Annotated in this window: 56 protein-coding genes and 2 tRNA genes (1 of these 58 running past the window's edge); 3 read left to right on the top strand and 55 right to left on the bottom strand. The window is 45.2% G+C overall.

The annotated features are described in order from the left end of the window. The 18 genes from lysS to spoIIE form a co-directional block, all read right to left on the bottom strand. On the bottom strand, nucleotides 1-1,337 hold the 5' portion of the coding sequence (gene lysS / locus LCM10_RS20305) for a lysine--tRNA ligase (protein ID WP_224878371.1). It extends 151 nt beyond the left edge of the window; the window shows 1,337 of its 1,488 coding nt (coding positions 1-1,337); it begins with the start codon at nucleotides 1,335-1,337; its stop codon lies off the left edge, out of view. Between the two features lie 298 nt (nucleotides 1,338-1,635). Continuing rightward, nucleotides 1,636-1,860 (bottom strand): helix-turn-helix domain-containing protein, encoded by a 225-nt coding sequence (locus LCM10_RS20300; protein WP_224878369.1) that lies wholly within the window; start codon nucleotides 1,858-1,860, stop codon nucleotides 1,636-1,638. Beyond that, nucleotides 1,812-2,339: a 2-amino-4-hydroxy-6-hydroxymethyldihydropteridine diphosphokinase gene (folK, locus tag LCM10_RS20295; RefSeq protein ID WP_224878367.1), complete on the bottom strand. Its 528-nt coding sequence runs from the start codon at nucleotides 2,337-2,339 to the stop codon at nucleotides 1,812-1,814. Before folK ends, LCM10_RS20300 begins: the two co-directional genes overlap by 49 nt. Further along, complete coding sequence (gene folB / locus LCM10_RS20290) at nucleotides 2,332-2,700, bottom strand: dihydroneopterin aldolase (RefSeq protein WP_224878365.1); 369 nt, start codon at nucleotides 2,698-2,700, stop codon at nucleotides 2,332-2,334. Before folB ends, folK begins: the two co-directional genes overlap by 8 nt. Then, nucleotides 2,693-3,526, bottom strand: coding sequence for a dihydropteroate synthase (folP, locus tag LCM10_RS20285; RefSeq protein WP_224878363.1), 834 nt, complete (start codon nucleotides 3,524-3,526; stop codon nucleotides 2,693-2,695). The genes folB and folP overlap by 8 nt, the downstream gene beginning before the upstream one ends. Then, on the bottom strand, nucleotides 3,501-4,397 hold the full coding sequence (pabC, locus tag LCM10_RS20280) for an aminodeoxychorismate lyase (protein WP_224878361.1): 897 nt from the start codon (nucleotides 4,395-4,397) through the stop codon (nucleotides 3,501-3,503). The genes folP and pabC overlap by 26 nt, the downstream gene beginning before the upstream one ends. Further along, nucleotides 4,397-4,984, bottom strand: a complete 588-nt coding sequence (gene pabA, locus LCM10_RS20275; protein WP_224878359.1) for an aminodeoxychorismate/anthranilate synthase component II — start codon at nucleotides 4,982-4,984, stop codon at nucleotides 4,397-4,399. The genes pabC and pabA overlap by 1 nt, the downstream gene beginning before the upstream one ends. Next, complete coding sequence (gene pabB, locus LCM10_RS20270; RefSeq protein WP_263621571.1) at nucleotides 4,981-6,411, bottom strand: aminodeoxychorismate synthase, component I; 1,431 nt, start codon at nucleotides 6,409-6,411, stop codon at nucleotides 4,981-4,983. The genes pabA and pabB overlap by 4 nt, the downstream gene beginning before the upstream one ends. Nucleotides 6,412-6,646: 235 nt before the next feature. Continuing rightward, entirely contained in the window at nucleotides 6,647-7,576 is a 930-nt protein-coding gene (cysK, locus tag LCM10_RS20265; RefSeq protein WP_224878355.1) for a cysteine synthase A, read from the bottom strand. 292 nt (nucleotides 7,577-7,868) lie between these two features. Further along, nucleotides 7,869-8,777 (bottom strand): peptidyl-prolyl cis-trans isomerase, encoded by a 909-nt coding sequence (locus LCM10_RS20260; protein ID WP_224878353.1) that lies wholly within the window; start codon nucleotides 8,775-8,777, stop codon nucleotides 7,869-7,871. 86 nt (nucleotides 8,778-8,863) lie between these two features. Further along, on the bottom strand, nucleotides 8,864-9,742 hold the full coding sequence (gene hslO, locus LCM10_RS20255) for an Hsp33 family molecular chaperone HslO (protein WP_224878351.1): 879 nt from the start codon (nucleotides 9,740-9,742) through the stop codon (nucleotides 8,864-8,866). Between the two features lie 23 nt (nucleotides 9,743-9,765). Then, entirely contained in the window at nucleotides 9,766-10,533 is a 768-nt protein-coding gene (locus LCM10_RS20250) for a type III pantothenate kinase (RefSeq protein WP_224878349.1), read from the bottom strand. Between the two features lie 548 nt (nucleotides 10,534-11,081). Further along, nucleotides 11,082-13,052, bottom strand: coding sequence for an ATP-dependent zinc metalloprotease FtsH (ftsH, locus tag LCM10_RS20245; RefSeq protein ID WP_224878347.1), 1,971 nt, complete (start codon nucleotides 13,050-13,052; stop codon nucleotides 11,082-11,084). Between the two features lie 124 nt (nucleotides 13,053-13,176). Continuing rightward, nucleotides 13,177-13,725 carry a hypoxanthine phosphoribosyltransferase gene (gene hpt / locus LCM10_RS20240; protein WP_224878345.1) on the bottom strand — a complete coding sequence of 183 codons (549 nt, stop codon included), beginning with the start codon at nucleotides 13,723-13,725 and terminating at the stop codon, nucleotides 13,177-13,179. A 3-nt stretch (nucleotides 13,726-13,728) separates the two neighbouring features. Then, nucleotides 13,729-15,153, bottom strand: a complete 1,425-nt coding sequence (gene tilS, locus LCM10_RS20235; protein WP_224878343.1) for a tRNA lysidine(34) synthetase TilS — start codon at nucleotides 15,151-15,153, stop codon at nucleotides 13,729-13,731. 48 nt (nucleotides 15,154-15,201) lie between these two features. After that, nucleotides 15,202-16,203: a protein kinase domain-containing protein gene (locus LCM10_RS20230; protein ID WP_224878396.1), complete on the bottom strand. Its 1,002-nt coding sequence runs from the start codon at nucleotides 16,201-16,203 to the stop codon at nucleotides 15,202-15,204. Further along, nucleotides 16,172-16,912, bottom strand: a complete 741-nt coding sequence (locus tag LCM10_RS20225) for a VWA domain-containing protein (protein WP_224878394.1) — start codon at nucleotides 16,910-16,912, stop codon at nucleotides 16,172-16,174. The genes LCM10_RS20230 and LCM10_RS20225 overlap by 32 nt, the downstream gene beginning before the upstream one ends. Nucleotides 16,913-17,009: 97 nt before the next feature. Continuing rightward, the gene (gene spoIIE, locus LCM10_RS20220) at nucleotides 17,010-19,502 is read right to left on the bottom strand and encodes a stage II sporulation protein E (RefSeq protein ID WP_224878341.1); all 2,493 of its coding nucleotides are present in this window, start codon (nucleotides 19,500-19,502) and stop codon (nucleotides 17,010-17,012) included. A gap of 282 nt (nucleotides 19,503-19,784) precedes the next feature. Here spoIIE and LCM10_RS20215 point away from each other — a divergent pair. Continuing rightward, nucleotides 19,785-19,861, top strand: a tRNA-Met gene (locus tag LCM10_RS20215). 9 nt (nucleotides 19,862-19,870) lie between these two features. Beyond that, nucleotides 19,871-19,942: transfer RNA gene (locus tag LCM10_RS20210), tRNA-Glu, on the top strand. A 38-nt stretch (nucleotides 19,943-19,980) separates the two neighbouring features. Here the strand turns inward: LCM10_RS20210 and LCM10_RS20205 are convergent. The 27 genes from LCM10_RS20205 to metG all read right to left on the bottom strand — a co-directional run bounded on the left by LCM10_RS20205 (nucleotide 19,981) and on the right by metG (nucleotide 48,018). Beyond that, complete coding sequence (locus LCM10_RS20205; RefSeq protein WP_224878339.1) at nucleotides 19,981-20,454, bottom strand: DinB family protein; 474 nt, start codon at nucleotides 20,452-20,454, stop codon at nucleotides 19,981-19,983. A gap of 503 nt (nucleotides 20,455-20,957) precedes the next feature. Next, nucleotides 20,958-21,380 (bottom strand): S1 domain-containing RNA-binding protein, encoded by a 423-nt coding sequence (locus LCM10_RS20200; RefSeq protein WP_224878337.1) that lies wholly within the window; start codon nucleotides 21,378-21,380, stop codon nucleotides 20,958-20,960. Nucleotides 21,381-21,454: 74 nt separating this feature from the next. After that, entirely contained in the window at nucleotides 21,455-21,847 is a 393-nt protein-coding gene (locus tag LCM10_RS20195; protein ID WP_224878335.1) for an FtsB family cell division protein, read from the bottom strand. Nucleotides 21,848-21,894: 47 nt separating this feature from the next. After that, nucleotides 21,895-22,542 (bottom strand): spore cortex biosynthesis protein YabQ, encoded by a 648-nt coding sequence (gene yabQ, locus LCM10_RS20190; RefSeq protein WP_224878333.1) that lies wholly within the window; start codon nucleotides 22,540-22,542, stop codon nucleotides 21,895-21,897. Continuing rightward, nucleotides 22,539-22,841: a sporulation protein YabP gene (gene yabP / locus LCM10_RS20185; RefSeq protein WP_224878331.1), complete on the bottom strand. Its 303-nt coding sequence runs from the start codon at nucleotides 22,839-22,841 to the stop codon at nucleotides 22,539-22,541. Before yabP ends, yabQ begins: the two co-directional genes overlap by 4 nt. Nucleotides 22,842-22,926: 85 nt before the next feature. After that, on the bottom strand, nucleotides 22,927-23,196 hold the full coding sequence (locus LCM10_RS20180) for an RNA-binding S4 domain-containing protein (protein ID WP_224878386.1): 270 nt from the start codon (nucleotides 23,194-23,196) through the stop codon (nucleotides 22,927-22,929). Nucleotides 23,197-23,222: 26 nt separating this feature from the next. Continuing rightward, on the bottom strand, nucleotides 23,223-24,686 hold the full coding sequence (gene mazG, locus LCM10_RS20175) for a nucleoside triphosphate pyrophosphohydrolase (RefSeq protein WP_224878329.1): 1,464 nt from the start codon (nucleotides 24,684-24,686) through the stop codon (nucleotides 23,223-23,225). 20 nt (nucleotides 24,687-24,706) lie between these two features. Beyond that, entirely contained in the window at nucleotides 24,707-26,314 is a 1,608-nt protein-coding gene (locus tag LCM10_RS20805) for an oligosaccharide flippase family protein (protein ID WP_224878327.1), read from the bottom strand. A gap of 347 nt (nucleotides 26,315-26,661) precedes the next feature. Next, a complete protein-coding gene (gene spoVT, locus LCM10_RS20165; protein WP_224878325.1) occupies nucleotides 26,662-27,198 on the bottom strand; it encodes a stage V sporulation protein T in 537 nt (178 codons plus the stop codon). A gap of 562 nt (nucleotides 27,199-27,760) precedes the next feature. Next, entirely contained in the window at nucleotides 27,761-31,294 is a 3,534-nt protein-coding gene (mfd, locus tag LCM10_RS20160; protein ID WP_224878323.1) for a transcription-repair coupling factor, read from the bottom strand. Nucleotides 31,295-31,451: 157 nt separating this feature from the next. After that, nucleotides 31,452-31,682 (bottom strand): anti-sigma-F factor Fin family protein, encoded by a 231-nt coding sequence (locus LCM10_RS20155; protein ID WP_224878321.1) that lies wholly within the window; start codon nucleotides 31,680-31,682, stop codon nucleotides 31,452-31,454. Between the two features lie 162 nt (nucleotides 31,683-31,844). Continuing rightward, entirely contained in the window at nucleotides 31,845-32,402 is a 558-nt protein-coding gene (pth, locus tag LCM10_RS20150) for an aminoacyl-tRNA hydrolase (protein WP_224878319.1), read from the bottom strand. An 83-nt stretch (nucleotides 32,403-32,485) separates the two neighbouring features. Then, entirely contained in the window at nucleotides 32,486-33,139 is a 654-nt protein-coding gene (locus tag LCM10_RS20145) for a 50S ribosomal protein L25/general stress protein Ctc (protein ID WP_224878317.1), read from the bottom strand. 566 nt (nucleotides 33,140-33,705) lie between these two features. Next, complete coding sequence (locus tag LCM10_RS20140; RefSeq protein WP_224878315.1) at nucleotides 33,706-34,665, bottom strand: ribose-phosphate diphosphokinase; 960 nt, start codon at nucleotides 34,663-34,665, stop codon at nucleotides 33,706-33,708. Nucleotides 34,666-34,679: 14 nt separating this feature from the next. Beyond that, nucleotides 34,680-36,053 carry a bifunctional UDP-N-acetylglucosamine diphosphorylase/glucosamine-1-phosphate N-acetyltransferase GlmU gene (glmU, locus tag LCM10_RS20135; protein ID WP_224878313.1) on the bottom strand — a complete coding sequence of 458 codons (1,374 nt, stop codon included), beginning with the start codon at nucleotides 36,051-36,053 and terminating at the stop codon, nucleotides 34,680-34,682. Between the two features lie 434 nt (nucleotides 36,054-36,487). Then, entirely contained in the window at nucleotides 36,488-36,781 is a 294-nt protein-coding gene (spoVG, locus tag LCM10_RS20130) for a septation regulator SpoVG (protein ID WP_172255667.1), read from the bottom strand. Between the two features lie 197 nt (nucleotides 36,782-36,978). Beyond that, a complete protein-coding gene (locus LCM10_RS20125) occupies nucleotides 36,979-37,353 on the bottom strand; it encodes a RidA family protein (RefSeq protein WP_224878311.1) in 375 nt (124 codons plus the stop codon). Between the two features lie 14 nt (nucleotides 37,354-37,367). Next, the gene (gene purR, locus LCM10_RS20120; RefSeq protein WP_224878309.1) at nucleotides 37,368-38,204 is read right to left on the bottom strand and encodes a pur operon repressor; all 837 of its coding nucleotides are present in this window, start codon (nucleotides 38,202-38,204) and stop codon (nucleotides 37,368-37,370) included. Between the two features lie 69 nt (nucleotides 38,205-38,273). Continuing rightward, nucleotides 38,274-39,128 (bottom strand): 4-(cytidine 5'-diphospho)-2-C-methyl-D-erythritol kinase, encoded by an 855-nt coding sequence (ispE, locus tag LCM10_RS20115; protein WP_224878307.1) that lies wholly within the window; start codon nucleotides 39,126-39,128, stop codon nucleotides 38,274-38,276. Nucleotides 39,129-39,347: 219 nt separating this feature from the next. Further along, nucleotides 39,348-39,530 carry a small, acid-soluble spore protein, alpha/beta type gene (locus tag LCM10_RS20110; RefSeq protein ID WP_224878305.1) on the bottom strand — a complete coding sequence of 61 codons (183 nt, stop codon included), beginning with the start codon at nucleotides 39,528-39,530 and terminating at the stop codon, nucleotides 39,348-39,350. 155 nt (nucleotides 39,531-39,685) lie between these two features. Further along, nucleotides 39,686-39,955, bottom strand: coding sequence for a biofilm formation stimulator Veg (gene veg / locus LCM10_RS20105; RefSeq protein WP_032085220.1), 270 nt, complete (start codon nucleotides 39,953-39,955; stop codon nucleotides 39,686-39,688). Between the two features lie 328 nt (nucleotides 39,956-40,283). Beyond that, nucleotides 40,284-41,162 carry a sporulation peptidase YabG gene (yabG, locus tag LCM10_RS20100; RefSeq protein ID WP_224878303.1) on the bottom strand — a complete coding sequence of 293 codons (879 nt, stop codon included), beginning with the start codon at nucleotides 41,160-41,162 and terminating at the stop codon, nucleotides 40,284-40,286. A gap of 567 nt (nucleotides 41,163-41,729) precedes the next feature. Next, on the bottom strand, nucleotides 41,730-42,614 hold the full coding sequence (gene rsmA / locus LCM10_RS20095; protein WP_224878301.1) for a 16S rRNA (adenine(1518)-N(6)/adenine(1519)-N(6))-dimethyltransferase RsmA: 885 nt from the start codon (nucleotides 42,612-42,614) through the stop codon (nucleotides 41,730-41,732). Then, nucleotides 42,607-43,167: a ribonuclease M5 gene (gene rnmV / locus LCM10_RS20090; RefSeq protein WP_224878292.1), complete on the bottom strand. Its 561-nt coding sequence runs from the start codon at nucleotides 43,165-43,167 to the stop codon at nucleotides 42,607-42,609. Before rnmV ends, rsmA begins: the two co-directional genes overlap by 8 nt. A 151-nt stretch (nucleotides 43,168-43,318) precedes the next feature. After that, nucleotides 43,319-44,539, bottom strand: a complete 1,221-nt coding sequence (locus LCM10_RS20085; RefSeq protein ID WP_224878290.1) for a G5 and 3D domain-containing protein — start codon at nucleotides 44,537-44,539, stop codon at nucleotides 43,319-43,321. Between the two features lie 249 nt (nucleotides 44,540-44,788). Continuing rightward, nucleotides 44,789-45,556, bottom strand: a complete 768-nt coding sequence (locus tag LCM10_RS20080) for a TatD family hydrolase (RefSeq protein WP_224878288.1) — start codon at nucleotides 45,554-45,556, stop codon at nucleotides 44,789-44,791. A gap of 500 nt (nucleotides 45,557-46,056) precedes the next feature. Continuing rightward, nucleotides 46,057-48,018, bottom strand: a complete 1,962-nt coding sequence (metG, locus tag LCM10_RS20075; RefSeq protein WP_224878286.1) for a methionine--tRNA ligase — start codon at nucleotides 48,016-48,018, stop codon at nucleotides 46,057-46,059. Between the two features lie 473 nt (nucleotides 48,019-48,491). Here metG and LCM10_RS20070 point away from each other — a divergent pair, with 473 nt between their 5' ends. Further along, nucleotides 48,492-48,773, top strand: a complete 282-nt coding sequence (locus LCM10_RS20070) for an AbrB/MazE/SpoVT family DNA-binding domain-containing protein (RefSeq protein WP_224878283.1) — start codon at nucleotides 48,492-48,494, stop codon at nucleotides 48,771-48,773. 56 nt (nucleotides 48,774-48,829) lie between these two features. Here LCM10_RS20070 and rsmI read toward each other — a convergent pair whose 3' ends face one another. The 10 genes from rsmI to LCM10_RS20020 form a co-directional block, all read right to left on the bottom strand. After that, nucleotides 48,830-49,708 (bottom strand): 16S rRNA (cytidine(1402)-2'-O)-methyltransferase, encoded by an 879-nt coding sequence (gene rsmI / locus LCM10_RS20065; RefSeq protein WP_224878281.1) that lies wholly within the window; start codon nucleotides 49,706-49,708, stop codon nucleotides 48,830-48,832. Then, nucleotides 49,677-50,468, bottom strand: a complete 792-nt coding sequence (locus LCM10_RS20060) for a tRNA1(Val) (adenine(37)-N6)-methyltransferase (RefSeq protein WP_224878279.1) — start codon at nucleotides 50,466-50,468, stop codon at nucleotides 49,677-49,679. Before LCM10_RS20060 ends, rsmI begins: the two co-directional genes overlap by 32 nt. Nucleotides 50,469-50,576: 108 nt before the next feature. After that, nucleotides 50,577-50,951: a DNA replication initiation control protein YabA gene (yabA, locus tag LCM10_RS20055; protein WP_224878277.1), complete on the bottom strand. Its 375-nt coding sequence runs from the start codon at nucleotides 50,949-50,951 to the stop codon at nucleotides 50,577-50,579. 14 nt (nucleotides 50,952-50,965) lie between these two features. After that, complete coding sequence (locus LCM10_RS20050; protein WP_224878275.1) at nucleotides 50,966-51,793, bottom strand: stage 0 sporulation family protein; 828 nt, start codon at nucleotides 51,791-51,793, stop codon at nucleotides 50,966-50,968. Nucleotides 51,794-51,800: 7 nt separating this feature from the next. Continuing rightward, nucleotides 51,801-52,784: a DNA polymerase III subunit delta' gene (gene holB, locus LCM10_RS20045; RefSeq protein ID WP_263621569.1), complete on the bottom strand. Its 984-nt coding sequence runs from the start codon at nucleotides 52,782-52,784 to the stop codon at nucleotides 51,801-51,803. A 13-nt stretch (nucleotides 52,785-52,797) separates the two neighbouring features. Next, entirely contained in the window at nucleotides 52,798-53,238 is a 441-nt protein-coding gene (locus LCM10_RS20040; RefSeq protein WP_224878273.1) for a YaaR family protein, read from the bottom strand. 23 nt (nucleotides 53,239-53,261) lie between these two features. Beyond that, on the bottom strand, nucleotides 53,262-53,591 hold the full coding sequence (locus LCM10_RS20035; RefSeq protein ID WP_224878271.1) for a cyclic-di-AMP receptor: 330 nt from the start codon (nucleotides 53,589-53,591) through the stop codon (nucleotides 53,262-53,264). Between the two features lie 334 nt (nucleotides 53,592-53,925). Next, a complete protein-coding gene (gene tmk / locus LCM10_RS20030; protein WP_224878382.1) occupies nucleotides 53,926-54,558 on the bottom strand; it encodes a dTMP kinase in 633 nt (210 codons plus the stop codon). A 17-nt stretch (nucleotides 54,559-54,575) separates the two neighbouring features. Beyond that, on the bottom strand, nucleotides 54,576-56,003 hold the full coding sequence (locus tag LCM10_RS20025) for an aminotransferase class I/II-fold pyridoxal phosphate-dependent enzyme (RefSeq protein ID WP_224878269.1): 1,428 nt from the start codon (nucleotides 56,001-56,003) through the stop codon (nucleotides 54,576-54,578). A 107-nt stretch (nucleotides 56,004-56,110) separates the two neighbouring features. Continuing rightward, the gene (locus LCM10_RS20020) at nucleotides 56,111-56,311 is read right to left on the bottom strand and encodes a sigma factor G inhibitor Gin (RefSeq protein WP_318247517.1); all 201 of its coding nucleotides are present in this window, start codon (nucleotides 56,309-56,311) and stop codon (nucleotides 56,111-56,113) included. Nucleotides 56,312-57,671 lie beyond the last annotated feature (1,360 nt).

The following is a 57,671-nucleotide window of genomic DNA, read 5'->3' as shown; positions in this document are numbered from 1 at the left end:
ATGTGCGCTTCATCGTTTCCTTCTTCTCTTTCTTTTAATTGTGCTTCAAATCGTTCTCTTTGATCGATCGGATCGTTTAGCTCCGTAAACGCGTTTGCGTGCTCACGGCCCACAATGAACAACTCGAAACGATCAGTAAAACGAGGATCTTCATCATTTTTCTTCGCAAGTGGGGAAATCTCCACCGGATGACCATAAATGAATGTAGGCTGGATAAGCTTGTCCTCTACTACTTGCTCGAAGAATTCATTTACTACATGTCCATATTGCATGTTGTCCTTGATTTCGATGCCGTGCTCCTTGGCAAGTGCACGCGCTTCTTCATCGGACATTTCCTTCCAGAAGTCCACTCCTGTATGCTCCTTGACAGCATCCACCATATGGAGGCGAGTCCACTCAGGTTCGAGGTTCACTTCGTAATCCCCGTATTGAACCGTTGTAGAACCGAGCACCTCTTTTGCGATATGGGCAACGAGGTTTTCCGTTAAAGCCATGATGTCGCGGTAATCAGCATATGCTTCATACAGCTCGATCATCGTGAATTCAGGATTGTGTCGCGTTGATACCCCTTCATTACGGAATACGCGGCCGATTTCGTATACTTTTTCAAGACCGCCCACAATCAGGCGCTTCAGATGAAGCTCGATTGCGATACGCATGTAAAGTGGCATATCAAGGGCGTTATGATGAGTCGTGAACGGACGTGCAGAAGCCCCACCGGCGATGGAATGCATCATTGGTGTTTCCACTTCAAGGTATCCGTTGTTATCCAGGTATCTTCTCATCTCGCGGATGATGCGGCTGCGGGCGATGAACGTCTCCTTGCTTTCCTGGCTTGTGATCAGGTCAAGGTAGCGCTGACGATAACGTTGCTCTACGTCTTTCAAGCCGTGGAACTTTTCAGGAAGAGGACGCAATGCCTTTGTCAGCAATGTGAATTCTTTTGCTTTGACTGAAAGCTCCCCTACCTTCGTTTTGAATACCGTTCCCGTGATCCCTACGATATCGCCAAGATCTGCCGTGTTAAAGTATTCATAAGCTTCTTCCCCGACAGCATCTTTACGCACATAGATTTGGACTTGTCCTTCTAAATCTTGAAGGTGGGCAAATCCGGCTTTCCCTTTTCCGCGTTTGGTCATGATACGACCTGCAATTGTAACAGAGATCTCTTTTTCTTCGAGCTCCTCTTTCGAAAACTCATCATATTGTGCTTTGATTTCCGATGAGCTGTGTGTACGGTCGAAACGTTTACCGAACGGATCCAACCCTTTTTCACGGATGGACTCCATCTTTTCGCGCCTTACGCGAAACTGGTCATTTATTTCTTCGTGACTCATTTATTTTCACTCCTATTCTATCTGCTTTCCTGCTTTACTAGACTAATACGAATATATACCATACTATTTTACACAATATCCGGGTTTGTAACACCCCTAAAGTTTCAGTTCTTTAAGAAAACCGTCCCTCGTGTGCCATTGAAGGCTTATGGATATGGTTATAGAAATCATCTAAAAAAGGCCGCTCCGTCCATGATGGATATCACGAATGGAATCAAGCCTTTTTTAGAATAACATATTATGAGAGAAAACACACAGGGGCACCCGCTGTCCTTCTCGATCCGCTTCTTTCATCGGACTATTGCCTATTCTCCAATTCCCCTTTAGGATCAAGATCATCGAGGGATATCTGGAGCACTTCCGCCACCTTAACCAGGAAGTCCTCCTTCGGGACCCGGCTCCCTCTTTCCACTTCCCCAAGGACGGAGACAGAGATGCCAAGTTCCTTGGCCAGCCCTTCCTGGGTAAGGCCTTTTAATTTTCTGAATGCACGAACACGTCTTCCCCATATATCTGTTTCCATAACCGAACTCCTTCTTTGTCAGGTATTTCGTCCAGGAAGCGACTGAATGGAGTGCCTAGAACTGGATGACCGATTGACGGTTCTAGTTCCAAGAGAGGTATCAGGACAAAGGCTCTCTTCTCCATCCTTGGATGTGGAATGAGCAGATTTTCTGTTTCAACTTTCTCATTATTGTAGAGTAAGACATCCAGGTCTATGATTCTCGGTCCCCACTTGAACTCCCTTATCCTCCCGAGGTCGCATTCCACCTGCAGGCATTGCTGCAGCAGAGTTTCCGGACGTAAAGCCGTACGCACTTCAATGACCATATTCAGAAATTTACCTTGTTCAGTGAATCCTACTGGATCCGTTTCATACATGGACGATTTTCTTAGTACCTCTATCTTACCATGACTATGGAGGATATTTATGGCTTTTTCCAGATAAACCTCCCTTTCCCCCATATTTGATCCGAGGGAGATGTATGCGATGTTATTCATGTGATCGACTCCTCGTGATTTCCACCGCTACCGAACGATAATGGCCCGGAATCGGAGGATCAGGCTTAATGAGAGTAATTTTGCACGCTTGGACGATGTCGAAGGACTCGAGAATCTTAGAGGAGATCCTTTCAGCCACCGCTTCCACCAGATTAAGAGGTTCACCTTCTACTACAGACTTTGTCAGGGTATACACGTCAGCATAGTTGACGGAGTCTTCAAGGGCATCGCTCTTTCCAGACTTGCTCAAATCAAGATGAAGCTCCGCGCTGACACGGAATCGCTGCCCCAGTCTGTTTTCCTCCGGGAATACGCCGTGATATCCGTAAAACTCCATTTCATTCACTAAGATTTTATCCATGGTACTGCCCCTTTCCCATTAATGCATCCATCATTTTCGCCATCCGCGCCATTTCTTTGACATCGTGTACACGTACAATCTGGCACCCCTTCTGGATCCCCCAACACACTGTCGCGCCGGTCCCTTCCATCCGCTCGTCGACCGGAAGATCAAGTACGTGACCGATCACCCTCTTACGGGACGTGGCATAAAGGACCGGATAACCAAGGGATACAAGGACATCTACATGCCTCATCATTTCAAGATTCTGTTCGAACGTTTTAGCAAAGCCGATCCCAGGGTCAAGGATGATTTGCTCATCCTTCACTCCCGCTTCCTTCACGATCTTGATGCTCTCCTGCAAGTCTTGAACGGCGTCTTTCATGAATTCCTTATACTCAGGTTCAACGCGGTTGTGCATCAGGATGATCGGAGCCCCCGTCTCGGCGGCCACTCCCGCCATGTGGGGATCTTTCTTCGCACCCCAAACATCATTGATGATATGGGCGCCGGCTTCGAGTGCCGCCTTGGCCGTTTCAGCCTTATACGTGTCAATCGAAATCGGGACATCCACTTCTTCCACAAGTGCCTTTATGATCGGGATGACCCTTTTGATTTCTTCCTCTGCCGTAACAGGCGTGTGACCTGGACGGGTCGATTCTCCGCCTACGTCAATCAGGTCCGCACCTTGCCGAACCATTTCCTTTGCGCGCTCCACAGCCTTTTGTACAGAATCATACGATCCCCCGTCCGAGAATGAATCCGGGGTGACATTCAGGATCCCCATGATCAGGGTCTTTCTTGAATAATCCAATTCATGGTTACCGCATATAATCGTCTCCTGCATGTTGATTCCCTCCTTCCATTTCTTCAATGAAGTCCAAATGAGTGACATATCGCTGGTAGTGCTCATGCAGTTGTCTTGTATACGTTCCTGACTTTCCCGGGAAACAACGGTCCCCCACCCGATTGACAGGGATGATTTCCTGTACGGAATTCGTGAAGAACAGCTCGTCTGACGAATTCAGGTCACTAACCTTGAACAAGCCTTCATGAACAGGTATATTCAACCGCTGTGCCGAAGCGAGAATGAACCGTCGTGTAATCCCGTCCAACAACCCGGTCTCGACGGAAGGGGTGTAAAGCTCTCCACCCTTGACCCAGAAGATGTTCGAGGTGATCCCTTCGCATACATAACCATCTGCGGTCAGAAAGATCCCTTCTTGATCCGCCGACGGTCCGATCTCCCTTTTGGCGGCAAGATTGTTGAGGTAATGATGAGATTTCAAGCGCACATCGATTTCAGGGGTGCTTCGCCTCAGCCTGAGGACGACACCTTCTTTTTCACGAAGCGGGGAAGGTGCCGGCAACGCTTTTTGAAAAAGGATGATCGTCCCTTGTTCATAAGGAGTCGTTCTCAACCCGATCTCACCTGGTCCCCCCGACACATTCAATCGGCAGTACGCATCTTCCAAGCCGTTCTTTTTCAATAATGTACGAACGATTTCTGTGACTTCATCGAGATGGATATCCATTTCAATGGCAAGTGCTCCAAGCCCCTGTTTCAATCTGGATACGTGATCCCCCAATAGAAAGGGGTGTCCGTCATAGGTGCGGAATGTTTCAAAGACACCCAATCCGTACAAGTAGCCGTGATCAAACGGTGAAATCGATGCTTGTGACTGATGGACGATGTTCCCGTTCATATAGATATACATTATACCGGTATCTCGACTTTCTTATAAGCTTCAAGAAAGTTCTTCAACAGTTTCTTCCCTTCTTGCGTCATGATGGACTCCGGATGGAACTGTACACCTTCAATGGCAAGCTCTTTATGACGGATGGCCATGATCTCACCCTTTGACGTTTCTGCGGTAATATCGAAGCACTCGGGAAGGGTTTCCCGTTTAACGATGAGAGAATGATATCTTGTCGCTTCGAAAGGATTCGGCATGTCCTCGAATATCGATTTTCCGTCATGATACATGAGGGATACCTTCCCGTGCATGAGACGTTCGGCACGGATGACATCACCACCGAATACCTGGGCAATGGATTGGTGACCGAGACATACGCCGAAGATCGGTATCTTCCCAGCAAAATGGGTGATTGCCTCCAGACTGACTCCAGCTTCATCCGGGCTGCACGGCCCTGGGGAGATCATCAGGTAGTCCGGTGCCATCTCTTCAATTTCTCGTATGGTAATCTCATCATTTCTACGGACCACAAGCTCTTCTCCTAGTTCCCCTAAAAATTGAACCAGATTGTATGTGAATGAATCATAATTATCGATCATCAGGATCATTGATGATCCCCCTTTCCTTCCGCCATGGCTTTTGCCACCCAAAGGGCCCTGGCTTTCTTCAGTGACTCTTTATATTCATGCTTCGGATTCGAATCGATGACGACGCCTGCACCCGCCTGGATATAGGCTTCGCCCTCTTTTACAAGCATCGTCCGGATGACGATATTCAATTCCATATCCCCATTCACCCCGATCCAGCCGATCGAGCCTGTATAGATGCCCCTTCTCACCGGTTCAAGTTCTTCGATGATCTCCATCGTCCTCACCTTTGGCGCACCGGTGATCGTACCTCCCGGAAAGACGGCACGGATGACATCCGATTTTGATTTATGCTGATCGAGCACCCCTTTTACATTGGACACGATATGCATGACATGTGAATACTTCTCAATGACCATGAATTCATCGACCTCAACGGACCCATATCGGCAGACCCTGCCCAGATCGTTACGTTCAAGGTCCACAAGCATGACATGCTCTGCACGCTCCTTCTCGTTATCAATGAGCTCGTTCGCCAGCGCTTCATCCTCGGCTGCGTCTTTTCCACGAGAGCGTGTACCGGCAATCGGCCTTGTACTCAGTTCCTCCCCATTTTTCTTCACCAGCAGTTCAGGGGATCCGGACACAATCTGGAAGTCCGGCGTATGGATATAGCTCATGTACGGAGATGGGTTCAGTTCACGCAATTTTTTGTATACCGCAAACGGCTCGACTTTCAGTTCCTGGGATTGCCGCACAGACAGATTCACTTGGAACACATCCCCTTGCGAAATGTAATCCTGGATTCTCTCTACTGCCTCCGCGAACTGTGTTTCATCCATGGATACGTTGATCTCGGAGCGTTCATTGTCCGTTTTCACCATATCTTCCTGCTTCTGCTCCCTTAGGTTGTCCTGCCACAATGAAGTCCACGCCTCTAACCGGTTTTTCGCTTCCCCTATCCCTTCCTCGGACAGGATCATCGTCCATAGCGTGTCCTCCTTATGATCGAAGACCACCCACTGATCGAGGTACAAGAAATACACTTCAGGGATTTCGAGGTCATCATCACTCAAGGTTGGCAGCTTCTCGATTCTCCTCGCGTAGTCATAGCTCAGGAAACCGATGACACCTCCTTGAAAGTCAGGAAGGTCAGGCTGTTTCTCCGTTTCCAGTGGCTGTAGCCATTTCTCCAGTTCGATGAGGGGGTCTCCCGGCATGAAGCCGGAGCCTGTCTGATCATGGATCTTGAGTCCACCATCCGCACTTTCCAATACCGTTTTAGGTTGAAGTCCGGCAACACTATATCGTCCACCCCGACCGCTTTCCAGCAAGACATGGTGAGATTGGTCCTGACTCAGTTGTTCGTATGCTGAAAAGAATTGTTCTTTTGTTGTAAGGTTCTTCTGAAAATATAGGTGTTGCACTTCCTTCACACTCCTACTCATTATCTTCTTTCATGATACATGATGTGAAGGAAGGTTTCACTGTTGAAAGTTTGGAAACGGGGGTTTTATCCTAGTATATCTTCAAAGAGCACAAACACCGATGCCCGACCCCATGAAAGACCTCACTTTCACTCAAACCACTAGCCGGGTCCGGTTAAACAGAACAATACCCTTTAACAGGGTTCATAACAAAAAAATCCCGAAGCGAGTGCCGCTTCAGGATCCTGTCATGATGTTACTCATTATCAAATTGATAAAGCGGGGTGCTCAAATAGCGTTCCCCGTTACTCGGGATGACGGCGAGCACTTTCTTCCCTTTACCGAGTTCTTTCGCCACCTTAAGGGCTGCACAGATGGCCGCCCCTGAGGAAATCCCCCCGAGGATGCCTTCTTCCTTCGCCGCCCTGCGCGCAAAATCAAACGCTTCTTCATTCCTCACTTTGATCACTTCATCATACACAGATGTATTCAGGATGTCGGGAACGAAGCCCGCTCCGATGCCTTGGATTTTATGAGGCCCTGGTTTTCCGCCGGACAGGATCGGCGAGTCGGTCGGTTCGACCGCGTATAACTTAATGGATGGATAATGTTCCTTCAGTACTTCACCGGCTCCGGTGATGGTTCCACCCGTTCCGATCCCAGCCACGAAGCCATCGAGCTGCCCGCCCATTTGCTCAACGATTTCTTTGCCTGTCGTTTCCCTATGCACTTTTGGGTTTGCCTGATTCTTGAATTGCTGCGGCATGAAGTAGCCCTTCTCGGCCGCAAGCTCTTCCGCCTTGCGGATCGCACCGCCCATCCCTTCGGATCCCGGTGTCAAAACAAGTTCGGCACCGTAGGCCTTTAAAAGATTGCGCCTTTCCATACTCATCGTATCAGGCATCACCAAGACCGCTTTGAACCCTTTCGCAGCCGCGACCATCGCGAGACCTATCCCCGTATTGCCGCTCGTCGGCTCCACGATGCTATCTCCCGGTTTGATCTTCCCGGTGTTTTCAGCGTCCTCAATCATCGCAAGTGCAATCCGATCCTTTACACTGCTACCAGGATTCATATACTCCAGCTTCAAGTAAACATCCGCACTATTTTCATCTACCAGGCGGTTAAGCTTCACAATGGGTGTTTGACCGATCAATTCCGAAATTGAATTCGCAACTCTCACCATTCACTCTTCACTCCTAATCCCAAGTAATTTCGTTGGATTTCTTTTCTAAAATGTAACAATATTCAATATATTTGTCAATCAAAACGCTCGTTGTCTACCGGCGACTTCACCAGTGAAGACCGCTCCCGGCCGGAATCACTGTATCCCCATTCTACTCTATTCAATAGATATCCCTTCTATGTTTCGTAAAACCCATCGCCATTATGTATTAGTGGATGACAAACCCAAGCCAAGCTTGGATGGACCACTCATGTTTAATGAAAAAAGACCGGCTGGCGGGCCGGTCTTCTCCTTACTGTTCAACACCATAAAACCATTCAACACCCGCTTCATCCCAGAAGGACTCTGGAATAAGAGGTGTTTCCACCTGTTCAATGGCAAGCTGGCGGCGAATTTGGGATTTTACATCTTCATAGCTGAAATGCTTCTCATCTATGCTGCCTTCCAGAAGATAAACTGTATAGCCCGAACCGGATTTCACCGGTCGGCTCCATTCGCCTTTACTCAAACTTCCAAGTTCACTCACGGCATCACCGGTCAATAGTTCACTTTCTTCCGGGATATAGCCGATATCGCCTCCAAGATGAGCACTTTGAGCGTCGATCGATCGCTCCATGGCAAGAACGTCAAAGCTTGAACCGCCTTCTAGCTCTTTGATGACCTGATCGGCCTCAGACCGGTCGCTGACAACGATTTGCTTTAAACCGAACATTTTAGGAATCTGATACATTTCTTCATTTTGCTCATAGAATTTCTTCATATCCGCTTCCGGTACTTCTACATCTTTTGTCAAAAGTTCTTCCAGTAATAAGTCTGTCCTGATTTGGGCTTTGACGGTCTCTTCATCTTCGGTGTATTCTTCATCAAAAGTGTGATAAGCAGAACGGATTAATTCATATTCTTTATTCACTTCTTTTTCAGATACAGTGATGTTGTACTTCTTTGCGATTTTTTCAATCACCTTATGGTTGACCATCTGTTTCAGCTCTTGCTCCCCGTATTTTTGCTCAAGGGAATAAAGCCATTCCTCACGGGAAATCGAATCGTCCCCAACGGTGGCAACGACTTCGCTCCCGGCTTTCATTCCACCCATGCTCGGGGAGGCCTCCGGCTTCAACCATAGGACCAGGGTGACGATATTGGTCACAAGTAACAAGGCTATTGCAATCAGTAAAGGGGTTGGTTTGAGTTTCAATTTCATGAACGGTCGATCTCCCTGATTGATTTGTTTATCGTTCGGCTTCGCTTACGCACTGCTGAGAATGTTTCTTTCGCATTAGGCACTGATTATTTTGCTTCTTCTTTCAGCTCTTTCAATTCATCCTCGGAAAATACGTATGTTTCATTGCAGAAGTGGCACTTCGCTTCAGCTTGGCGGTCCTCATCAATCATATCCTGGATCTCCGTTTCACCAAGGCTGATGATGGCATTTGCAAATCGTTCTTTCGAACACTGACATGTAAAGGAGATCGGCATCGTTTCCAATACCTTCACTTCACCTTCTCCAAGGACCTGTTCAAGGATTTCTTCAGGTGTGAGTCCTTTTTCGATCAATTTAGAGATTGGCGGGATTTTTGATAATCTCTCTTCAATCTTTGTGATCGTCTCATCATCCGTACCCGGCATCAACTGAAGGATGAATCCTCCTGCAGCAAGGATTGTATTATCCGGGTTCACAAGGACACCTACTCCGACGGAAGAAGGGACTTGCTCTGATGTCACGAAGTAATATGTGAAATCTTCACCGAGTTCGCCTGATACAATCGGCACCTGACCGGAGAAGTGATCTCTCATACCGATATCTTTTACGACGGAAAGCGTTCCTGATGTTCCGACTGCCCGGCGGACATCTAGCTTCCCTTGTTCATTCAAATCGAAATGGACATGAGGGTTGGATACATATCCCCGTACATTCCCCTTGGCGTTGCTGTCCACGATGATCGCTCCGATCGGACCTCCGCCTTCGACTTTAATGGTTAACTTGTTCTCCCCTTTAAGCATGGCACCCATCATCACTCCCGCACTGATGGATCGACCAAGGGCTGCCGATGCAGTCGGCCATGTATCATGTCTTCTTTGGGCTTCACCGACGGTTTCGGTGCTTTTCACCGCATACGCACGCACTTGTCCATCGTAAGCCAATGCTTTAACTAAATAATCGCTCATTTTCTTTCTCCTTTCTTTCTCTCTTAGTTCTTATTCCGTTTGTATATCAATTTCAATCCTTTAAGGGTCAGATATGGATCCACCACATCAATCGAATTCGATTCTTTCGAGATCAAAGTGGCAAGACCACCGGTAGCAATGACGGTTGGTTCTTCTTTACTTTGCGCTTTCATTCTTTGTACGATTCCCTCAACTTGTCCGACATATCCATATAGGATGCCTGCTTGCATCGCCGTTACGGTATTCTTCCCGATGATGTCGTCAGGTCGGGCAATTTCAATCCTTGGAAGCTTGGCTGCCTTTGAATAAAGAGCCTCTGTGGAGATTCCGATTCCAGGTGCAATGGCCCCGCCCATATACTGCCGATCTTCATTAATATAGCAGTACGTTGTAGCAGTACCAAAATCAACGATGATAAGGGGACCTCCGTATTCATGAATGCCTGCCACCGCGTTGACAATACGGTCCGCACCCACTTCACGAGGATTTTCATATTTAATATTCAATCCTGTCTTGATGCCAGGCCCGACTACGAGCGGGGTGATGTGGAAGTATTTTTCGCACATGCGCTCGAGGCTGAACATGATGGGTGGTACTACAGAGGAAATGATGATTCCGTCTATGTCTTCAAATTTCAAGTCGACGTGCTGAAACAGGTTTTTCACCAGCATGCCGAATTCATCTTCGGTCTTATGTCGATTGGTTTCCGATCTCCAATGATATTTTAAATGGTCGCCTTCATATACGCCATATACGATATTTGTATTACCTACATCCATTACAAAGATCATTTTTTCACCTACTAAGCCAATTGTTTTCACACACTGCAAACATCATACCATATCTGATAAATAATAGGTAAGTACAAAAGCTGGGGCTTGATATTAATGGATTTAAAACTTTGGTCGGGACCTAGTTTCTCCTTTGTAGGCCGCTGTTGATTTCCGTGGAAGACTTCGCTTTCCGCGGGCGGTTGGTGAGCCTCCTCGGCAAGGTAATTGCTGTCTAGCTTCAGGGCTTAGAGGCACATGTCATAAGCCAAACCGACCAAGAAGGCAAAGAACGCCTTCGTGGCCAATTCGTCTTATGCCACACGCCTCTCTTCAAAGCCCTTCCGCTTTTCGATTAGGAGTCTTCGTCTTCCACTCCAATCACCAGCTGGATCCGTTAAAAATTAACTTGTTTGTTCTATAAAACAAATGCGCCGTTAAATATTTTAGATCCCTCGACTAATGTACTCATAAAAACCCTCTATAGAAATCTTTGTACGTTTACGGTTAGGTTACATCTACATAAACCAAAAAAGACTGCACCCATTTAAAGGTGCAGTCTTTCTGTATTAGACGCGATCGTTTTTGTCGGATTCGTCTTCTTTGGTAGAAGGCGTTTCTGCTTCGATCACATTTTGTTCGTTTTTCTTTTGGATGTTTACTTTGACGTCGCTGTTGCCAGCTTTGTCGGATTCGTAAACGCGTTCAGGCAGCGTTCCGTGATCGACTAGATGCTTGATTTGTGCCGCATCCAGTGTTTCGACGTCAAGCAGCGTTTTGGCAATCAGTTCAAGCTTATCGCGATTCTCTGTAAGAATCTTTTTCGCACGTGCATAGCTTTCCTTGATCAGGCGCTGCATTTCCATGTCGATTTCATGGGCGATGGCATCTGAATAGTTTTGTTCACTATTGATGTCACGTCCAAGGAACACTTGACCTCCTTGTTGCTGACCGAATTGAAGCGGTCCGAGCTTGTCACTCATCCCGTATTCAGTCACCATCTTGCGCGCAATGCCTGTTGCACGCTGGAAGTCATTGTGGGCACCCGTAGAAACTTCACCGAAGATGATTTCTTCGGCAACGCGACCGCCGAGTAATCCCGTGATCTTATCAAGAAGCTCCGGCTTTGTCATGAAGTAACGGTCTTCTTTAGGAAGCATGACGGCATATCCGCCTGCCTGCCCTCGAGGAACGATGGTTACTTTGTGGACCATATCGGCTTCATCCAATACGACACCGATGACGGTATGACCGGCTTCGTGGAAGGCAACGATTTTGCGTTCCTTCTCGGATATGACACGGCTCTTCTTCGCTGGTCCCGCGATGACGCGGTCCGTCGCTTCGTCGATATCGCGCATATCGATTTTCTTCTTGTCTTCACGAGCTGCCACAAGGGCTGCCTCGTTCAGTAGGTTTTCAAGGTCAGCACCTGAGAAACCTGGTGTCCTCATCGCGATCGCCTTCAAGTCGACTGTATCATCGAGAGGCTTGTTGCGTGCATGTACTTTGAGTACGGCTTCACGACCATTGACATCCGGACGGTCAACCGTGATTTGACGGTCAAAACGACCTGGACGCAGTAACGCAGGGTCAAGGATGTCTGGTCTGTTGGTAGCGGCAACGATGATGATTCCTTCGTTGGCCCCGAAACCATCCATTTCGACAAGCAATTGGTTAAGCGTCTGTTCACGTTCGTCGTGACCTCCGCCAAGACCTGCTCCACGCTGGCGACCCACTGCATCGATCTCATCGATGAAGATGATACAAGGTGCGTTTTTCTTAGCATTTTCAAACAAGTCACGTACACGTGATGCACCGACCCCGACGAACATTTCGACGAAGTCCGAACCACTGATGGAGAAGAACGGTACTCCCGCTTCCCCTGCAACGGCTCTCGCAAGCAACGTTTTACCTGTTCCTGGAGGTCCCACCAAGAGAACCCCTTTCGGAATGCGTGCACCTATTTCAGAGAATTTACGTGGATCTTTAAGGAATTCCACGACCTCTACTAATTCCTGTTTCTCTTCATCCGCTCCGGCTACATCTTTGAAACGGACTTTCTTCTTCTCTTCGCTATATAACTTCGCCTTACTTTTACCGAAGTTCATGACGCGGCTTCCCCCACCTTGGGCCTGGTTCAGCAAGAAGAAGAAGAGGATGAAAATGATGACAAATGGAATGATCGTTGTGAAGAACGATACCCATCCACTTGTTTCTTTAGCTTGTAAGACTTTCACATCAACATCTTGCTTGGAAGCGGCGGCGTTGATTTGATCCATCAACTTGCCATCGGTAGTCAGGACATACGTTAAAAAGGATTCTCCTTCTTCAGCTCCCTTTAACTCTCCTTTTACCTCATATACACCTCTGCCTGGCTGAATGGAGAATGATTGGACATCCCCTTTTTCCAGCTGGTTGATGAAAGTGCTGTATTCAATATTTTTGGTTGGTTCGTTGTTGTTACTGAAATAACTCACCACACCTATAATGACTAAAAAGACCAGTAAATAGAATATGGTGTTTCGAAAGATCCGGTTCATCCCTTACCTCCTCCCACGGGTAAACAAACTAAGTAAAATAGTATCATAGTAAATCATGGCAGTACAACAAATTGCACTTGATGTTTACCAATAAAACGATTAGAATACCTTCTTTAGATTACGCTTATTCACCTGTTGTATACACTTCAGGTTTCAACACGCCGATATATGGCAGGTTGCGGTATCTTTCCGCATAATCAAGGCCGTATCCGACAACGAATTCATCTGGGACGATGAACCCAACGTAATCAGCAGTGATATCCGCTTTACGTCCGGATGGTTTATCAAGAAGGGTGACGATGCTGATGGATTTTGCTTTACGGTAACGGAACAATTCCACCAGGTAGCTCAGTGTCAATCCGCTATCGATGATATCCTCGATGATCAGGATGTCGCGGCCTTCCACCTTTGTATCCAAGTCCTTCACAATCTTCACTTCACCGGAAGAAACAGTGGAATTCCCATAGCTTGATACATCCATGAAATCCATTTCCATGTGCGTATCCATCCGTTTGCAAAGGTCAGCCATAAAAGGCATGGCGCCTTTCAATACACCGATCGCCAAAGGGAACTTATCTTGATATTCCTCTGTAAGCTGAGCCCCTAAGTCTTTAATCTTTGCCTGAAGTTCTTCCTCTGAAATCAATACTTTTTCAATATCCTGATTTAACAATGTTCAACTGCCTCCTAGAAGATGATTGCTTTTAAATTGTACTACTAAACCATTTACCCCTGCTTCACCTAAATCATAAATTGACTTCTTGATCCCAGGCACCCAGAGGATTTCATCCTTTGAGTCCGTGACAATCGGCCACTCTTCACGCAAATGGCGCGGGATCTTCTCGTCAATGAAAAGGGATTTGAGTTTCTTCGTTCCTTGTAAACCCTTGATCTTCAATCGATCTCCTGCCTTCCTTGTCCGGATGTACAGGGGAAGCGCAATGTCTTCGCGATTTAAATACACACAGTCACTGCTGCTACCATCTATATCCTTTAAAGAATCATGGAGAACGAATTGAGAACCGCTTGGAAGGGTGAGAGGTTGGTCATCCTTTAATTGATAACAATACGGGGCTTGACCAGTCGCTAATTCCCCAAAGTGAAAATAACAGGTATCATACGCCCTTGTTACGCGGAGACCTCCAGGTAAATCCAAGCTGGCATTAGGTGATTTTCCTCTTAATATACCCAATACATCGTAAATATGTATAGTTGCTAAAGAAGATGGTCTAAGTTTGTAAAGATAGTTTAATATTAGATTAATCCCTCTTCTTTGTAAAGGCTCAGCCATTGCCAGGAAGCCCTTAATATCCAATGCAGAGAAAACCTCTGTATTATTCCATACTGTATTCAATTTCTGTCGCGTTAATTCCTCTAAATACTGTTCATCTTCTGAGATTTCTTCACTAAATTGTTGGAATTGAAGATGGGCAAGCGGATTTTCCCGTTTCAAAAAAGGAATGACGACTCTTCGGAATCGATTCCTCGTATAATCATCCTTATCATTGCTCGGATCCCTCCGGGGAGAAAGCCCATGCTCCTCGCAATATTCCTCGATCTCCTTCTTCGTAATCGGAAGAAATGGGCGAATGATCTCACCCGGCGGAAAATCACGTGTATATGGAATTCCTGCCCTGCCCATGCCAGCAGACCCCCGTGTGAGCTTCATCAAGATCGTTTCCATCTGATCATCGCCATGATGACCAAGCGCCAGCTTATCGGCGGATACTTCCTTCATGATCCCTCTTAAGTAATCATAACGGACTTTTCTTGCAATCTCTTGAAGACTGCCGCTTTCGGCTTCCATGATACGGGGCACATCGATTCTCTCCCCATGGAATCCAATGCTCTGTTCCTCACAAAACTGCTTAACAAAAAGGAGCTCACGATAAGACTCCTCTCCCCGAAACATATGATCGAGATGAGCAGCCATCACTTCCGCTCCCCATTCTTTTCTATTCACATGAAGAAAATGAAGCAGCGCCAAAGAGTCAGGTCCGCCTGAAACAGCCACCACGATCCGGTCCCCTGTTTCAATCAGCCCGTGACGCCCGATGAAATCCTTAATCACCTTTTCAATCATGTCCACTTCCTCTACCACGTCTTGTTTTCCTTATTGTATCAGTTTCCTATTCGTGGTTCTAATCATCTACAGGAGTTCACCGTAGATATATAAGATATAAAGCAGCGATACAATCATGACGACAAGTACGGTTTCAAGGAAATGACTGCTTTTCTTACGTTTTTGATTCTGCACCCTGCTCCGCTGCGCCTTCGGTTTTGAAGAAGGGATTGCCGGCCCCGTCCCAGTTTGCTGACGCGCTTGAGGCTTGACGGTCCCACCACCTTGTGAAAGGCTGTTCAGAAGATGATTCCTCATCTCCCCCGCAGAACGGAAGGTTCCTTGCAGCGCTTTTTCGATGGTCGATTGGAACTTACTCAATTGACTTTTTGCCCCGATCGCCTTCCTTAATTGTTGCATATTCCCGGTCTCGGTCTTATTGAAACGCTGCGGATATGCCAGATTGATAAAAATCATGCCGACGGAGAATAGGTCATAGGATGGCTCTGCTCTTCTAGAAGCCCCGAGCCAGTAACCCCGGTCAAAGAACTCTGTGAATTCCTTGATCGCCCTTCCCTGGATCGTCGTCCCCCCGACATCGATACAGCGTATGCGGTAAGGCGGCCCCGTAACAATCAAATTTTCTGGTTTAAGATCACCGAATACCCAGCCTTCACCGTGGATCCGTTCCAAATCGGAAAGGAGCTGCGCAATCAGTACGCCTGTCCAGGCAAAGCCTTTCGACTGCACGAAATCGAGCAGGTTCACTCCCTGGATATATTCCATTGCATAAAAGTGGATCCGCTGGCCCCTCGTTTCCCAATCATCCACCTGATGAAGTTTAGGTCCAAGGGGTGTTCCCTGGACCTTTGAAAACGATTTTAACACATTGACCTCAGAGGTGATTGACACATTGCTCTCACTCATCTTCAGTGCAAGGTAACCGGAGGATCCCTGTACCAGGTATACCATTCCGTTGGCACCATAACCGAGCTCTTTCACAATCGTGTAGATCGACTTATACCATTTTCCCCTGATGACGGTGCCTGCCGGAAAGTTAAATGGTTTCTTCGAAGTATTGTTCATCATCGCCACGAGAGAGCAAACCCCTTAGTGAACGTTTTTTCTTGAAATACGTCAATGCTTCTGAAATTGCAGGGCCTGTCGGTGTGATACCGCCAGGAGACAGCTTCGAAAAAATGCTCGTAAGGGTTTCGAGCTTCGGTGTCCAATCCAGCAATTTTTCGACATCTTGTCGTTTCCCGGGAAATACGAACACCGAGAATTTATTATCTCCCATTCTAGCATTCAAGCTTAAAGACAGATCCAGCAAGGCTTCCTTTACGGTCGGAAGCTTATGTTTCATACTTGCGGATGTGTCGACAAGAATCAACACTTCCATGTCGACCGATTCTCCCAGCTCATCGACTACTTCCATTACTTCCCCGCGCTGTTCGGGAGGCAGTTCTTCCATTGATGCCGATTTACCGAGGATTTGCTTCAGTTCATTATTCACTACCCCCTGAAGGGTTTGGGTCATTGCTTTTCTCGTCACCATCTGGACGGTTTGCGAAAGCTGCTGGGCATAAACGATCTGACTTACCCCGCCGCCCGATAGAGCGATCCCTTCGATCTCCTGCATGCCATTATCATCGATCACATCATTGTCCATGACCCCGATGACATTTACTGAGATCCCCTGCTCCTTGGCGAGTGCCGCCATGGCAATCGGGTCTTCCCCTTGATTTGAGCAACCATCCGTTATCAATAGAATTTGACGAAGTGTACCTGTCTTCATCATACTCCCCTCCTAATTCAAAAGATGGTATCATCTTCGCCGAATCGAGGGGGATTTATACGTCATTTCAATATTTTTATAGAGGGATTCCCGCTTCTTACGAGATTCTCTTTTTATCTTTCTCTTGTGATTTCTGTACAGGGATCGATGACCATTTCGGTATATTATGCTTGATTTTTGACACAAGGATCGTCATGTCATCATCAATCAGCCCAGAGCTTGTTCGGATCACTTCTTCCATCAGGATGTCCGCGACTTCCTGCGGATCATCGGTTTCAAGGTCCTTCACCTTACGTTTCATCCAAAGGTCGTAATTCTCTACATGCTTCGGCCCTTCAAAGGCCCCGTCACTCATCATGATCAGGAGATCCCCGGCCTTCAACTGCTCGGATACGACATCCACATCAAAATCTTGTTGCAGCATGCCCATCGGCAGGTTGCTGGCTTCGATCTTCATCACTTTATCCCCCCGCTTGATGAAGCTTGGGGTCGATCCGATCTTCAAAAATTTGGAGGATGCGTTCTGCAGGTCGATCATGGCTAAATCAAGTGTCGAGAAGATTTCATCATTCGTCCTCAGTGACAGGATCGAATTGACGGATTTGATGGCGACTTCCTCTTCGATCCCCGATTCGAGGATCTTTTTCAACAACCTGAGTGTTTCATTGCTTTCATAATGTGCCCGCTCACCGTTCCCCATGCCATCACTGATCGCCACTGCGAATTTCCCGGCACCAAGCTCGATCATCGAGAAACTGTCACCGGATACCAAGCCGCCGCCCTTGGCTGCATGGGAAACCCCAGTGTCCACGACAAATTTCTTCGCAGATTTGAACGTCAGCTGACAATGACCATTCGGGAACTGTGCACAGTCCTCTTTATACACCACAATGTTTTCACCTAGGATATCCGATAGCATCGGTGCAATCAGTTTTTCCCCTTGTCCATGACCGCCGCAGTATGGGATGGTCATATCGATGTCCACATGTCCCTGTTCCAGGTTGTAGATCTCGATGTTTTCAATTTCAATTCCGAACTCATTGATACTGGCATGGATTTGCTCTTCCTGGATGTAATGGTTCTCCCGTTCTCTTTGTATCTCCTTTGCAAAATTACTCATCACCTCTGATACACCGAGCAGTTGATCCGCTACAAGCTTCCTGCTCTCTTTTACCTGCTTTTTCAATTTAAGATTCGCCTGATAAAAGGTGAGCTCCTGGTAAATCGTGTCCTGCAGCTTCTTTTCTTTCGTACAATGCTTATCAAGCTCCCTGTGAAGACGCGGGTTGAGTGGGATCTTTCCTTGATCGAACTCATTCATCACGTCCTTCATCAAATTGTACGTTTTATCAAAATTCCTCGACCAGCACTGATCCTTCTTAAAGCAGGTTTGACATGTCTTCTCCGTCACATTGCTAAGGAAGTAATCGAATTCCTTGTCTTCTTCCTCGACCATTTGCTCTTCGATTTGCTGAAAGCTGTTGGATAGCGCCTGAAACACAGACGAAAACTGCGTGACGCGGCTTGCGGTCACATCCCTCACCCTTCTCATATATCCCTGCTGTTCCTGTTGATACTCAGGCGTACCAGGGATATGCTTGGCGATCTGCAGCGCGAGGCTCTGAGGTGTCAGGAATAATAGGAGAATGGCAACCCCGGATTCATATAAAGTCTGTGTCAACACCGTATCATTATCCCCGTACATGCCCATGAGGAGAGTGGCGATCAAGAGACCGATCGCCGCCCCGAACTTTTTCCCTTCCTTCATCAATCCGCCCAAAAGACCTGAAAAAGCAAGCAAGCTCATTTGAAAGAAGCTTGCTACACTGGCCAAGCTGAAAATAAGTCCGGTCACGACCCCCACGGTCGAACCGATGGTCGCACCCGCAACGAACGAAAATAATAAAACCAAGTATCGAGATAAAATATGCTCGATTGATAGCCCATAAACCGCCCAGCCGATCGTCCCTGTCATGATCGAAGCGAGCAGGATGATCACACTGACGACTTCTTCCGTTTTCAGTGACTTTCTTCTGCGTTGCACCGTCACAAGGGGGACACTTTGAATAAAAATATAGGTTAATAGAAAGGCAAGGCTTGCTTCAATCATCGCCATCACACCGTTGTAAATGGTCAGGATCTGATCCTGCTGGATGTAATTGAAGGTAAGCTTGACGCCCAGTACAGTGAACAGCACATAGAACGCCACATATTTCAGTTCGTTTTTATGGTATTTCTGTGTCATCCGGAAAACTAATAGGAATATTATCGTACTCGCAAACGTATAACTGATACTGTAGAACGATAATGTGACTGCCCCTGCGAGCAGCCCAAGCAATGCGATCGGAGACTTTTCCCTTCTGACAAGATACACCGATGCAAAGAAAGGAAGGGCGAATGGAGTCAAGTGGGACAGGATGAGTGCCCTGCCAAGCAAGAATCCGATGATAAATAGCGCGACCCCTTTTTGTACAAAAAGCCATTCCAATTTGGAATAGACCGACTTGATCCCTTTGGACAATTCCATTCTGGTGTGTTCAATGTCTACATTCTGGACAGGTTCTATGATTGTCTGATTGACTTTACCCATGTAACAAACACTCCCCGTTTACTTTTTTGTTAAGTATAAAGGGGACAAGCTTAAAAGTTTGTCAAAATGAGGGAATGCCGTCTAAGAATGTTTCGACGGCATTCCCTTCATTCCGTTATAATATTCTGAATATTTTATTTTATGAACCGTTTTATTTTTCCAATTTCCACCTTTAACTGAGTCACAGACTGGCTTAAAGGAATTTTGACAAATTCTTTTATAATACCTGTTGACAAGTTTTTTGTTTGTATGTATTATAGATTTTGTGCTTAAAACACATATGGCGGTGTAGCTCAGCTGGCTAGAGCGTACGGTTCATACCCGTGAGGTCGGGGGTTCGATCCCCTCCGCCGCTACCATATTGTTTTGGCCCGTTGGTCAAGCGGTTAAGACACCGCCCTTTCACGGCGGTAACACGGGTTCGAATCCCGTACGGGTCATATTTAAAAAGACTATCCATCACTGGATAGTCTTTTTTTTACGCATTTTCCTTATGGAGGGCCTCTTCAATCTGATTCTGATGATGTTTGTCGTGTCCCATGAAGTCCTCAAAGAATTCCCTTAATGTATAAAGGTGATCACCTACTTCGAATGACAGATCGAGCCTTTCCTCCGTCAAGGCTTCAATGTAAGCCCGGATCGATTTCCTCGCCTCTATGCCTTCCGCCAATAGTTGTTCCTGAGTCACTGCACTAAGGGCATAGGCCGCCGCTTTACGATTAAATTCCTCAAACTCCGGAAATGGAGGCAGAACCGCTCCGTCCTGGAGGTCCGTCAGCAAGATGTGTTCCACGGAATACTGATCCCATTTGGTGATATGCGACACATTGGCACCAATCGACCATTTCCCTTCCTCCATCGGTGAATACCATTTATCTTCCTCTAAATCCCTTAATTCGTTCAGCCAGGATATAAAATAATCGTGATGATCGATCAGCTCTTCTTTTCTCATGATATGTCCCCCACCTTATGATTTAGTATCAGTATTCGATGGAGAAAAACAAAAATCCTTTTTTATGCCGAAAAATAGAGTGGAGCTCGGAGTGTGACACCTTGCCGTCGTCTATTCCAAGAAAAACCGCAGGCACATGCCGTCATTTCACGCAGTAAATTTAAGAATGGTGAACATTTACCGGATTTACGGCTATGTAGTGGCGTTTTTCAACGTTCATATTCATTGAAAAACTCGAGCTGCTTGATTTATTATCAAAAAACGACGTTTTATTATTGGATTTTCAAGGGTTATTATCGAAAATGGAAGACTTATGATCGAAATTAAGCTTGTTCAAATTTATTTTATCGAAGCATCCGACTTACTATCGGAAAGACTTATTTATTATCGAATCCCTCTCTTTATTATCATTCACAATGGTTGCCCCGAACCCAAAAAAACAGGCACACTGAGTGTGCCTGTTCCTGTCGTATAACCTGCTATATTAGTTAATAGACAGCAAGTTAGCCTCGTTTCGCTCCTCTTCCGCCACGTCGCGATTCCGTGTTCTTCTTTAAAGATGAAAGACGATCTTCACTGTCTTTTAAGAAGCGTGCCATCTTTTGTTCGAAATTTTCCTTTGGACGTGCATCAGTTGGTTTGTTGTTGCGCGGGCGTTGAGGACGCTGTGGGCGCTGTGGGCGTTGTGGTTGGTCTTTGGCTTTACGGATGGATAAACCGATCTTCCCATCGTTCTCAACATTAATTACTTTTACCGTTACTTCATCGCCTACTTTAAGGTGTTCGTTAATATCCTTAACATAGTTGTCCGCAACCTCACTAATGTGTACTAAACCAGTTGAACCTTCCGCTAGCTCCACGAACGCTCCAAAATTTGTAATTCCTGTTACCTTACCCTGTAACTTGCTGCCTACTTCGATTGACATAAAAGAAATGCTCCTCCTTAAAATGATAAAAGATATACCTTACTATATATTATAGCCAATTAAAAAAAAGAGTGTCAATAAGACACCTCTTCTTCTTCATTCTTTTTCTCCGGTTCAGGTATATTAAAGATGATCTCTCCCTCATCCGATAAGAAATAATCCCGTCGTGCAAGCTTCGCAATATACTCATCATCGTTCAGCTTGACGATTTCCTCTTCCAAGGCACTTTGATGATCCTTTAGCTTTTCCAATTTGGTTTCCAACTGTGCTTTTTCTGCACGTTTTTCCTCTAACACTTGGGCTCTGGAAATGAGAGTCGAGATCATGAATCCACTTATTGCCAGAACTAACACGAAAAATAGGGACAATCTTCGAACTAAACGCTTTTTTCTCTTAGATGAAGACTTATGAACATGCTCTTGGTGACGAACATATTCATTTTCCATTGACGTCACGTTTTTACTCATTTCCAAACCTCCTTTTTGATTAGAGACATCGAAAAAGGGAAAAGGCGCTATTTCTTAAAGCGCTTTTTCACCTTATCTATGACTCTATATATTTTTTTGATATAGACCGCTCCGATTCCTGCCATTTTATTATATAACTTCTCGACTCTTTTTGTAAGATGATTCGGCAATAAGTTCCAAATACCCTTAACAATCCACCAAAGGGGACGCCAAACGAGTTTAATCGCCCATCCGAGGATGGAGTATACGACCTTCCACAGAAAGGATATGCATGCATATAGCCCCTTTGCTATCGAAACGAGAAGCGTGATCAGCAAGATGACTAACCATTTTATCGGCGAGTAAATGAGCTTTTTTATCATTTTCACGAAAAAAACGTAAAGGGAGATAAAAAAGTGGATCAGTTTCTCGAGTATGTGCAGGAAACTTTGCTTCAGTAGCGCCTGGTAGCCGGCAAATCCACATAGAAGTGCGATGAAGATGTAGAACCGCAGCTCCCCGAAATTGACGGAAAACAGGATATAAAATATGGCCAGTGCCTGAAAGATCCAGAATAGCACATCGTTTATGAAGACCAGCCAGCGCTTCCTATTGGAACGGTTGAGGAATCGATTATACGTGTCCAGTGACGCACCGAACAGCGCCCCCATCCCGATCATGGAAAGCATGGTGTAAAACTGGGTCGTCAGGGTCATCGAAATAGCTTGCTAAAGAGTCCTTTAGCTTTCTCCGAATTGTGTTCGTCCAAATAAACCAGATCAAACACCTTTCCTTTGATTGAGACGATCCCTTTGTCGACATCGAGGTTTTTCATTTGCAGATTCTGGCCGCGTACAGACAGGATCCCCATGACGGTTTCAAGCAGGAATTCTTCGTTATCAAAGCTCTCAACCTGTTTCACACCTGTAATATCAAGAAGCTTCCGGCCTCTCATGATAACATCATGTTCCTGGTAAGAAGTCTTATCTTTGTTTCCATCATAATATTGATTCATGCTTCATCCCTCACATTCACATAGTACAAGCTTTGTATTATATGTATGTGGAAAGGGGGATTTTAGAACATAAAATAACCCTGTCTTACTCGGATTCCTCTTTGATCCTTTCCTCCGAAATGACGGAGTAGAGGCTGTTTGCTTCTTCTTTTTTCGTTGTATCGAGAAGCCTCTCGATCTTTACCCTCATCACCTTTTGTCCAAACCTCACACTCAGCTCGTCCCCGACCTTCACATTGGAGCTAGCCTTTGCCTGTGATCCATTGACGAGGATCCTTCCCTGATCGGCGATTTCTTTCGCGAGCGTCCTTCTTTTGATCAATCTTGATACTTTCAAGTATTTATCCAATCTCATTGAAACCATCTATTAAAACTCCTCTACTACAATTTATTCTTTTTCGCTTCATCCCAGAAAGCATCCAATTCTTCCAGTGTGAATTCATCAAAGGCCTTCCTTGATTCATGTACTTTTTCTTCCACGTAGGAAAAACGCTGATAGAATTTCGCATTGGTCATGGCAAGCGCTTCTTCAGGGAAAATCTTATAAAAACGAGCGACATTGACAAGAGCGAATAGAATATCCCCGAACTCTTTTTTTATGTCGTTTTCACTATTATTCTCCACTTCTTTTTCAAATTCCTTCAATTCTTCCCATACCTTATCCCAGGCACCCTTGGCATCCGGCCAATCGAATCCGACCTTGGCCGCCTTCTTTTGATATTCATATGCCTTTATGAGGGCAGGCATTCCCTTGTCCGTATTTTTGAGCATAGGGGTTCTTGCATCGCTGCCGCCTTTTTCACGCTTCTTGATTTGTTCCCAGTTGGTCATGACCTGATCGGTGTTTTCCACTTCCACCGAACCGAACACATGGGGATGTCTGCGTACCATTTTTGAAGCAAGCGTTTCAATGACTTCCTCCATGTTGAACATTCCTTCATCTTCCCCGATCTGGGCGTGGAGCATGACTTGAAGGAGGACATCACCCAGTTCCTCGACCATATGATCGATATCATCCTCATCAATGGCTTCCAATAACTCATAGGTTTCTTCGATTAAGTACTTCTTCAAGGATTGGTGAGTCTGTTCCTTATCCCACGGGCACCCGTCAGGACCGCGCAGCGTCGAGATGATCTCCCGCAACGTCCCATATTGTTTGAAGGTAGACGCCATGTCCTTGACAGCCGGTACATAAAGGCTCGTCAAATTACTGAGGTTCGCCACCCGGTCAAGCTCAACAAGCTGGACTTTCTCCACCTTTTCTTCCTTGCTTCCGGCAGCGGTTACGAGCATCACTTCATAATCATAAGGATACAGCTCCATCAAAGTAAGCTTCACCTCGGATGCGATGAAGGCGTCATATACTTGCCCGATGATCAGCTGTTGATTCATATGGATATCCTGAAGCCTGAGGCTCGTCCCATCCAATAATTGAAAGCCGTCGATCGGGTCGGCGCCAACTGAAGCAAACAAAGCATCAAGGAAGCTTTGCCCGCCACCCACTTTTACACTGACTTTCCCTTCTTCATGGAGCTCAAGAAGAAGCTGCACCGTTTTTTCAGCTACGAGTGGATGTCCAGGTACGGCATACACGATCGATTTTTCCCTGACCCGAGACATCAGGATTTCAACGATTTCTTCATACACGTTTTCAAACCGATCATGTTTCTCATAAACCTCATCAAAGGATTGATAGCCGATCCCTTCCGTTTCCAGGTCTTTCACGACAGGGTGTTCCTTCGTCCGTAAAAATAATGATTCACTACTTTTCAGGAGGCGGTATACTCCCAAAGGCAGCTGTTCTAAATCCCCAGCGCCCAAACCGACAATTGTGATCGTATTCATATGACTCTCCTATCTTTCTTTCATGATTGGACTTTCTTCATTAAGCGCACCATTTTACTGCCAAAAGGCAAGAAGCCGATTTCTTCTTCCGTCAGGATCCGTCCCCTCAATAAAAGGAGGATGAACACACTGCCACCAATGACGACTCCGCCTAACGAGAAGACCGCGGCCATCTCCCGCTCAGGAAGTCCGGTTGCCACCACGGTACCATAGATGAACATCAACCCTTGAAGGACTGCTGTCATGGCCGCTCCGCTTATAAGCAATGTTTTATAAAATGAGGCATCGATCAGCCGGATCAAGAATACCTTCTTGATCTTCACAATCAATAAGATCGAAATCACCAACAACGCTAGAATGGTGGCAAGTGACGCGCCCATTGTCCCGAACAGGGGGACGAGAGTGGCATTCCCTGCATATTTAAGGATCACTCCAATCATAATGCAGATTGCCGGATAGTAAATGCTACCGATCCCCTGCAAGATTCCCGAAAACGTCAGGATCATACAGCTGAAAAGGATCGATACGCAAAATACGGCAATCACTCCTGAACCGTCTGCATTCTCAAATAACATCGTATTCGTCGGTACGATCAGGTTGATCAAACCGAGTGAAGCGGCAGAACCGATTATGATGCTGATCTTCAACGATAATTGACTGTATTCCCTCACCAAAGACTCTTTCTTTCCAATATATGCACTCGTCACGAGCGGCACGATGGTAAGCGAGATCGATGTGGCGACGACATTCCCCAGTTGGACAAACGGCTGCCCTCGATCGTAGATTCCCTTCCACTTCTTCGCCACGGTCTCCTCCATCCCGGAGGAAGTCAATAGGGCATATAGATTCATTGAATCAATGAACTGAAACAGGATCAACAGCATTGCACTCACACATATCGCTGTACCATCCTTCAACAACCGTTTCCAAATGGACAGATATTCTTCAGGGAACGTGAAGATGCCAGAGGACAATGCCATTTCCTTCTTCAGCGCCATATAGAAGAGGAGGACAAGCAATGCCGCGATCCCCCCGGTAATCGAACCGAATAATGCCCCGCGGCCGACCGTGTAGAGGGAATGATCCTTCCCGACAAGAACGATGGCGAATAACAAAATCGTCACCACCCTGACACTCTGCTCCGCCACCTGAGAGACGGCTGTCGGAATCATGTTTTCCTTTCCTTGATAATAGCCCCTCAAGACAGATAAAGGGGGCAGAAGCAAGAAAGAAAGGGAAATGAGCTTGATCAACGGCGTGAGCTTTGCATCGCCCATCCACCGTGCAATCATTCCTGCAGAAAAATAAATGAGCATGAACCAGATCAGCCCGATGATGCACAGAAAGAAGAACGAAGTCAGCGCCACATCCTTGGCCCCTTCCTCATCATCATGTTCAAGCTTCTCTGCAACAAGCTTTGAAATAATAACAGGAAACCCGTATGTCGATAGGGCAAGGGCAATGCCATAAAAGGGGTAGACCTGCTGATAAATATAAAAACCGACATCTCCAACGATATTCTGAAAAGGGACCCGATAGACAGCGCTCAATATTTTGGTTACGAGTGCAGCGAGTGTCAGCACCATGGCCCCTTTAAGAAACTGCTTGGAGGAATACTGCTTCCTCACGAGGCTTCCGCCTTTCTATCTAAAACTCTCTATGCCCACTTGCCTGCATAAAGGAGCATATGTATCTACATTTGCATTTTATCATAAGACGCTGTTCAGCACCGCTGTCAGATTAGGCGCCATGTACGGATGGATTGAAGATTCTAGGAAGCTTCGGACGCCACCTTGCGTAGAATGATGTACATAATGAAACAGAAAGGTTTTGTTTAACACCGCTTCATGGTTCCGTACAAGGCTCCGGGTTATTGCGGACAGGTCTTTATTTTGCAAGCTGAAACCTCTTTAATCACTACTTCAACAGATCTAAAAAGAAAAAAAGAAGAGTGGCGGCTGCCACTCTCTGCTACTTATGATTCCATTTGTCGTGCTAAAAAGCCAGCTGCCGTTTCCACTGCTTTTTGTTCCACTTCTCCAACAGTACGATCCTTCGAGAAAATAGCGACCGCACCAATCGGATCTCCATTTGCTACAATAGGAGCGATTGTATAGGAATTCAGATCCTCTTCAAATCCATCGACAAGCTCTGCTTGTCCTTGTTGAGTGTGCAGAAGGGACGAACGATCATCCATTACCTTTTCAATCAATTCGCTGACATTCTTGTTTAGATACTCTTTCTTTGAAGCGCCGGCAATGGCGATTACTGCGTCTCGGTCACAAATGAGGACCGCACTTCCCAGACTGTCGTATAATGCTTCGGCATATTCCTTCGCAAAATCACTCAGTTCACTGATAGGAGAGTATTTCTTCAAGATGACTTCCCCGTCACGATCGACGAAGATCTCAAGCGGATCACCCTCACGGATCCTTAACGTTCTGCGAATTTCTTTGGGAATAACAACGCGCCCTAAATCATCAATACGACGAACAATTCCAGTTGCTTTCATCTATAGTTGCCTCACTTTCATCAGATGATTTTTATTTAGCAAGGCATTCATTTGCTTTGAATACTTTGCCATTGTTGAGTTTAGTATCTTACATCTTAGAAGTTCTATACACATTCAGTTATTTTTTCTGTCATTTCACTAAAATGCTAGTGCAGGTTACTTTTTCCAAAGTTGGCAGCTGCATTAATACTAATACCCTTATCATAGTAAATTAAACCAGTCAGCGCATTTACAGTTGAGTTACAAAGTGATAACGAATATTAGAGTTAAATGTCGAAAAATCACCTGATTGTATTGAAAGTGAGGCTACCATTTCAAACTACCGTTCTGAACGCCGCTATTGATTTCCGTGCAAGACTTCGCTTTCTGCGGGTGGAAAAGCGGAGGGGCTTTGCTCAGGAGGCGGGTGGTGCCTCTAAGCCCTGCAGCTAGACACGTCTCACATTGGCCACTTCTCCCACAGGAGTCTTCGTCTTGCACTCCAATCAACAGCTGGATAGTAGTCAAATCTCACGAATGCTTTCTCCATCCTGCTTTTGGTATCTACTACTTAACATCACAATTAAGACACTGTATTCTCTTCTTTAATCGCCGTGTCGAGGTTTTTGATGATGTCGTAGGCGATGTGGAACCATTTGGATGTTTCAAGGCGTGCGGTGTTGATGGATATTTTCAGTTTGGATCCTTCCATGCCGAGTCCGACTGCACGTCCGTGTTTATTACAGATATCAAATACTTTGGAGCCGTCGATGCGGCTTGTTCCTTCTGGAGACATGTAGATGTTTACGTTTTTCTGCTCCTGCTTGATGTTTTCAAGATCCGTGTTTTTGGCAAAGACCTTCATTTCCGAAATGAGGAATAGGTATTCCACTTCTTCAGGGTATTCCCCGAATCGGTCGAGCATCTCTTCCTGCAGTTCCTCTATTTCAGGGAGGGAAGACAGCGAGCGGAAACGTTTATACATCTCGATCTTCTGATGACCGTCCTTGATATAGTCGTCCGGGATGTAGGCATCCACTTCAATATCGACTTCGAATGTGGATGCAGGTTCTTTAGGAAGATCCCCTTTCCGCTCCTCGATTGCTTCCTTCAGCATCTGGGAATAAAGATCAAATCCGACTGAATCGATGAACCCGTGCTGTTGTGCGCCAAGCAGGTTCCCCGCGCCACGTATCGTCAGGTCACGCATCGCAATCTTGAACCCTGAGCCGAGCTCCGTGAATTCCTTGATTGCCTGAAGGCGCTTCTCGGCAACTTCCGTCAGCACCTTATCCTTCCTATACGTAAAGTACGCATAGGCCACCCTGTTCGAACGACCAACACGCCCCCTCAGCTGGTAAAGCTGCGATAGGCCCATACGGTCGGCATCGAAGACGATAAGTGTATTGACATTCGGGATATCGACACCCGTTTCGATGATCGTCGTGGTCACAAGGACATCATACTCGCCCGCCAGGAAGCTAAGGATCACGGACTCGAGTTCACTTTCACTCATCTGACCGTGCGCATAGGCAATTCTCGCATCAGGGACAAGCATCGAAATTTCGTCCGCTTTCCGTTCGATATCTTCCACCCGGTTATAGAGGAAATATACCTGGCCGTTCCGGGCCATCTCCCTTTCAATCGCTTCTTTGATGAGCGGACCGTTGTATTCCATTACATACGTCTGTACAGGGAAGCGGTTCTCAGGCGGTGTTTCAATGACGGATAAGTCCCGTACCCCAAGCATGGACATGTGCAAGGTACGCGGGATCGGTGTCGCCGTCAAGGTCAGGACATCGATATTCGTCTTCAACTGTTTGATTTTCTCTTTATGTGTAACCCCGAATCGCTGTTCTTCATCAATGATCAACAGACCGATATCACGGTAGACGATGTCCTTTGACAGAAGACGGTGTGTACCGATTACGATATCGACCGTGCCCGCCTTCAAGCCCTTGATCGTTTCCTGCTGTTGCTTTCGCGTCCGGAAACGACTCAGTAGCCCGATCTCGATCGGAAAATCCTGAAAACGTTCTTTGATCGTTTCATAGTGTTGCTGAGCAAGGATCGTCGTAGGCACAAGGAAAGCAACCTGCTTTCCATCCGCAATGGCCTTGAATGCAGCACGGATGGCCACTTCTGTCTTTCCGTAGCCCACATCTCCACATAGCAGTCGATCCATCGGACGCTCTTTTTCCATATCATGTTTGATTTCATGGATGGACCTTAGCTGGTCGTCCGTCTCTTCGTATGGGAAGGCCGTTTCAAAATCACGCTGCATATCTCCATCAGGGGAAAAAGCATATCCCCTTGCCGCTTCACGCTCTGCATATAGCTTGATCAGGTCATCGGCAATATCCTGGACAGATGACTGCACCTTGGATTTGACTTTTTTCCATTCGCTTCCGCCCAATTTATACAGCTTTGGCTCTTTACTTTCTGAACCGACATACTTCTGGACAAGCTCGATCTGCTCAACGGGTACATACAACTTATCGCTGCCCTGGTATTTCACATGCAGATAATCTTTATGGACGCCGTTGATCTGCAATGTTTCAAGTCCTAAATATTTCCCGATACCATGATTGACGTGTACGACATAATCCCCGACCTTAAGCTCAGAGTAGCTTTTGATCCTTTCGGCATTCGACAACTTTTGTCTTCTCGGTTTCTTTTGGGTCTTTTTGTTGAACAGCTCTTCTTCGGTGATGACGGCTAGCTTCTGCATCGGGAGTTCGAATCCGTTGGTCAGACTTCCATTGATCATCTGGATCTTGCCGTTCAGAAGGCGTGAGCCATCTTCTACAAATGCGATTTCGATCTTGTAATCATCCAGTACCCGCTGCAGTTTCTTGACTCGTTCTTCATCCGGACCTAGCAGGACGACGGTATACTTCCCCTTCTTCCAACGGTCGAGTTCCGCCTTCAACACGTTCATCTGCCCATGGAAATTCTGCATCGGTTTCGCTGAAATGTTGAAAATGTTCTGCGGACTCGTATTCGGGATGTGACGCAGGAACAACGAGAAAAACACCTTCGGCAGCTCCGTATTGGCTGTCAAGGATGCAAATGGGTGCGAAACCGTCAGTTCATGGATGATCTGGCCATCCTGAAGGAGGGACGTATACCACTCTGCCTCTTCCCTCTCGAGGGATTCACTCATTTCAAGGATCCTACTGTACTCATCGAAATAGATGACACTGTCATCGGGCAAATAGTCTAGAAGACTACTAGGATTTTCATAAGCTAGCGATAGGTATTTAAAGATCTGTTCGGGAACCTGGCCATTCTCCAGCTGTGCGATTTCGTGTCCGATATATTCGGTGAGCTTTTCTTTAACACTGTCTGATTTGATTTTCTTCAGGCTAGTGGACAACCCCCGTTCGATTTCCTGAATCAATCTGCTCATATCTTCATACGTCATCAGCACCTCTGATGCTGGACCGATTTCGATGGACTCCACTTTATCAATGGACCGCTGATCATCCACCGAGAATGTTCGGATGGACTCGATCTCCGTATCGAATAATTCGATGCGGACAGGATGCGGAAGCGTAAGAGGATAAATATCGACGATTCCTCCGCGCAGACTGAACTCACCAGGGGTACTCACCATCCCTGAACGTTGATAACCCATTTGGACCAACTGGTTTAAAACATCATCAAGATCGATCTCCTCCCCATTGGTGAAGGAGATTTGATTATGCTTCCACAATTGTTTTTCCGGAAGGATCTTTCTTAATCCAGCAACAGGAACGATATACACTCCTTTTTGATTGTTGGAAAGCTTGTTCAATACCTCGATCCGCTGGGACCTTAGTTCTGGACTTGCCACACTCAATTCCGCCGCAATCAGTTCGTTGGCAGAGTAAAGATAAACTTCATCTTCAGGCAGAAACTGAATCAAATCATCGTAAATTTTTTGAGCTTGAAATAAATTATGGGTGACCACCATGCTGGACTTTCCGGTTTCTATATATACATCAGCAATATAAGCCGTACGTGAAGATCCCGATAGCCCCGCAACAAGCTGTTCGGATAATTTCCCTTCAATCCCATTAATCAGTGACTGAAGTTCTTCACTTTGGTGAATATGTTTCAATATACCTTTCAAGAGTACGCCCCTCCCCGATCTTTCTTTATCTATCATCTTACGTTTTCGTCAATCCACGCAAACTTCCTGCCGAAGGACTGACCGTAATGCCTTATATATAAACAGAAAAATGCTTTGGTTCTGCTACCAAAGCGATGTTCAAAAACAAGTATAGTGATTAGTGGATGATATGATCCAACTGGTGATAGTCCGGATTCCTTTGGAGACTCTCCTGACAATCTTCACATATTGTCCGGATATGGATATCTCCATTATTCTGATACTGGACCATATCCGTCCGTTCCTCATCCGTCAGTTTATGAATGCCAAGCTGCTCGGAATCAACAGACATAGTAGAAATCGTCCCTACCGCTGTCCCACAGTGACGGCAATAATAGTGGATAGCCAATCGATATCCCTCCATTCACATTTATACGTTTAGTATTAACGTTATAGAAGGGCGTTATTCAGGCGACTTCATTATTTAAGAATCGGCCCTATTAAACTCCGTCCCCCGGTTCCGTGCAAGAGTTCGCTTTTACTTGCACAGAAAACGGAGAACGGACCACAATTAATTAAATTTATTCATAACTTCCAAAAACGGCTTTTCAAACCACGTTTCACAAGCGGCGACCGAGTCGGAAATGACTTTATCCAATTCTGGCTGCTCTTCTTTCCTGAACTTACCGAGTACATAATCAGGTACGGTCATCCCATTAGTCGGACGGTCGATCCCAACCCTTATGCGGTTGAAATTCTGGGTCCCCAAATGGGCGATGGTGGATTTGATACCGTTATGTCCACCCGCACTCCCTTTTTGACGCAACCTGATCTTTCCTACCGGCAGGTCAAGGTCATCATAAATGACAAGGAGATTATCTTCATCGATATCGAAATAATCCATCAATGGTACAATGCTTTCTCCCGACAAATTCATATATGTAAGCGGCTTTAAGAGGACGATCTTTTCCCCTTTATGGTGATGGGTACCGTATACCCCTTTGAATTTAGATTGATTGAGGGATATTCCCAGGTGATCTGCAAGTGCATCGACGATCTCAAACCCGATATTATGTCTAGTCTTATCATATTGCGAGCCCGGGTTCCCGAGTCCAACGATTAATTTCATACTTCCACCTCATTCTGACCTAATACTACTAGGATAAACGTAAAAAGCGCAACCTGCAAAAGGTTACGCCAAAAAAGATGTTTTTATTCTTCAGATGACTCACTTTCATCACTTGCTTCTGATTCCCTGCCTTCTTCATTTTCAGGAACCCCTTCTTCCTGCTCTTCACCAGAAGAGATTTCTTCTTCCTGACGCGGAGCGAGGATGGAAGCGATCGTGCGGTCGTCCTCTTCATTTAATGTGACGCTGTATTTACTGCGGACATCCGCAATCGTCACGGTGTCACCCACTTGAAGGTCAGTGATATCCACTTCGATTGATTCAGGGATATCAGAAGGCTTCGCGGTAACCGATACTTCATGAAGCGGCTGTTGAAGAACACCGCCGTCCTTCACGCCTGCTGCTTCTCCTGTCAGCTCGATGCGGACGTCTGCATCGATTTCCTCTGACATGTTGACAGCAAGGAAGTCAACGTGTGTGATTTCATCTTTAATATGATCTTGTTGGTAATCGCTTAGGATTACATTCTGTTTATTACCGTCTACATTTAATGAAATAATCCCGTTCCTTCCGACTTCGCGGATGGTTTTGATGAACGTGATCGCATCTATTGCGATGGGTGTGTTTTCTGTTTTATAGCCATAGACAACACCAGGGATATTTCCGCTGTGTCTAAGCTTCGTTAAAGTTGATCGTTTGAAATCATCTCTTGTTTTAGCTTTCAATTCTGTTGCCATGTTAAATCCAACACCTTCCCTAATCTTTTTAATTGTAGAGTTCTATATATAGTAAATACCCTATTCATGTGGGGAATAAACATGTGAATTTGGTTTTTGTTTAAATCTCTACCGAAAAAACGATCAACATTTGACTGCTTAAATCCGCTGTTGATTTCCGTGAAAGACTTCGCTTTCCGCGGGCGGTTGGTGAGCCTCCTCGTCGCTTTCGCTCCTGGGGTCTCACATAACCCGCTTTTCCCGCAGGAGTCTTCGTCTTTCACTCCAACCAACAGCTGGGACAGGCTTTAATCGGGGAGGAATTATTTTTTCGGCAGTGACAAATCCTGTTTTTCTATAGAGAGTATTCACTTTATAAGACTTACTACACCGAATGGGGTGCTGTATGCATTTGACTCTTGATGAAGGTGCGGTCCAACCTGTGCTGAAAAAACCACAACCTTCAAATAAATCTCGGTTCCCCATGGAAGCGACGACCTGAAAAATGTTAGTTTACAACAACAAAAAGCCTGCCTCTCAAGATGAGATGGCAGGCTTTTTCACAGCGCAAACACTGATATTAATTCTTAATCGAATAGTGTACTTACTGATTTTTGTTCGTATACACGGATGATGGCTTCGCTGATTAATTCGGCAACGGATAGCTGCTTGATTTTGCCGATTTTCTTTTCTTCAGGAAGCTGGATCGTGTTCAATACGACCAATTCCTTGATGTTTGAGTTATCAATGCGATCGATCGCAGGTCCTGAAAGAACCGGGTGCGTACAGCAAGCAAAGACTTCCTTCGCCCCGTTTTCCACCAATGCATTGGCAGCAAGTGTAATGGTTCCTGCCGTATCGATGATATCATCGATCAAAATTGCGATTTTGCCATCGATATTCCCTACTATATTCATCACTTCAGCGACATTCGGCTTAGGACGACGTTTATCGATGATGGCAATCGGCGCCTTCAAGCGCTCAGCAAGCTTACGTGCTCGTGTCACACCGCCATGGTCTGGAGATACGATGACGATGTCTTCAGAATTGAATCCTTTTTCCTGGAAGTATTCCGCTAAGATCGGTACTCCCATCAAGTGGTCAATCAAGATATCGAAGAAACCTTGAATTTGAGGAGCGTGCAGATCAAGCGTAATGACGCGTGTCGCTCCCGCTGTCTCAAGCAGGTTTGCAACAAGCTTGGCAGTGATCGGCTCACGTGCCCTTGCTTTACGGTCCTGGCGTGCGTATCCATAATAAGGCATAACGATCGTGATGGTCTTGGCTGATGCACGCTTCAATGCATCGACCATGATGAGAAGCTCCATCAGGTTTTCGTTCACTGGCTGGGATGTTGATTGGATGACAAATACATCACAACCGCGGATGCTTTCTTCAATATTGATTTGAATTTCGCCATCACTGAATCGTTTTACGGATGATTTCCCCAATTCGATGCCTACTTCATCGGCAATCTCCTTGGCAAGTTCATGGTTCGAATTTAGAGAGAATATCTTCAACTTAGAATTAATATAAGAGTTTGGCATGGTGGACCTCCAGTTTATTTCTTATGATTGAGATTTTGTACGTAATTTTCTTTATTGACCTGACGTGCCCTTGCGATGGAAAGCGAGTCACCCGGAACATCTTCGGTGATCGTCGAGCCTGCAGCGATGTAGGCACCCTTTCCAACTTTTACAGGAGCGACTAAGTTAGAGTTACAGCCGACGAAAACACCGTCTTCGATCGTTGTAAGATGCTTATTCTTACCGTCATAGTTGACCGTGATCGATCCGCAGCCGATATTGACGTCGCTTCCGACCTCGGCATCACCGATATAACTTAAGTGAGATGCCTTGCTACCTTTTCCGAAGACTGCTTTCTTGATCTCAACAAAGTTACCGATCTTCACTTCGTCCGCAATGCTTGAAGCAGGGCGGATATGTGCGAACGGCCCAATCTGAACATCAGATCCGATGGAGCTGTCATGTGCCACAGACTGCTTCATAACCGTACGATCGCCGATTGTTGAATCCTTCACTTCCGTATTCGGTCCGATCATGGAATCCTCACCGATGGAAGAATCCCCTTTGATCACGGTACCAGGCAAAATGACAGTGTCCCTTCCGATGGTCACTCCCGCATCAATATAAGTGTTGGCGGGATCTTGGATCGTCACACCGTTTCTCATATGCTGTTCGTTGATGCGTTTTTTCATTGTCGTCTCTGCTTGAGATAAAGCGACGCGGTCGTTCACCCCGAGTGTTTCATCAAAGTCGCTTGTTTGATATGCGCTGACGATCTCGCCCTCCGTTTGAAGGATCTCAATGACATCCGGCAGATAGTACTCACCCTGCACATTGTCATTTGATACCTTCTTAAGCGTATTGAATAATGCCTTATTATCAAAGCAGTACGTACCAGTATTGATTTCTTTTACTTTTCTTTCATCTTCTGACGCATCTTTGTGCTCTACGATGCGTTCCACCAGACCAGATTCATTGCGGATGATCCTTCCGTACCCATCAGGTGATTCAGTGTAACCCGTCAGGATGGTTGCTTTTGCACCTTGTGATTCATGGTGCTTAACAAGTGCTTCCATCGTCTCACCTTTGATGAGTGGGGTGTCCCCGCATACAACCAAAGTCGTTCCTTCAAGTTTGCCCAATACATCTTCCGCTTGCATGACGGCATGAGCCGTTCCAAGCTGTTCTTCCTGTAGCGCGAAGTCACTTTTCCCTTCCAGATGGGATTTAACGAGTTCAGCGCCATGTCCGATGATTGTAACGGTCTTCTCTATATTCAATGTAGAAATTTGGTCGACCACATGTTCCACCATAGGCTTACCGCATACAGGATGAAGTACTTTATACAATTTGGACTTCATTCTTGTTCCCTGGCCGGCAGCTAATATTACGGCATATCGATTTGTCATTTCGGGTCCTCCAATAACCTTTTTATCCATAACGAATATATCCTAAAAGCTCTATCATTTCAAGGTTGGAGAGAAATATACATATTTTTGTCAAGTATCATGTGCCGGTTCTATTTCACTGACTAAACATTGTGCTGAGGGGTCCGTTCAATCATATAGAAACAAGCGGTGAAACGGGGCTGCTGTTATCCGTCCAAAATTGCCCTTTTGGTGTATAGAAAGCGAGCCGTCTCGGCCGTTTACCCCTTTGGGTAGAAAAGAGGGAAGGATTGGTTGGGACATACGGTGAATATTCGGAGCCTTGAGACTGATTCAATAAAAATTTTCGAGAAATTTTAAATATGAGGTTTTGAAAGGAAGTTTTTGGGGTATTGGGAAGAAAAAGAAAAAAAGAGCGCTACTATGGAAGTAGGCTCTTGTTGCAATAGACTCTATTAGGAAGCGCCAGCTTCTTCTAACTCCACTTCTTCAAGCTCACCTAAACGGTGATACTCTGACAATACAGCATCTTGTATCTTGCCGCGTGTCCCGGAGTTGATCGGGTGAGCGATATCACGGAATTCCCCATCCGGAGTACGCTTACTTGGCATAGCTACGAATAAGCCATTATTCCCATCGATTACACGAATATCATGGACGACGAATTCGTTATCCAGCGTAATGGATGCAATCGCTCTCATGCGACCGTCGGTGTTCACTCTGCGTAATCTTACGTCAGTTACTTCCATTCTGTTCACCACCTTTTTCACTAGATGAAATCTACTGTATGTATTCAACGAAATTAATAGATATTCCTTCTTAAATTGTAAAATTTTTTGAAAAATTTTATTTTTCACTCCAATCACCCGTATTTCTTTTGACCTATAAAGAAAAAAGGGCGTTGGGAGGGGCAGACTTCCTGCAAATAAAAAAACACCCGTGAAGATTACTTCACGAGTGCGATGACTTCGATTTCAACCAATGCGTCTTTCGGGAGACGTGCCACTTCGACACAGGAACGTGCCGGTTTATGAGTGTGGAAGTACTCACCGTATACTTCATTGATGCTACCAAAATCGTTCATATCCTTTATGAAGACAGTGGCTTTCACAACGGTATCAAGGGAAGCACCGGCCTCCTCCAGAACAGCCTGAAGATTTCTAAAGACTTGGTGGGTCTGTGCTGTTACATCCCCATCGATCATCGTTCCTTCTGCCGTCAACGGAATCTGGCCTGAACTATAGAATAAATTGTTCACGATGATCCCTTGAGAATAAGGTCCAATTGCTGCAGGTGCTTGATTTGTTGAAACAACACGCATACTAACTGCCTCCCTTAAGATAAGAATGTCAGGTTTGATTGAAAGTAATTTCCTTCTGTTAAGGAAATCTGTTTGTCCTTTTCGTTTACTTCAGACAGCTTCAACAATGAAACATAGTCATCGACTAAACGTTCTTCGGCATTTTCCGATTCGACCAGGACTCCGATCCCCGTCAATGTCGCCGAGAATTCCTCAAGCAGGCTCTTCATTCCGTTTACCGTTCCTCCCGCTTTCATGAAATCATCGACAACCAGTACCCTTGAACCTTCTTTCAGGCTTCTCTTTGACAGGACCATCGACTGAATCCGTTTGGAAGAGCCTGATACATAATTGATGCTGACGGTCGATCCCTCTGTCACACGGCTGTCCCTTCTGACGATGACGACCGGTACGTTCAAGTAGGCAGCGATGGCATTGGCAATCGGGATCCCCTTTGTCGCCACGGTCATGATGACATCGATTTCTTTCTCTGCGAATGCCGATGCGAGAAGTTTCCCCACTTTCTTCATCAGCAAAGGATTTCCGAGAAGATCAGTCATGAATAGATAACCTCCCGGAAGAAGACGGTCCGAACTTTCCAGATGCAGGCAAAGCTCATCGATTACTTCCTTCGCTTCCTCCTGGTTCACCTTCGGAATGTATTTCACTCCCCCAGCCGCTCCCGGCACCGTTTGAACTATTCCTACCCCGCGTCCTTCAAAGGTTTCTTTCACAATCGTCAAATCCTCACTGATGGAAGATTTGGCTGAACCATAACGCTCAGAGAAAAAGGTCAAAGGTACAAGTTGGTGAGGGCGTTCCACTAGATAGTGCGTCATGTCGATTAATCGTTCACTGCGCTTGAATTTCACCAAAATTACCTCCTAAATCCGAATATTTAATGTAAATATATCATCAATATACGGATTTAGGCAAGTTCATTATTCACCAAGCATGCGCACGGCAAATACTTGATCACAGAATCCCCTCAGCCCATTATAGATTCGGTGGAGTCTGGATTCATACTGCACCAACCCATAGACCGTCGGACCACTCCCGCTCATCAAAACGGCATCCGCACCGAATCGTTCCATTTGATCCTTGATCTGGGCTACCTCAGGGTACATATCAAGGGTCACGGATTCCAGTACATTTCCAAGATTGTCACAGATGTCACGATAAGACTGGCGGTTGAGCGCTGAAATCATCGCCTCTGTATCAGGATGCTTGATGTTGGAAGTATTTAAGTTTTTATAAACATCAGCAGTGGACACTCCGATTGTAGGCTTGGCCAAGATGACCCAGCAATTCGGCGGTGCCGGTAGGTGTTCGATCTTTTCTCCCCTGCCTGTCGCAAGCGCTGTTCCACCGTAGACACAGAATGAAACATCCGATCCTATCTCAGAACCAAGCTCCGCCAGCTCATCAAGGCTGAGACCCAATCCCCATAAACGGTTCAATCCTTTTAGTGTCGCAGCGGCGTCGCTGCTTCCCCCCGCTAATCCGGCAGCGACCGGGATCACTTTATCGATTGAAATCGCAACACCCTTTTTGATATCCAGCCGATCTTTCAGGAGCTGTGCTGCCTGATAGGCAAGGTTCCTTCCATCATCGGGCACGAATCGATTATGAGAGAGGATGTTGATAGTATCCTCCTGGAGACTTGTCAGTTCGATCCTGTCTGCCAGATCAATGGTGGTCATCACCATTTCGACCTCATGATAGCCATCGGGGCGTTTATGTAATACATCAAGTGATAGGTTAATTTTTGCAGGCGCCTTCACTAATAACCTCATTTCATCACCTTCTTACCATACTCTTTTCATATATTGTATCATACACTCCTTACAGAAGTGTGTTCATCTTACAACCTCATACAAATAAGATATTTTACCACGTTAACAGACAATAGGAAAGCCGTTCCCAAATTTCGCTGATATAGAAAAGGATCGCCTCGATTCGAGGCGACCCCTTTTCGGTACATTAAAAAGCAAATCACTTCGTAAAGGAAAGGACTATCGGCCGTCCCGTGATGCAAGCTGACGACCTGCACGTTCCACGGCGAGTTTCACCATGTTCCCGGCATCCCTTGAGGTAATGCCACCCCAGCCATCCTTCTGAACAACATCATAGAACCCAAGTTCCTGTGCAAGCTCTTCTTTCAATTGATCAGACATGATTCCTTTTCTTCTGCTCATTGTTTTTTCCCCCTTCAGGTGTACCATATGTTTAATATGTGTTCTTATGGACGAATCTTTACTAGGGGGAATAAACCAATTTTCGGATGCTAATGACGCGCTTTCCTATTGATTGGTCAAAAAGAAGGCAAATAAAAAAGCAGTAAACAATTTGTTCACTGCTGGCTGAAGATGATATTTCCTGTTGCTTCATCATAAAATGTTAATTGTACTGTCTCAGTGAGAACATCTGCATAGCTGTAAGAAACTCGTTCAAACGCATTCTCTTCCTGGTCGAGTTGTACGACAAATACAGAAGGATACGTTTCGGCCAGAACGCCCGAACGTTCAATTGTTTTACGACGTCCACCGTTTGCTTTAAGCATTAAACGTTTCCCGAGGTTCGAATCAAGGGATCTTTTAATGTCGGCTAATGTTTTTGGCATTTCGCTTCCACCTCACTGTAAAAAATTATAACACATTATGTAATTTTAGTCAAATAAATTTATTATTTTAACAAGAAATTTAAATACCTGTCAATATATATTATTCAACAAAAAATACGTTTTTTCTACACTATTACCTTTCCCTGGTAATTGAAAAATTATGTAAACCTTTTTCGAATCCGTTTTCATGCCGTTTTTCATGGAATTATTTAGACTCCCATCAAGGAGGGAACCCGTTGTCAGAAACATTGAATCGGCACCCCCTCAATAAGCAAAACCCTGCAATTCGATACGCGATTGCAAGGTTTCCGGTTTTATGTCGAAACATTTATTCCTCTTCTTTGATCTTGTAAGGCATGCCGGCCCTTAATACACCCTTCGTTTCGACCCCACCCAATCCTCTGTCTCCTGTCAACGTATTACGGATGACATCCCACACATTTACTGAATCCTTGAAGGCCGTATAACTGATTTTAGAGACAATATAAACAGGGTCAAGGGCGTGGATATTCACCCTTGAAGGTGAACTGGCAAAATTCGCCCCGGCATGGATCAAGGATTCGAAATGGGACTGGCAGGCTCCCGCGAAGATGACGAGCTGATCCAAGTGAGGATATTTCCTCCTCACTTCTTTCACTGCTTGAACAAAATACTTAGAGTGCCTGTAAGCATTAATATCAGATTTCGCACCCTTCGCTTTGGAATAAGCATCGTGACCTGTTATGACCACGATATTCGGTCTATATTTATCAATGAGGGGACCGATTTCATGAGGCATTTCTGTCTCACTGCAGTGGACACCCTTCACCGGAACCCCGATCTTCTCGTAAAGATCAAGACATTTTCTCAAATAGCTGGGATCTCCATCAAGATGAAGAACTTTACCGGGAACCTGGAAATAGTTAAACTCATCTCTATAAGCATTCGTCAATGTATATTCTTGCTTTCGCTTAAGGAGCTCAATATCCTGCCGGAATAAATCAAAAGACTGCTCTTCCTTTGAACGGAACTCTTGAAGTATCCGGTTCTGCTCTCTAGGGTCCATCTTCTTCAAATCATGAAAAGGAGCATCCGCTATCAATCGATAATCTTCCCCGTACAGTACCGCCGTTTGCTGCCCATCGATCATGCGGATATCAATGACTCTAAACAAAATATCACACTTATACGACAGACGACCCACGACATCATTGATTTCGATCTTCACATCAGTCACTCCCATGGACTTACATTCGTTAGACGGGATAGGAAAAACAAAGAAAGGCTGACGTTACCCAGATGTTCAAACGCACCCTTCCCCTACTCACGTTTTCCTGTTTTCACAAGTAATGATTCCCTCTGATAACCTATGCACTTGATGGGAATTGGGTGTATGTAAATGTCGGATTTTCCATGGTAATGAATAGTTGCAGAATTTGAGCAGGCCATTGGCGGTTTATTATGTACACAAATGGGCTTGGTGGATTTAATGGACTGGGGCGACTTGTCGGATGGCTGACCCGAGATACTTTCTCTCTCTCTCTGCAAATGCGCTACCTTTCACGTTATGCGTGCTTTTTCGGATTTATGCGCAATAATTTTGATTTGTGCGCTATTTTTGGTATTAATGCGTGATTATTTTCAGTTATGCGCTAAAAATGATAAATGTGCGGATTTTTCCAATTTCACCCACAACTCCTTCCCTATCCTCCCTTCTCCCAAAACTCACATTGTACCAAACTAAAAAGCCGCCTTCCGAAGTCAATTTTGACTTCGGAAGGCGGCCCAGCAAAACTTATGATTCTTTAAAATGCGGATACAGTGCATCACTCAATGCACCGAATTCCTGGATCGAAAGGGTCTCACCGCGTCTTGTCGGATCCACCCCCGCTTCAGATAAAGCTTCCAGGATCGACTCTTTCTTCTCTTTCCCTTGCGGCAGCTGGCTTGTTAAGTTGTTCAAAATCGTCTTCCTGCGCTGAGCGAAGGAAGAGCGGGTCACGGTAAAGAAGAAGTCCTCATCTTTTACGTCGACAGGAGGCTTCTCACGCTTGGTCAGGCGGATGACAGCGGAATCCACATTCGGCTGTGGCATGAACACCGTCTTAGGCACGGTCATGACCATTTCCGCTTCCGTATAGTACTGGATCGCAATCGATAATGATCCATATTCCTTTGTTCCCGGCTTGGCGGAAATCCGGTCCCCCACTTCCTTTTGAAGCATCACACAGATCCCCCTGATTGGCAGGCGCTCCATCAAGAGCTTCAAAATGATCGGCGTGGTCACATAGTAAGGCAGGTTGGCAACGACCATAATATCGTCAAAGCCTTCGAATTCCTTTTGAATGATCGATTGTACATCGGCTTCGAGGACGTCCTCATTGATGATTTTCACATTATCATACGGTGACAATGTATCATCGAGAATGGGAATCAACCTTTGATCGATTTCAAAGGCGACCACTTTACCTGACGTACGTGCGAGATGCTCTGTCAGGGCACCGATCCCTGGCCCTATTTCGATGGCTGCAGTTTCTTTCGTAAGACCTGCATGCTCGGTTATGTTACGTAATATATTGGGGTCGATCAAGAAGTTCTGACCGAGGCTTTTCTTGAATGAAAACCCATATTTTCCTAATATCTCTTTCGTTCTGAGCGGGGTGGCAATATCTTTATGCATCTGTTTCCTCCTGAATGATTTCCATTAACGCACGCTTGAATTCGTCTTTCTGTATATTGAACATCATCAAGCGCTTATGAAGCTGTTTACCATTAGTGTATCCGATTCTCAGCTTCTCACCAAGTGCTATCCGTCGATCCTTGGAAGCGGGGCTCCCGATCAGGCCTGCCGTGAGAAGATCATCCTTTGTGATGATTTCTTCCCCCTCATCCTCGATCATATGGGCTTCACGGAGTGCTTCCCTGATGACCTCCGGTGAAGCATGCTCGACACCGATCCCCCTGCCTGCTTTAGGAAGGGCATCTTTCTTATGAACAAAAGCATGTTTACAGCCCGGGACCGCCTCACTCACAATTTTCCTGATCCGTTCACCTGGATAATCGGGATCCGTGAAGATGATGACACCCCTCTTCTCCTGGGCGTGCCTGATTTTCTCAATGGTCGATGCGGAAACCGCCGACCCGTTCGTTTCGATTGTATCGGCCGATACGGCCCTCCGGATGGCAACCGTGTCATCTTTCCCTTCGACCACTATGATTTCTTTTATTTTCATAAAACCTCCAAAAAAGTTGAAACTATTTCGTATTCCTCTTCGTCTAATCAGTAGAACCCTTTGTTATTATTATATCTGATATTTTCCCTGGCTTATACTAAAGGTTTTCAAACCCGGCGCAATACAAAAAAGCAGGAGGAGTCCCCTGCTCTTAATCTAAGACTTTCACTTTGATTGTTTTTCTACCCCAACGATAGGCATCGGATTTGGAAGAGAAGAATACATCGATCTTGTTCCCCTTGATGGCACTTCCTGTATCGGCTGCCACGGCATAGCCATATCCTTCTACATATACTTTCGTCCCCAATGGAATGACGGAAGGATCGACCGCTATGACCTTGATCCCTGGATTCGATTTAAGATTGATCCCAGTTGCAGTATAGCCGGAACATCCGTTACAAGATGCAGTATAGGCTGTCGAGCTCACATAGAATTCCCTGCCGCCGCTCTCTGCAGAAGCTGAAGCTGAAGCCGAGCTTCCACGGGAAACTTGGGCCACAAGGACCTTCGTACCGACATTGACTATTTTATCCTGGCTTTCTTTCACTGTTTTTTCACTGATTAGCTTCCTGGAAATCTCTTTTCCATTTTCTTTAACGATTTCGTACTTCTTTTCAATCAGACCCTTTTTCCCTTCCTGGACCACTTCTTCTTTTCCTTTGGAAAGATTTGAGTCTTTTCGAGAAACAACTGTAAAGTCAGTTGGCTCTTCCACTACATCGGTGACTTTTTCAACTCGAACGACGTTTACGACATCATCTGCTTTCACTACTTTGTCTAAACTTGGTTCAACGCGATCGGTTTTATTAAGTTTGATTCCCTGTTGCTTTAAAAAGTCAGCGACCGTAGTCGAAGTGGACCATACCTTTTGCTTCTTGCCTGCATCCACCAACTGGAGTGCAAAGGCCTTCTCAATGGCAATCTTCATGTCCCCTGTAATCTTTTGGGTCAAATCTGGCTGAACCTTATCATGTTCCCCTACTTCTATCTTGTTCTCCGATAGCAACTCTTTTACCGTATCAGCATTGGTCCAGAACTTCTGCTTCTTGTCACCAACTGATACTTCTACCTGTTTTGCCGGTTCCCAAACAACTTTCATGTTGTTGGTTACCTTTGTGGATCCCGAGGGATACAAATAGTCTTCTGAGCGGGTTGAAATCTCTAAATCTTTTAATATATCCTGAATCGTACTTGCATGCGTTCTTATCTCTTTTTGCTCGCCGTCTAGGGTCAATGCCACAGTGTTTTTCGAACCCTCATAAAAAAGGATGCCGAATACAGCTGCTGATGCTGCGATGGTTGCGACTGCAGCGATCCATTTCCTTCGACTCAAAGACTTGGAAAACAGGCTTTTCATGTTTTTAAACTTCATGAAAAACGCCTCCTTTTCTCGGAGTGATTATATAGAGTATTCCAGAGAGTGTCAACCCTTACTCCTTTTTTCTTAATCTAGCAAAATATTGAAACCGGGGAACATAGGACATATTATGCAAAAAAAAAGAGAAAAAGAAAAGAGAGAGTTATCGACATGGTTATCCTATGAAAGGCAAAAGCGATGTAGAACTTTTTGTTTTCATAAACATTTGGGACAAGCTCTCTCAATTCTCGACAATACTCGATGTCAGTTTATGTTGAATAATTTATTTGCGTTCTGGGTTGTCACGTTTTCTACTTCTTCGAGCGGAATGCCTTTCAATTCGGCGATCTGTTCCGCCACAAGCTTCACATAAGCAGGCTCATTCCGTTTCCCCCTGTTTGGATGAGGGGCAAGGTACGGACAGTCCGTCTCGATGAGAAGCTTCTCCAAAGGAATTTCCTGCGCCACTTCTTTAGGTTTCTTCGCATTCTTGAAAGTGACCGGTCCTCCAAGTGAAATATAGAAGTTCATGTCTACACATTCCTTAGCGATTTCGGCACTTCCGCTGAAGCAGTGCATGATCCCGCCTACTTCCTCAGCGCCCTCTTCACGAAGGATATCGACTATATCCTGTGTCGCTTCCCTGTTATGTATGATAATTGGCAGCTTCACTCTCTTTGCTAAGTGAATTTGTTTCCTGAAGACTTCTTTCTGAATCTCTTTAGGGGACTTATCCCAGTGATAATCAAGGCCCATTTCGCCGATTGCGACGACTTTGGGATGAGAAGCAAGCTCTTCGATCCAAGCAAGATCCCCGTCAGTCATATCGATCGCATCCACGGGATGCCATCCTACGCTTGCATACAGGAATTCGTACCGTTCCACCAGTTCCATTGCTCTTTCGATCGTAGGGCGGTCAAATCCGACGACGACCATCCTTCCGACTCCCGCTTCCTTTGCCCTTGAAATCACTTCTTCCAGGTCTTCGTTGAATTGTTCAGCATTCAAATGGACATGTGTATCAAATAACATGTGTGACACTCCTTGTAAAAATAATTTTAGTATAAAAATGAGTGACAAGCATCTCAGTAACGTAACAATTAGGTTACAAATTTTGGATTGACGTGAATATATTGTCTCCGTCATTTATACCTTAGTCATTGAAGTTTTTAATGCCGCTGCCTGATTCCGTGGAAGACTTCGTTTTCTGCGGGTAGCCCGTGAGCCCTGTCGGTCGTTCCTCCCTGCGGAGTCCCACATAAGCTACTTTTCCCGCATGAGGCTTCGCCTTCCACTCCAATCAACAGCTGGAGTCAGCTATAAGTAAATTGTCATCTTTATTATTGTCTATCCCCGTACATTGTATAGGCTTTAAGAAAAATTCTAAAATAATTTGATTTCGCTTTCTTTTATTGTTATCTCCATATAATATATTCGATTGATAATACTAATATAAACTATACTTTCTTCCTTATTATATTATTCCGATATAACAAAAGGATGTTCCACGTGGAACATCCTTTTGTGTTTATTTACTTTACTTTTGTTCCATTTGCTAATGTTTGGTCGACGGTTGCGAGAGAAAGGGTACCGTCTTCTTCTCCTGCAAGGATCATTCCTTGGGAGAGTTCACCGCGCAGTTTGACCGGTTTCAGGTTGGTTACGCAGATGACTTTCTGGCCAACGAGTTCTTCCGGCTTATAGTGTTTTGCGATGCCGGAAACGACTTGACGTTTCTCGTAACCAAGATCCAGCTGGATCTTAAGAAGTTTATCTGCTTTCTTTACCGGCTCGGCATTTACGACTTGAGCCACTCTCAGTTCGACTTTCATGAAATCATCAATTGTGATTTCTTCACTTTCTTCAGGAGCAGGTGCAACCTTTTTCTCTTCATCCGCAGGCTTGCTACCTTGCATCTTCTCTTTGATGTAGTCTACTTCTTCCTTAAGATCAAGGCGAGGGAAAATCGGCTCTCCCTTTTTCACGACTTCAGTGCCTTCAGGAATCGCACCGAATTCTTCTAAGCTTTCCCACGTTTGAAGTTTCTCGTCATGGAGGTTCAACTGTTCAAAGATCTTCTTAGGTGTTCTTGTCAAGAATGGCTGTAACAAAACAGCAACTCTTCGCAGGGATTCTGCAAGGTGGCTCATGACGCTTCCGAGTTCCGCCTTTTTCTCTTCTTCCTTTGCAAGTGCCCAAGGCTGCGTTTCATCAATGTATTTATTTGTACGGCTCACGAGCTGCCATAGGCTAGATAAAGCCACGGAAAACTCCATGTTCTCCATCGCTTCTTCGTATTTTTTCACCGTTTCTTGATTGATTTCGAGGAGGTTGGAATCAAACTCTCCTTCAGACCCAGCATAAGCAGGGATGACACCGTCGAAATACTTGTTGATCATGGCGACGGTCCTGTTCAACAGGTTACCAAGATCATTCGCAAGGTCGAAATTGATTCGTTCCACGAATCCTTCCGGAGTGAAGACACCGTCGGAGCCGAATGGAACTTCCCTTAATAGATAATAACGAAGTGAATCAAGGCCATAACGATCGATCAGTGTGACAGGATCGACGACATTTCCTTTTGATTTAGACATCTTACCGTCTTTCATCAACAGCCAACCGTGTGCAAATACCTTCTTTGGAAGAGGCAGGTCCAAGGCCATCAACATGATCGGCCAATAAATCGTGTGGAAACGGACGATTTCCTTCCCTACCAGATGGACATCCGCTGGCCAGTATTTCAAGTAATTCTTATCGTTATCCGTGCCGTATCCTAATGAAGTAATGTAATTGGATAATGCATCAATCCAGACGTAGATGACGTGCTTCGGATCTCCTGGAACCTTCACTCCCCAGTCAAACGTAGTCCTTGAAACAGCAAGGTCTTCAAGTCCCGGTTTGATGAAGTTGTTGATCATCTCGTTCTTACGTGATTCAGGCTGGATGAATTCCGGATTTTCATTATAATAAGCAAGTAAACGGTCAACATACTTACTCATCTTAAAGAAGTAGGATTCTTCTTTCACTTTTTCAACAGGACGTCCGCAGTCAGGACACTTACCATCTTCAAGCTGACGTTCAGTGAAGAAGGATTCGCAAGGCGTACAGTACCAGCCTTCATACTGATCAAGATAGATATCTCCCTGGTCCACTAATTGTTTGAAGATCTTTTCGACAATTTCCTTGTGACGGTCTTCTGTCGTACGGATGAAATCGTCATAGGAGATGTCCAATTTCTCCCACAGATCTTTAATGCCGCTTACAATTCCATCGACATAGCTTTGAGGACTGATGCCTTGCTCTTCCGCTTTACGCTGGATTTTTTGTCCGTGTTCATCGGTACCGGTCAAATATCTGACATCAAAACCGCGCATTCTTTTATAGCGGGCCATCGCATCCCCAGCCACCGTCGTGTAGGCATGGCCTATATGTAAATTTCCACTTGGATAATAAATCGGCGTCGTAATATAGAAGGTCTTCAATTTCTCTTCCACTTCGCTTCCTCCTCTTTCTTTCTATAATACCCACATAAATAACCGGCTGTGAACGAATGGTATTTAGTGGATTTGACTCATTGTCTTACCTACTATCTTAACCTCTTATCTCATCAAAATATACCTAAAATATATCGTTTCTGCAACTGCACTGCGCGCCATTCCCCACTCTCCGTAAAACCAGTTGGAATTTGTCGTTTTTTGTCGAATGATTGCGCTTGTACAGAATTTTCGACAAAATTCACTTAGTTACAATAATATTAAATTGGTAATACAATTATTTACAATAGACTGTAAAGCTTGTCATATCAACTTTTTTATTGGAAGTTATTTTTAAGAATTTACAAATTTAATTATTGACGTTAACTGAAATCGTTGGTATGATATTACCAGATACAGAAAAATGTCGAATATTGACGAACCAATAAACTATTAGAGAGATAAAATAAATTATTCTTTGGAGGAGAAATGATATGAAATCTACAGGTATTGTAAGAAAAGTTGACGAATTAGGCCGTGTCGTTATTCCAATCGAACTTCGCCGTACACTTGGTATCGCTGAGAAGGATGCATTGGAAATTTATGTGGATGATGAAAGAATCATCTTAAAGAAATACAAGCCAAGCATGACTTGCCAAATCACTGGTGAAGTATCTGATGATAACATCAAGCTTGCTGATGGCAAACTGATCTTGAGCCGTGAAGGTGCAGAACAACTTATTAAAGAAATCCAAGATTCTTTCCAAGCAAAGTAATCTTTATTGACCATAAATAAAAGGGCTGTGGTGTCGATTGACACTCAGCCCTTTTTCTATTCTCCCTCTACATGAAATGCCTGATACACGTCTCGTTTGGGCAGGTCTCTTTCCTTCGCCACTTCTTTGATTGCCATTTTGGATGTCATGCTTTTTTCTTCTATATAATACTGAACATGCTCCTGTAGGGTGTGAGACTCCCACCACTTTTCCTGTTCAGCTTCAATGGGGTCTTGATTCCCTTCAATCAATAAGCAGAATTCCCCTCTCACTTCACCTGATTCAGCCCATTCAATGACTTCTTCCAGGGTTCCTCGAACGAATTCTTCAAACTTCTTGGTCAGCTCACGGCAAATGACAATCTGCCGGTTGCCGAGTGTGTTCAACATTTCTTTAAGGGTCTCCTTCAGTCGATGGGGAGATTCATATAGGATGAACGTATCCTCCAGCGTACGAAGCTTCTCCAACTCCGCTCGTTTCTCTTTCTTACCTCTTTGCAGGAATCCATAGAAATAGAAGGGCTGAGGGGCCAAACCTGAAGCAATCAAGGCGGTCAAGGCTGCGTTCGCACCCGGAAGAGGGATGACTGTCAGACCATGTTCGATTGCAGCTTTGACCAGTTCATATCCAGGATCGGAAATGGATGGCATCCCGGCATCACTGACGAGCGCAACGGTTTCTCCTTGTTCCATTCGTTCTATTAATTTTTGGCCACTTGTTTCTTTATTGTGTTCATGATAACTGATGATGTGTGTATCAATTTCGAAATAATTGCAGAGCTTCTTTGTGTTCCTTGTATCCTCTGCTGCAATGACATCCGCTTCTTTCATGATCCGGATAGCCCTGAATGTCATATCTTCAAGATTCCCGATCGGTGTGGGAACAAGGTATAGACTGCCTTTCTTACTTTCCTGAAAGCTTTTCTGCTGATTCATGAAGGGCTTCACCTCCTGTTTCTTTTCCATAAAGCATGTCATGAACTTCCTCAGAGTATTCGTTATTTTCGTCGTATACGTATAATGGCGGGAGAACCTTCAAGTCGGGTCTTCCGTCTTTGATTCCTTCGATCAAAAGCGTATTCGCCTCTTTACCCGGCCTTGGATAGACGAGCCTCATCCGCTTTGGTTCGAGGCGGTGCTTCCTCATCAGGGACAGGATATCCATCAGCCTTCCGGGTCTGTGTACGAAAGCCGCTTTTCCACCTTGTTTCAGGAGGTAGCTCGCCGCCTTGATCGTATCTTCCAAGGAACAGAGGACTTCGTGACGGGCGATCGTATAATGTTCATTCAAGTTTTGCATCGAAGTAGGGACGTTCTCGAAATAAGGCGGGTTACAGGTCACCACATCATAGTGGGAATGATGAAGCAGATTGTTGATTTCTTTCACATCGCCAAGCTTCATTGTTACCTGGTCCTCTACACCGTTATACTCCACGCTTCGTTCCGCCATATCCAAAAGACGCTCCTGAATCTCTACGCCGGTGATTTCCACATTTGTCCTTGCACTCAATAGCAGCGGGATGATCCCATTCCCGGAGCATAAATCAACCACTTTCCCTCTTTTAAGCGGCAAATAGCTGAAACGTGCAAGTAAGACGGCATCCAGTGAAAAAGAGAATACCGACGGGCTTTGAATGATCCTCATGTTTTCAGCCAGCAGATAGTCTAGTCGTTCGTCATCTTTTAATACAACCATGTGTTTCCTCCGTCTGTCTATCGGTTTCCTTCAACAAAAAGGACCAATCCTGTCGAATGGATCAGCCCTTTTTCTTCTCTATTCTATTCTGAACATGATTGTCCTACTTTATTTCTTGTTTAAGAAAGAAAGGCAGAACAAGCAATCTTCATCTTTACGGGGACTTCCAAAATGGATGTTGCAGATATGGAAGCCTTCCTGATAGAGGCGGGCAAGGTTATCATACCCTTCCCCAATATCCATTTGCTTATCTTCTAAGTCCGACTCACTCGTCGTACCCGCATCGCTTGTTGTTTGTTCCTTCATTGGCGAGTTCTTCGTCTGTTCCAGTCTTCGACGCAAATGTTCGTTTTCAAGCTTGAGGGCATTATTTTCCTCAAGCATTTCAGCAAGGCATTGCTTGAGCTCGCCCAACTGATTATATAAATCACCAATCTGTTGTTCCATATTGCTGACTGAATCAAAGAACTCTTTTTTATCCACGACACTACACCCCGTTACTCTGTGGCTTGGAATGATACGGCACCTTCGTTCATTATTTCATCTAAAGTGAATTCCAATACACGGTCTTCTGCTTTAATTTCAACCTGAAGAACCCGCTCAAGAATATTAAGACCTACGACTTTACCTTTTCCGTGAGGTGTCTTGATGACTTCACCGATATCAGGCAACTCCTCTTTGGCAGCTTCGTATTCGTCATTTTCATACTTCAGACAACACATCAACCGTCCGCATAAACCTGATATTTTCGTTGGGTTAAGGGATAGATTTTGATCCTTGGCCATCTTGATCGATACCGGTTCAAAATCCCCCAAGAAGGTCGAACAACAAAGCATACGGCCACAAGGACCGATACCACCGAGCATCTTCGCTTCGTCTCGAACGCCAATCTGACGAAGTTCAATGCGCGTACGGAAGATAGAAGCCAGGTCTTTCACCAGCTCCCGGAAATCAACGCGCCCATCAGCGGTAAAATAGAATATGACTTTATTGCGGTCGAACGTATATTCGACATCGACTAATTTCATATCTAATTGATGCTGATTGATTTTATCACAACATACATTGTAGGCTTCCTCGGCAGAAGATTTATTTTCTTCTACCGTCAAGCGATCCTTTTGATCCGCGATCCGGATCACCTTTTTCAGAGGAAGGACTACATCATTTTCATCGACTTGCTTTCTTTCTACGACTACTTTGCCGAACTCGACCCCGCGTACGGTCTCGACGATCACATAACTATTCTTATGGACATCCAGTTCTCCGGGATCGAAGTAATAGATTTTTCCCGCTTTCTTAAAGCGTACTCCTACAACATCGTACAAAGGACCATCACCCCTGCAGTTTTAGCATAAGCTGTTCTACCAGCAGCTGCGAATTCATATTGGCGTTTAACTTGCGTTTTGCTTCAAGGATCGCCGTCATATTAGTAGAAAGACGGTTTGTCGATACTTGAAGTGCGTTTGATTTCCATTTTTCCTTTTGGTCCGGGTAGACGAGCTGTTCTTCTTTTCCTAACTGGATATGAAGTAAGTCTTTATATATTAGAAGTAAAAGATCTAATGCTCGATCAACTTGATCTTTTTCTTTGAAGTGCTGTACAAAATCCTCTTGAATTTTCACCATTGCTTGGAAGGGACTTTTTTGGAGGACTTCATATAATTTTAACACTATTATTCTTGCTTGTGCAAACCACTCATTTTGACATATTTCTACAGCTTCTTCGTAGCGATTTGTCAGATTGGAAGCAAGTGACGCCATGTGGGGCTGAATCCCTTCATCGATCAGCTGTTGCGCCAGTTGTTCCTTTGGAAGCGGTTTAAATGAAATCGTCTGGCACCTTGAAAGAATGGTAGGCAGCATTCGGTGAATATTTTCCGTAAGAAGGATCGCCGTCGAATCAGCCAGCGGTTCTTCAAGGAATTTCAGAAGACTGTTCGCTGCATTGGCCGTCATTTTATCACTGTGCACAATAATATAAATCTTCTTCTTTGATTCGACCCCGGTCTTCGAGAATTCCTCTTGAAGCTTCTTGATTTGCTCTTTCTTGATCGAGAGGCCGTCCGGTTCGATCAAATGAAGATCCGGATGATTCCCATTGTTGACACGCCGGCAGTTGTTGCATTCTTCACATGCTTTCCCATCCCGGCGTTTCTCACATAACAATGCCTTCGCAAAGAAGATGCTCACTTCTTTCTTCCGGGTCCCTTTCTCCCCTTCAAATAAATAGGCATGCGCCACACGGTTTTTCACTATGCTATTTTGAAGCATCTGCAGCACGACAGGCTGTGATGATTGTATCTCTTCAACATTCATGTCTATCACTCACTTACATATAGAGGTTGATCAGCAAACCCTTGATTTCACCGATCTTTCCTAATACGTCGATCGATTTCTTCTCCTTGTCCATAACCATATCGGTCAATTCAACAAGTTCCCCATCGATGGTCTCAACGATATTAAGCTTCCTTCCCTCGCCGAATTGATTCCACGTATGAGATTGCTTCAGGTCCATACCGAAATGAACGGCTTCTTTCACAAATTTCTTCACTAGTGTCTTATATTTCGCCAGGTCTTTAAAGGTCCTCGACTTTGCCAGGCGGCTCCCTGCATCCTCAATCGTAGCCAAAAGCTTATTCAACTGATCCATCTGAAGTTTCTGATCATGCTTCCTGACAAGCTGGCCGAACTTCACTTGCTGATTCGAAGCGGACTTCGTATCCTTCTGAAGCGGATCAACGGACACACGATGATCATGATTGATCTTCATCACGTAAGACTCCTCACTTTAACTTAAAACTGGTGGAACTGATCGACAGGCAGGACAAACACCGTAGCGCCACCGACTTCCACTTCTACCGGATACGGAACATACGAATCCGCATTTCCTCCCATCGGGGATACAGGCGCAACCATTTGATCGCGGGACTGACAATTTTCCTTGATGACCTGCAGCGCTTTATCGACACGGATATCATCCGTCCCGATGATGAAAGTGGTGTTCCCCGACTTCAGGAAACCTCCCGTACTCGCAAGCTTCGTGGAACGGAAATTGTGCTCCATCAGTGCCGTTGATAACCGATTACTATCTTTATCCTGAACTATCGCCATAATGACCTTCATATTGGCTTCCTCCGTTTCAAAGACATATACTTCCTTCTATTATATCAATAAATGGGGCAGGCTGACATCCCACATACAAGGTCTTTTGTGAAGCGCTTCTGTATTTTGGGTCAGGTTTGTGAGGTCGTGACGAGATTTGTCGAAATATCGTTACGCACTTCAACTATTACGGTCATTTCCGAGAATGACATTTCAGTCGATCATTCCGGCCATTTATCTGCTTTCGCTCTATTTTAAATTAAGGTTATCATTCGCTTTTCCAGCTATGTTTTCCGGTCACAATTTACGATCAAAAAAGGCAGCCACATCGTACGAAGAGAGCTGCCTTTCATCATCAATTTTGTAAAAATCCCATTACGATTTCGTACGCTGAAGCGAATACCTCTTCCTTGCTTTCCCTTGCATCCACGACCTTGATCCGTTCAGGATATTGCTTAATAAGAGATTGATAACCCTCATAAACCTTTTGGTGGAAATCCAGCGATTCTAGATCCAGTCGGTTCACTTCCCTGCCGTCATGTTGCGCAATCCTCTTCAATCCCTCTTCCGGCGATATATCGAAGTAGAGAGTCAGGTCCGGCATTCGATCCTCAATTGCAAACTGATTGATATTCATGACTTCGTCCATGCCGATCCCTCTTCCATTCCCTTGATAGGCAAGAGAACTGTCGATGAAACGGTCACAAATGACAATGGCACCTTTCTCGAGTGCAGGCACAACAACCTCCACCAAATGCTGACGACGAGCCGCGGCATACAATAATGCCTCCGTGCGGATGTCCATCGCTGTATTATGCTTATTCAGGATCACTTCCCTGATTTGTTCTGCAATGGATACGCCTCCTGGCTCCCTCGTTTTAATGACGGTATGGCCGTCTTCGACTAGCTTTTCATATAATTCTTTCAGAATCGTCGATTTTCCGGCTCCATCCGGTCCTTCAACTGTAATAAAACGTCCCTCTTTCATTTCTTTAAACCCTCCATCTATCGAAACACACATATATAGCCCTCCTCAAGGCGATGTTCTCCTTGAATGCTGGCTTTATTCTTTACATATTGCCTCAGTCTCACCAACGTATCCCCCGAGATCCTCTCGCCCGGAATCAATAATGGGATCCCTGGCGGATACGGAATGATCATACGCGCCGATATCTCTCCCTCGGCCTGAGACAGCGACACCCACTCGACTTCCTTGGCGTCCATTTCATCGAGACTGATTGCAAGTGTCGTGTAATGCTGTTGCTTATTTCTTTCTATTGTAACTGCAGCCCCATCTGCCACCGATGCTTCTTCTTCCTTCAGCGCTGTCCGGATCCTGTCCACGGCTTCCTTATAAGGAAAAAGACGGTCACCTTTCACTAACGGTAGAATAAGAAGAACATAGAACGGATCTGCAAGCTCACAGAATACTCCTTGGGCCTCCAGTAACTGCTGAAGTTCATAACCTGACTTTCCATCGAAATAAAAAAGAAGCTTTAAAGGGTCAGGGGTCCGTCTGACTCCGAGACCATTTTTCATGTCCTGTATGGCCTGCACAAACCCATCGATTTCCTCAAGATTCCGTTTCAAGTCGGATTGTGTCATCCTCCCCAGATACGACCGGGCATAATCAAGCGATGCCATGATTGGATATGAAGGACTGCTTGATTGCAAAATCGATAGATACTCACGCACCTTCCCCTCATTCACACGATCCGTTCCGATGTGCAAATAGGATCCCATCGTCATGGCAGGGAGCATCTTATGGGCGGAGTGGATGACAATATCACCACCCGACTTCAGCGCAGAATCAGGAAAAGGTCTTCCCAACTGGAAATGGGGACCGTGGGCTTCATCTATGATGGAGACGACGCCATGCTGATGTAATTCAGCGATCAGCGCTTCTACATCATAGGTCATTCCGTAATAGGTAGGGTAAGTCAATACACAGGCCTTTGCATCCGGGAATGCCTTCAATGTCGCCTTTAATGAAGTCAAGCTCACACCTACCGGCATCTTTCCTTCCTCGTCCCAATCCGTTTCAACCAGAACCGGAACAGCCCGTGCAAGCCTGATACCGTTCAATACCGACTTATGACAATTCCGTTGCACAAGTACCGTGTCCCCCGGAGAACAAGTCGCCAGTATGCTAGCTATATTCCCTACCGTACTCCCATTCACGAGTAAAAAGCTCTTCCTACTTCCATACAAATCACTTAGCAGCATTTCCGCTTCACTAATCGCTTCATGGGGATCATGAAGATCATCCAATCCACTGAGCTCGGTCAAATCCCGTTGATAAAAAGACTGCTTGTCCCCCGCATTCATGAGCAAGCCATTCTTATGACCTGGAACATGAAACGAAATCGGATCCTTGCCAAGGTGCGCCTCCATCGCTTCGATAAGAGGCATCCTGGATTGATCATACTTCATGGTTACCCTCTCTCCCCACACAAATATCAATCTACATCGTACCACACTTTCATGGGGCTTATCTCACTTAAACTAAAAAAATCATAACCAAGCTTTCTATCACCTGGTTATGAATAAATTTGTGGGGTATTCACTTTTTTCAGTCGTTGAACGAATAATTTGTATACCGGGTCATTCGTATCCGTCTGTACCATTTCCCTTTCACAATCCGTACAAATAAACGACGTGTACAGATGGATTCCAACCGACTTCTCACTTTGACACACAATACACTGCTCTTCAACCGCCTTACGCTCTGCATTCATCATAAGGATCTCCACCTCCATACAATCTATTGTGCCCCAAGCGCTCCAATTGTATACAGTATTATAAACTTTTAAACTAACAGAATGTTCACGTGTACTCCTATCTTATGTAGTATCCGCCCAGTCCGTGTATGTCTAGCTGTAAAAAGTTTGAGAAATTGAGTGGGGGAACTTAGAATGGTCGTGGGACAGGGAGTTGGAGTACATCGCTGGATGATTGGTCGGGGGAGTGGGATGGTGGTTGATTGGGGGGGTGGCGGGTATCGGGGTGGCGAAAACCGAGATAGAGGCGGGTTTTGATTATATAGGTCATAATACAAATGGGGGTATGGGTTACGACATGCTTTAATGGTGGATGTAAGGCGCTTCAAGTTAAAAACGGTGGGTTTTATAAAAAAAGACAAATTAATGGGCTAAAAAAGGATAAAAGTGAGTGTTTTTAGTGGGATTGGATGAGTATGACCCTCTTCATCAGTTAACACTCAGGATTGGGATGGTAGCTGATCGAGGCGGCGGGTATCGGGGTAGCGAAAACTGAAACAGAGGCTGGTTTTGATAATAAATTTTGATTTTTGATAATAAAGGTTCCGGTTTCGATAATAAATCCGCTATTTTCGATAATAAGTCTTTCAATTTTGATAATAAATTGCTCATAATACGGCAAAGGGTATAGGTTTAAACGTACTTTTTTGGTGGATGTAAGGCGCTTCAAGTAATAAACAGAGGGTTTTTATTTAAAAAAGACAAGTTAATGGGCTAAAAAAGAATAAAAGTGAGTGTTTTTAGTGGGATTGGATGAGTATGACCCTCTTCATCAGTTAACACTCAGGATCGGGATGGTAGCTGATCGAGGCGGCGGGTATCGGGGTGGCGAAAACCGGGACAGAGGCTGGTTTTGATAATAAATTTTGATTTTTGATAATAAAGGTTCCGGTTTCGATAATAAATCCGCTATTTTCGATAATAAGTCCTTCAATTTTGATAATAAATTGCTCATAATACGGCAAAGGGTATAGGTTTAAACGTACTTTTTTGGTGGATGAAATGCGCTTCAAGTTAAAAACGGAGGGTTTTATTAAAAAAAGACAAATTAATGGGCTAAAAAAGAATAAAAGTGAGTGTTTTTAGTGGGATTGGATGAATATGACCCTCCTTCAGTCACCACACCACAAACATTCCCTACCATGATTCACGACACCATCATGCCAACACCACATCATCTCCCCCACCAACCACATCCTCACACAACAAAAAAACAGCCCCCAAAAGAGCTGCTTTTTCTATTTGCCTGGCGACGTCCTACTCTCACAGGGGGAGAGCCCCCAACTACCATCGGCGCTGAAGAGCTTAACTTCCGTGTTCG

Origin of the sequence: Rossellomorea aquimaris, from assembly GCF_020171925.1 — a bacterium.
Lineage (GTDB): Bacteria > Bacillota > Bacilli > Bacillales > Bacillaceae_B > Rossellomorea > Rossellomorea aquimaris_F.
This window is presented reverse-complemented; position numbering and strand designations above follow the sequence as displayed.

Bases quoted from the DNA above. Each gene is read 5' to 3' on its own strand.
- veg (WP_032085220.1), bottom strand. From the start codon at position 39,955: ATGCCAAAAACATTAGCCGACATTAAAAGATCCCTTGATTCGAACCTC.
- pabC (WP_224878361.1), bottom strand. From the start codon at position 4,397: ATGTATATCTATATGAACGGGAACATCGTCCATCAGTCACAAGCATCG.
- LCM10_RS20200 (WP_224878337.1), bottom strand. From the start codon at position 21,380: ATGTCAATCGAAGTAGGCAGCAAGTTACAGGGTAAGGTAACAGGAATT.
- glmU (WP_224878313.1), bottom strand. From the start codon at position 36,053: ATGACAAATCGATATGCCGTAATATTAGCTGCCGGCCAGGGAACAAGA.
- LCM10_RS20180 (WP_224878386.1), bottom strand. From the start codon at position 23,196: ATGAGATTGGATAAATACTTGAAAGTATCAAGATTGATCAAAAGAAGG.
- yabP (WP_224878331.1), bottom strand. From the start codon at position 22,841: ATGAATCAATATTATGATGGAAACAAAGATAAGACTTCTTACCAGGAA.
- LCM10_RS20040 (WP_224878273.1), bottom strand. From the start codon at position 53,238: ATGAAGATCAATCATGATCATCGTGTGTCCGTTGATCCGCTTCAGAAG.
- folK (WP_224878367.1), bottom strand. From the start codon at position 2,339: ATGAATAACATCGCATACATCTCCCTCGGATCAAATATGGGGGAAAGG.
- LCM10_RS20145 (WP_224878317.1), bottom strand. From the start codon at position 33,139: ATGGCAACAGAATTGAAAGCTAAAACAAGAGATGATTTCAAACGATCA.
- mazG (WP_224878329.1), bottom strand. From the start codon at position 24,686: ATGAATACGATCACAATTGTCGGTTTGGGCGCTGGGGATTTAGAACAG.
- LCM10_RS20225 (WP_224878394.1), bottom strand. From the start codon at position 16,912: ATGAAGACAGGTACACTTCGTCAAATTCTATTGATAACGGATGGTTGC.
- LCM10_RS20080 (WP_224878288.1), bottom strand. From the start codon at position 45,556: ATGTTATTTGATACACATGTCCATTTGAATGCTGAACAATTCAACGAA.
- LCM10_RS20110 (WP_224878305.1), bottom strand. From the start codon at position 39,530: ATGAGCAGAAGAAAAGGAATCATGTCTGATCAATTGAAAGAAGAGCTT.
- cysK (WP_224878355.1), bottom strand. From the start codon at position 7,576: ATGGTGAGAGTTGCGAATTCAATTTCGGAATTGATCGGTCAAACACCC.
- tmk (WP_224878382.1), bottom strand. From the start codon at position 54,558: ATGAAAGAGGGACGTTTTATTACAGTTGAAGGACCGGATGGAGCCGGA.
- pabB (WP_263621571.1), bottom strand. From the start codon at position 6,411: ATGAGTAGGAGTGTGAAGGAAGTGCAACACCTATATTTTCAGAAGAAC.
- pabA (WP_224878359.1), bottom strand. From the start codon at position 4,984: ATGATCCTGATGATCGATAATTATGATTCATTCACATACAATCTGGTT.
- ftsH (WP_224878347.1), bottom strand. From the start codon at position 13,052: ATGAACCGGATCTTTCGAAACACCATATTCTATTTACTGGTCTTTTTA.
- spoVG (WP_172255667.1), bottom strand. From the start codon at position 36,781: ATGGAAGTAACTGACGTAAGATTACGCAGAGTGAACACCGACGGTCGC.
- LCM10_RS20260 (WP_224878353.1), bottom strand. From the start codon at position 8,777: ATGAAATTGAAACTCAAACCAACCCCTTTACTGATTGCAATAGCCTTG.
- hslO (WP_224878351.1), bottom strand. From the start codon at position 9,742: ATGAGCGATTATTTAGTTAAAGCATTGGCTTACGATGGACAAGTGCGT.
- pth (WP_224878319.1), bottom strand. From the start codon at position 32,402: ATGAAATTAATCGTTGGACTCGGGAACCCGGGCTCGCAATATGATAAG.
- LCM10_RS20020 (WP_318247517.1), bottom strand. From the start codon at position 56,311: ATGATGAATGCAGAGCGTAAGGCGGTTGAAGAGCAGTGTATTGTGTGT.
- rnmV (WP_224878292.1), bottom strand. From the start codon at position 43,167: ATGAAAATAAAAGAAATCATAGTGGTCGAAGGGAAAGATGACACGGTT.
- folP (WP_224878363.1), bottom strand. From the start codon at position 3,526: ATGCAGGAGACGATTATATGCGGTAACCATGAATTGGATTATTCAAGA.
- LCM10_RS20125 (WP_224878311.1), bottom strand. From the start codon at position 37,353: ATGCGTGTTGTTTCAACAAATCAAGCACCTGCAGCAATTGGACCTTAT.
- LCM10_RS20060 (WP_224878279.1), bottom strand. From the start codon at position 50,468: ATGGTTGTATTAAAAGATGACGAACGACTAGACTATCTGCTGGCTGAA.
- ispE (WP_224878307.1), bottom strand. From the start codon at position 39,128: ATGAGGTTATTAGTGAAGGCGCCTGCAAAAATTAACCTATCACTTGAT.
- LCM10_RS20070 (WP_224878283.1), top strand. From the start codon at position 48,492: ATGAAATCTACAGGTATTGTAAGAAAAGTTGACGAATTAGGCCGTGTC.
- folB (WP_224878365.1), bottom strand. From the start codon at position 2,700: ATGGATAAAATCTTAGTGAATGAAATGGAGTTTTACGGATATCACGGC.
- LCM10_RS20300 (WP_224878369.1), bottom strand. From the start codon at position 1,860: ATGGAAACAGATATATGGGGAAGACGTGTTCGTGCATTCAGAAAATTA.
- LCM10_RS20195 (WP_224878335.1), bottom strand. From the start codon at position 21,847: ATGAGTAAAAACGTGACGTCAATGGAAAATGAATATGTTCGTCACCAA.
- yabQ (WP_224878333.1), bottom strand. From the start codon at position 22,542: ATGACCCTGACGACCCAGTTTTACACCATGCTTTCCATGATCGGGATG.
- LCM10_RS20025 (WP_224878269.1), bottom strand. From the start codon at position 56,003: ATGAAGTATGATCAATCCAGGATGCCTCTTATCGAAGCGATGGAGGCG.
- holB (WP_263621569.1), bottom strand. From the start codon at position 52,784: ATGAATGTTGAAGAGATACAATCATCACAGCCTGTCGTGCTGCAGATG.
- spoIIE (WP_224878341.1), bottom strand. From the start codon at position 19,502: ATGGGTAAAGTCAATCAGACAATCATAGAACCTGTCCAGAATGTAGAC.
- LCM10_RS20085 (WP_224878290.1), bottom strand. From the start codon at position 44,539: ATGAAGTTTAAAAACATGAAAAGCCTGTTTTCCAAGTCTTTGAGTCGA.
- rsmI (WP_224878281.1), bottom strand. From the start codon at position 49,708: ATGAATCAGCAGAAAAGCTTTCAGGAAAGTAAGAAAGGCAGTCTATAC.
- LCM10_RS20140 (WP_224878315.1), bottom strand. From the start codon at position 34,665: ATGCCAAACTCTTATATTAATTCTAAGTTGAAGATATTCTCTCTAAAT.
- rsmA (WP_224878301.1), bottom strand. From the start codon at position 42,614: ATGCATAAAGATATTGCCACCCCGCTCAGAACGAAAGAGATATTAGGA.
- LCM10_RS20205 (WP_224878339.1), bottom strand. From the start codon at position 20,454: ATGAGAAAAGAAGAGCTGATCGATCATCACGATTATTTTATATCCTGG.
- LCM10_RS20250 (WP_224878349.1), bottom strand. From the start codon at position 10,533: ATGATCTTTGTAATGGATGTAGGTAATACAAATATCGTATATGGCGTA.
- LCM10_RS20035 (WP_224878271.1), bottom strand. From the start codon at position 53,591: ATGAAGGTCATTATGGCGATAGTTCAGGATAAAGATAGTAATCGGTTA.
- spoVT (WP_224878325.1), bottom strand. From the start codon at position 27,198: ATGAAAGCAACTGGAATTGTTCGTCGTATTGATGATTTAGGGCGCGTT.
- LCM10_RS20230 (WP_224878396.1), bottom strand. From the start codon at position 16,203: ATGATGAACAATACTTCGAAGAAACCATTTAACTTTCCGGCAGGCACC.